Origin of the sequence: Shewanella sp. HL-SH5 (assembly GCF_051163755.1) — a bacterium.
GTDB classification, from domain to species: Bacteria; Pseudomonadota; Gammaproteobacteria; order Enterobacterales; family Shewanellaceae; genus Shewanella; species Shewanella glacialimarina.
The window spans coordinates 3,279,435-3,337,105 of record NZ_CP195038.1 but is presented as its reverse complement, the minus strand read 5'-3'; the positions used below and the strand labels follow the sequence as shown (position 1 = coordinate 3,337,105).

Here is a 57,671-nt window from a genome sequence, read left to right as displayed (position 1 = left end):
TTGATGGTTGTAATTCTAAGCCGACTAAAAATAGCATCATCACTACACCAAACTCAGCAAAGTGCATAACGTCTGTTTGGTCCCCGACTAAGCCGAGTAAATAAGGTCCGATAAGCATTCCAGCAATAAGGTAACCCAGCACAGAACCTAACCCGACTCGTTTCGCTATAGTGACTGAAAACAAAGCTGCAGCTAAATAAATTAAGGCAATCTCTAACATATGAATCTCCATATTACTCGACGTACTACTATAGACTTTATTTTATAGTAGTTGGCCAATTTCTAGTTAAGCGCAATAAATAGCAGATGATTGATTGCATTTAACGAGGCGAGTAACAGTTTCTTAATTAAATTGACGTACAATAGCACTCTATTTGTTGTTGGAGATGTGTGTGTTCATCAAAATCATTATTACGTTACTGATTATTATAGGAGCGTCTTTTTATCTGCGCCGCGGGAAATCATCTATCAGTAAAACCACCCAGGCAGTAACGGAGCATTCACCGCACCCCATATTTAATAAAATGGTTATGTACGGTTTGATCACGGTTTGTATGTTGTCGACTGCGGCATTCTGGGGCTGGGGTTGGTATGACGATAATCAAATTGTAACGGTACAAATATCTTCACCTATTGAGGCAATGTCCACCCAGTACCAAGTGCGCAAAAAAGACATTCATGCCCGTAAAATTACCACGATAGAAGGGATAGAAGTACGGTTGTCTAATCAAGAAAGAGTTACGATTTCAACATCAACATCAACATCAACATCTAAATCTACAGATAAATAATGAGTTGTGGCTAAACGGCAGATATAAAAATAGAGGCCAATAAGCCTCCATTTTCATATCGATTTTTCACTGACAGCTAATCAATAGCTCTTTAACTGCTCATCAAGTGCGTTAACTCAGTATCAATCTTTTGTTTGGAACTTAATCTTAGCATTAGCATAAGGATCAACTTTACTGGTTGATGCAGGGCTAGATTTAGGTTCGCTAGGCTTAGTTTGTCTAGGCTGCGATTGCGGCTTAGGTTGACTTGCTTTAGCTGGCGCTTTGCGCTCGCCTGAGTCATTGTCACTTGGTTTAGGTGTTTGTGCTCGGTTAGCAAATTTAGCCCCTAAATCAACTAATGGCTTTTGGCGTCTAGGCGGACGATTCTTTGCAGCTGCGCCGTTTGCAGAAGTACCATCAGAACTTTTCTTCTGCTCATTATTACCCTGACGTCTTTGGTGGATTTTTTTATCCTGTCCTGAACTCGAGGTTTTAGTACGACTCGCGCTAGATTTTTGCCCTGTTGAAGAACCCGTTAATTGGGTTTCAGGTAAGGTAAAATTCGCCTCAAAGCCGATTAACACCTTACGGGGAAGTTGGCGTTGAATCAGTTTTTCGATATCACGTAATAATTTACCTTCTTCATCACTGACCAAAGACACAGCTTCACCTGATGCACCAGCACGGCCGGTACGACCAATACGGTGAACATAGTCTTCAGGCACTTGCGGTAAGTCAAAATTCACTACAAAAGGCAGTTGGTCGATATCAATACCACGGGCAGCAATGTCAGTTGCAACCATAACTTGGGCAGCACCACGCTTAAAGTCCGCTAAGGCTTTAGTACGTGCGGTTTGGCTTTTATTACCGTGAATCGCCACAGCTGAAATATTCGCTGACTCTAAGCTTTTCGCTAAACGGTTCGCGCCGTGCTTAGTGCGAGAAAATACCAATACCTGATTCCAGTTATTGATTTTGATCAGTTCGATTAACGCTGCTGACTTACGCGTTTTATCGACAGTGTAAATGCTTTGCTCAACGCTATTTGCAGTACTGTTACGTGGGGTAACAGAAATTTCAACAGGGTTGTTTACTAAGCCTTTTGCTAGCTCGCGGATCTCGACAGAGAATGTCGCTGAAAACATTAAGTTTTGTCTTTTAGCTGGCAAGAATGACAAAATTTTACGAATGTCACGAATAAAGCCCATGTCTAACATGCGATCGGCTTCATCAAGGACTAAAATCTCAAGGTGATCAAAGTTGATCGCGCGTTGCTGATATAAGTCTAATAAACGCCCTGGTGTTGCTACTAGAATATCAACACCATTTTTAAGTGATGCCAGTTGTGGCTGAATAGACACGCCACCAAACACTACAGCCGATTTAAGTGGTAAATGTTTACCATAGGTCGCGACACTGTCTTGAACCTGCGCAGCAAGTTCACGGGTAGGCGTTAATATTAAAGTACGCACATGACCGCGTTTAACTGGCGTGCCTTGGGATAATAATTCTAGAATAGGAAGAGTAAATCCCGCTGTTTTACCTGTACCTGTTTGCGCTGCAGCCATAACATCTAGACCGTTTAATACTGCAGGAATGGCTTGGGCTTGAATAGGGGATGGGGTGTCATAACCTTGTTTGGCAACCGCTTTTAAAATAGCAGCACTTAGTCCTAGGTTTTCAAAACTCATAGATTACATCTCAGTTAACAGCCGAGGCGGTTAAATATATTAAGGTAGCCAATATCGGCGGGCGTGCATCTTACCTGAAAAGCAATATGAGTGCTATCTAAACACGTCTAGCGGAATCGTGAAAAAGTCTTAATCTTCAGTGCCAAACAAAGAAATATTGCATACAATGAATTGCTTGGTGCATTGTATAACTGTTATTAGCTATATCACTATCACCCTTGATTTAGCTTTTATGCTAATCTGTCGTTAGTTTACTACCTACTTTTCGTCTTCATTTTTGTCTTATAAGGCAGTTCATGACCCCAAAACAGGCCGCATTATCACACATTGAAAAGATTGCCTTAGTGTTACGCGATCCCGCCCATGCGTTGATCAAAAATGTACTGTTGATGTCAAATATCTCTATGGTTTCACTGCAACTTGCAATGCGAAAACTAAATCAGCATGGCCGAGTTGCGTTGCATTTTCATCCTGATAGAGTCGATAGCCGTGGCTTAAGAGTGGTTGAAGGTCTGATAAAAGACGGTGTTTATAAAAGCCAGTTTGAAACCCATATCTCTAATGGACAATTATCGCCAGAGTTAGGTGGGCCACGTGATTATTGGGAAAACCAGTTATTTGGTCAATGTTATTCAGGCATCAAACATCGGCCTAAGTATGGCGCACTAGACTTAGGCTTGTGCTCATTGGGGCCTGCACCACGCTTTGGTAGTTGCTACTTTCTGACCACCCCACAAGTGTTAACACGCAGTACATTTAGCTATATGGACTCTTATCGATTACCAAAAGAGAAGGGCACCATAAATTGTTTCGATGGCGTGTTAGCGGCATTATTAAGTGAAAGTTTTGAGCGCCATTACGCGTTAGGTATTCAAGGGCTTAAGCCCGCTAAATTGATTGACTATTTAACCACTGATTTAGCTCATGCCATCCAAGGGCGATTTACACGCACGCCAAGTTGTAATCTTGATCATTACATTGAGGCACAAATCCACGGTGATGTATCTCTAGATAATGATATCGAGATTTTAGTCGCCGACCCCAGTTTTAAAGATTCACACGTGGGTGATTTGCTACAAACCTTATGTGATGGGCATGATATTCAACTGTTATGGCATGGCGGATATCAGTTATCGGTAGAAGAGGTACCCAGTGACTTTCGCGGCGTTAATATGCCTATGTTGGCGCAAAATATTGCTCAGAATAATATGATAAATGCTGCCATTTTGGGACAAGCTGCCTATACATTATGTAAGCAACCTACAAGCTGGAGTGAGCGTTCAAGCCATGCAAAAAAAGTGCAGGAATTGAAACTGCTTTGGCATGTATTGGTCAGGTATGGCGCCATTAATCCTCAATAGTGAAGCCATTTACCTAGCCTGATCCCGCTCATCAATCACTAAACTGTGCAGCAGTTAACATTATCAACCGACTCATTGTATTAGGTAGGTGACAGCTGCGATACTGCACTTTAAAACCATTCTCTATTTTTATTATTCTATGTTCTTAATGTTGTGCCTCTAATCTTGCTTATAGGGCATCAAGAATTGTTGTTGGAGTGTCATGGATAAGTCGTTAGAAAAGTCATTGGCCAAATGGCTTAAAAGTCAGCAATCTGCCTGCGGTATTTACCTTAAGTTAGCGACCTTACTTGGACTATTAAATGGCGTAGCCATCATAGGCCAAGCTTATTTTTTTGCTAAAATTTTACATGGGGTGATTATGACTGAGTTAGCTGTCAGTCAATTACGGCCATTTTTTATCGGTTTAGCCATATTATTACTCACCCGCGCCGCTTTAGTTTACTGGCGCGAACGATTCAGCTTTGAGGCAGGAAGATTACTCCGCCAAGATATCAGGCAAGCAGTATTGAACAAACTGGTTGCCCTAGGGCCAGCATTTATTAAAGGTAAGCCAGCCGGTGCATGGGCAAGCATTGTGCTTGAGCAAGTGGAAGATTTACATAATTTTTATAGTAAATATGTGCCACAAATGCTGTTGGCAGGGTTTATTCCTGTGTTTATTTTAGTACTGGTATTTCCCTTAAACTGGGCTGCAGGTGTGGTGCTTTTGACCACAGCGCCACTTATTCCAATGTTTATGATTTTAGTCGGCATGGGGGCTGCGGATGCCAATCGCAAAAACTTCAGCGCCTTAAGTCGATTAAGTGGTCATTTTATGGATCGCTTACAAGGTTTGAGTACCTTAAAATTATTTTACCGCGGTGAAGCCGAAATTAAGCAAATCCATCAAGCATCAGAAGACTTTAGAAGTCGTACCATGTCGGTGTTGCGACTGGCATTTTTAAGCTCGGCGGTGTTAGAGTTTTTTGCGGCATTATCTATCGCAGTATTGGCGGTGTATTTTGGTTTTAGTTATTTAGGCCATTTAAATTTTGGTCATTATGGCTTAGGGATCAGCTTATTCACCGGCATGTTTGTGCTTATGTTAGCACCTGAGTTTTTTCAGCCTCTGCGCGATTTAGGCACTCATTATCACGCTAAAGCGCAAGCTATTGGCGCTGCAGAATCCTTAGTTGAGTTATTAGATTATCCCCTTTCTCATGTTCACACTGATGGCAATCAAACCCCTGATCTTAACCAGGTTAGCATCAGAGCGACAGATCTAAGGGTAATGAGCATGGATGGCCAATGTTTACTTGGGCCTGTTTCATTCAATATTACCTCAGGGCAACACGTGGCTATTGTGGGTGCTAGCGGCGCGGGTAAAACCAGTTTGCTGCAAGCCTTGTTAGGCTTTTTACCCTATGAAGGCGAGTTACTGATTAATGACCAAGCCTTTGACGCTATCAGCCTTGCCCATTGGCGAAAACACCTTGCTTGGTTAGGGCAAGACCCGCTGTTATTTCACGGCACAATTGCTGAAAACGTCGCATTAGGCAGTCCCGAGCTAAGTGAACAAGACATTATGCTATTACTTGAACAAGCTCAAATTGCTGATTTTGTCACTCAGCATCCCCAAGGTCTGCATACGGTAATAAGCGATCAATCATCTGGCGTATCAGTAGGGCAAGCCCAGCGAATCGCCTTGGCCAGAGCGCTGAGCCAACAAGCCAGTGTGTTTATACTTGATGAGCCGACAGCCAGCTTAGATGAACAAAGTGCTGAAGCGGTAATGGCCGCTTTATCTCAAGCGACAAAGGCAAAAACCACCTTAATGGTGACGCATAAGTTAAATGACTTAACCCAAGTCGATAACATTATCGTCATCGATAAAGGCCAGCTGGTGGAACAGGGGGACTATCAAACATTAATGGCAGCCCAAGGTAGCTTTTATCAATTACTGCAACAGGAGGTCAGTTAATGAAAGTGCTACTGCCTTTTGTACACTTATTTAAGCGCCAATGGTTAATGATGCTAGTGGGCTTATTACTCAGTTTTATTACCTTGTTAGCGGGTGTCGGTTTATTGTCATTGTCGGGGTGGTTTTTATCCGCCACCGCAGTCGCAGGACTCACCGTTGCCACGGCGCAGGTTTTTAACTTTTTCACCCCAGCAGGCGGCGTGCGATTTTTTTCTATCGCCCGCACCGCAAGCCGATATGGTGAGCGCTTAGCCACCCATGAAGCCACCTTTAAGTTACTAACTGAACTGAGAGTGTGGGCGTGGCAAAAGCTATTACCACTCAGCGCCGCTAATTTAACAGGTCTGCGCCGAGGTGATTTATTAAATCGTTTAGTGGCCGATATCGACACTCTAGATCATCTTTATTTGCGCCTTATTACACCGATTAGCGCATCATTATTGATGATAGCTGCCCTGTATGCGTTTATTGCTTGGTTTGACGCTAGCTTAGCGTTAGCGCTGTGCGGCTTTTTGCTTTTAGTATTATTGATATTGCCGAGTATTTTTTATCAATTAGGCAAAGTGCCAGGCCAGCAGTTAATCGAAACTAAACAAAGCTTTAGAGTACAGTTACTGGATGTGATTCAAGGTCAGGCTGAATTAAGCTTATTTGCGGCTAATTCACGTTATTTAACCAAAGTGTATCAACAGCAACAGATCTTTTTTAACAGCCAAACTGCGATGGCAAAAATCACTGGGTTAAGTCAGGCGATATTAATTTTAACCAACGGTTTCGCGGTATTGTTGATGCTGTATTTAGCCGCGAATGGCGTGGGCGATGCCGTGCCACCAGGGCCATTATTTGCCTTGATCATATTTGCTACCATGGCCTGTTTAGAAATGATGATGCCAATAGCAGGCGCGTTCCAACATTTATCTAGCACAGTGTTAGCGGCCACAAGGGTCACGGCAATAACTGAGCAAGTTTCAGCTATTCAATTTGGTAGCAATGATGCTATTAATGAAGCAATTAAGGCTAAAACAGGCGCATTGGTTATCAGCAACTTACATTTTGCTTATCACGCTAATCAAGCGGTTTTAAAAGGGCTGAATTTACATATTCCAGCTGGACACAAAGTGGCTATTATCGGTAAAACCGGCTGCGGTAAATCCAGTTTATTGCATATGATCACCCGCGAATGGCAAGCAGACTCCGGCAGTATTACTTTAGATGGTCAGCCGCTTGAAGATTACAGCGAAGCCAATTTACGCGCATCAATGTCGGTCGTCAGTCAGCGGGTGCATTTGTTTAGCGGTACATTGCGCGACAACTTAGTGTTGGCATTACCTTATGTTGCTGGTGAAAAACGTAAAGCCCACGATGACAAGTTAACTCATGTGCTGTCACAAGTGGGCTTAAGTCATTTATTACAGGGTGATAACCCGTTAGACATGTGGATGGGCGAAGGCGGCAGGCAATTATCTGGCGGCGAGCAACGCCGAATCGGTGTCGCCCGCGCGTTACTGCGTGATGCACCACTTCTGTTGTTAGATGAACCAACAGAAGGATTAGATAAGCGCACCGAGCGAGAAATACTCGCAACTTTATTTGCCTTTGCTGAGCATAAAACCGTGTTGATGATAAGCCACAGAACCACGGCGTTAAGTCAAATGGATGCTTGTTATCAGCTTATAGATGGACAATTGTCGAGCCTGACGGGTGTTGATGTTAACGGCTGAACATTGCTAAAGAGGGCTGAAGCCTTAACAGCTTTGTGAGTTAAAGTGAGATTATGCATATGGTCTTTGGTTTATATGATCATGGAGCTATACCATAGTAAAGAATGCATCGTGAAGTTTATCTATGTAGGTTCAGCATGGCATTCACTCAGCGACACGCAGCATTCTTTTGAAATAAAAAGTTCTGTAGCTCAACCGACCCATCCCTGGGTCGGATGGTCGGCTTGCAAACCACCATGATGAACCTTTCGAGCATTTACTTAATCGGCAAGTTTTAAAGAGTGAGTGGCATAAGATTATTTCAAAACACTAACTCACTTTTGCCCCAAAGCTTGTTAGAGAACATCCAATTTAAACTTTGCTCGAACATAGTTATCGCTAGTTTATGAAAGCACCATTTTGATATAAATTTATCTACGATTAACATCATAAAATCTTTGCGACAGTATACTGTGTTTTCATACAGTTATAATTCCTTTGTGTTAAAACAACAGTGTTGTTTCTCGTTATGTAATTGCGAAAATTCTCGGTTTTACCTAAAGGATAATTCTATCTAATTGAATTAGCTGATTTTTGTTAACATATCTGCTCTGCATAACGAGTTTGTATTATTCTCGATTATCTAAATTCTCGCTTTTGCCTAGACTAAAAGGTGATTGATTTGGGTTATTTAAGCTGATAAGTTACTAAAATTATTAATAATTAAAGCGATTTGGATGTTGTGTTTTGGTGAGCTTCTCAGGATGTTTATCGGAATTCTCGCTAATACGCTGTTAGCTTTTCAGCAGATACCATCAACATAAAAAGGAGTTTATTGATGAAATTTTCATTCCTAATACTTTGTATAATTACTTTTATACCTAAATTTGCATACGCAGATTATGGAGTACCTTTCATATTTCAAAACTGCTATAAATCGCTAGATTTTGTGACTTTTAAATTTGAGTATGTTAATCATCCTGAGCAATTATATGACGAGACTACAAAGGATTTGCCTACCGCTGCTAGGAAAGAACTAGAAGATAAAGGTGTAATATATCCAGGAGTAATAGATACAAGTATTTGCCAATTAGATAATGCCACCATAAAGGTATGGTTAGAAAAAGAAAAGCTACTCTCACTTAGTATTAATGGTGTAACAAAAGTTAATAATATACCTATTAATGGCGGGGCTATTTTCTTTGATAAACTTATTGTTGACGGGCATGGTTATCCAAAAGGTGCAGATAAGGGGGGATTAAGTTTTTGTTTTTTTGGCCCTGACAAAGAGCGTTCTGTTACAAGAGAGTATTTCCATATCTATCAGCAGTATCCCAGTACAGAGGTAATAGATATGAAGCGCCTTAAAAAAGAAGTAAATGACAGAAATAACTGGGAAAAACCTAGTTATTATCAAAGTTGTGATGGTTTTGAACGGTATATTACGGGTGGTTTATAAAAAGCTAACAAGTCGCTCAAAAGGACAAAAAACAGTTGGTTTTTGCTCCTTCGTCGCTTATTTTAACCAACTATTTTTTGCCTCTTAGCGAGGCGTTAGGTTCCCGGATGATTCCAAGTAAATTTAAAAATGTAATTTACGATGTTTTGCCTCTATCTATTGCTATAGGCATTTTGTTACTTGGTGCTTTGGGCGTTGGAATTAGTATGGGCTTGGGCATGATCTTAAATTTTATTTATGATGATCCAAGCGCCGGTGGGTGGACATGGATATTTGCTATTCCATTAGCTCTCCCAACGATGTTAGTCAGTTTGCCTTGGAGTCATGAAATTTCATCGATTGGTGAAACGAATTCTATTGTTGTTGGGGTACTTATAAATGGTTTTATTGGTTTATTTTTTTGGCGTATATATTTAATGTACTCAAAAAAGGAACCTAACAAGTGAATTATGTCGTTCGTAAACTCACTGGGACAACGACTCGCTGGCCTTCGGCCAAAGCACTCGCATTTGCCCCATATTCAAAGCGTTAGATGTCGCTACCTTTTAGGGAATGTTTTAGCTTTTCATATACGCTTTGGTTAAGGTTTTAACATGCTGTTTGTAGAGTTTACCTAAAGTAGAAAAGCTGAATTGTAGCTTTGATTGTGCTGTCACTTTGTTTGGCTATCTTGTATTTCGTCAATCTGAAAATTGCGGTGTTTTCGTTTGCCGACTTAGTATTTTTTCCATTTCGTCAGCTAGTTTTTGAATTACTAATTTGTAATCCAAAAGAGTGTTTTTAAACGTTCGTAAACTGTTTAATTATTAGTTTTGAGTAACTATCGGAGAGTGTTTTCTACGGAGTTCAAAGTTAATCATTAAGTGGCTTTAAATCGTGGTGGTTTGCTTTATTATTCCATTTCGTTATGTACTTGTATTATCAGAGGTTTCAAACTGATCGCGAGCATCTAACAAGAGCTTTAAACGGAATAAAAACAGTTGGCTACGTTCCGCTTCGCTCCACAATTATAGCCAACTATTTTTATCCGCTTAAGCAGGCGTTAAGTGTCTTTGGAGGTTATATGCCAGCGAATGGAGCTGTCTATATACAGCGAGATAAAATTGATCTTGCTGATATATTTGACGGAGTAAAAAGTGATAAAGGGATCTTTAGAAAGGCTTCATACTACGATATTCCTCTCAACGGAGATGTTGTCCGCTTTAATATTATGACAGCACCTGAGCTTTCTAATCATATTAATGGATTTTTAGGCTACATTTCATCTTTAGATCAGGATGAACGAAGAAAGAAAGACACCAGTTACGCGATTAGCCACACGATGATAGTTTTAGGTTTATCTACAGATAAGGAATTTGAAGAAAATCATTCCATCTGGAAAAGCTTATTTGACATCGCGGATAAATATGATGGCTTTGTGTTCGTACACGATAGCGTATTGTTGCCGAGTGGAACGGTGCTTGTTGGGCCGTTACTTGATTCCAACACCTAACAAGCACCTGAATCAGACGGCTAAAGCTGTCACATTTTTAGCAAAGAGACGCAAAAAAACTGCGCCAGCACGCCGCTGGTTAGGTGAGCGTTAGGGTACTAGGAGAGTTCAGTTGAAATATTCATTATTATTTGTTGCTATCTTATCATTTGACACTTTTGCCGATCTCAATGTCGAATTAGCAAACAAATCCGAAAAAGAGCAACTTAAATATTCTCAATTAAAAAGAGTAGAAAAGACTTATGACCTTAGTAAATGGCAATTTACAGATAATGTTGTAATAGATGATTCTGCTAAAAGACCTCATAGTCACCCTAAGCTAACGTTGACAGTTAGTATGCCTAAAAACGATGGTGCATTCTTATCACAATATTTGCATGAGCAGATACATTGGTTTGAAGATTCTCGAAAAACAGAAGTCCAAAATGTCATAAATGATCTAAAAATCAAATACCCTGATGCACCAACAAAAGGGCCGGAAGGTGCAAGAAGTAAATTTTCAACGTACTTACATTTAGCAGTATGTTTATTAGAGTATGATGCTCTCACAGAAGTTTTAGGTAAAGAGAAAGCACATAAAATCATTTCTACAAATTCTAAGTACTTTTATAAATGGATATATCAAAAAATACTCACAGAGCCTGATTCAATTAGAGAAATTTTGGTAAAGCATAATTTATATATAGAGTAAACGTACCCTAACAAGGGTTTTCAAGTCGGACAAATTACAGTTGGCTTTTTGTTCGTGCCTCACTTATTTTAGTCAACAGTAATTTGCCGCTTAAAACGGCGTTAGAACTAAATGAGAGTTATGTACTATTTTCTAAAATTATTTATCCTAGTCGCTATTTCTACAAATGTTGTAGCTAAAGATGATCATTTTAAGTATTACTCACTCAATAGTGGTGAAGTTAGCATTTATTACAGTGACTCAAAATGGTTTTATTACGAAGCTTATACTGCTGACTTGTCCGAACTAGAAACTTGCAATGATATAACTGGGTTTAAATGCCTTGTAAGTGATAAAGTTTCAGTTGTGGTTCCAATCCAACTATCTGCTCTTATGAACACTGCAAAGTTTTGTAATGAGCCTCAGTGGAAGTTTAAAAAATATCAATATTATATAAGCGGACCTGAAGACCATAGCCTTCGTATTTGTGATGACCCAATACCGCAAATAGGTGGGCTTTTCGGATTACCTTACGAGGGAATAAAAATTAATACATCCTACAATGGTAAAATCATGAGCTTTATTTGGTCTATAGATAAAGGTTTAATTGCTTTTACTGACAGTAGCGGAGCTGAATTTTGGTTAAAATCCAAATGTGGCTTTGGTTCTTTGAATGGGTGTGATAATTAGTTCTAACAAGAGACTATGGCGTCAATAGTTAATTTTATGCTTTTGGCGCTTCCCATAAAACACCATCTCTTAACATCGAATTTAAGATCACAACCATCTTTCTAATACAGGCAATAATAGCCACTTTCTTTGGTTTTCCTGCCGCAACTAACCGCTGATAAGTCTCTTTAAAAACAGGGTTAGATTGTATCGCTGACATCATGGCCATGTATAAAACCGTTCTCACTTGATGCCGACCCCCTTGGATCTTTCTATGCCCTTTGAAACGTCCACTTTCTTTATTCATGGGTGCAACACCAACTAATGAGCTGGCTTCTTTGTTATTGATATAACCTAATTCTGGTAGGTTGCTGATGATGGACGCAGCAGCAATTTTACCTATGCCTTTCATGCTTTGCAGGATGATATTTTTAGCTTGGTAGTCAGGGTTTGATTCGATGAGATTAACGATTTTAGTTTCAATTTTTGTAATCTGATTTTTAAACACAGTCAGAATAGGTTTGATAGTCATCGCTAGTTCTTTCGGAAGAATTTGAAGTCTGTTCTTCTCCATAGTTTGCATCACCAATAGTTGATTTCGTCTTCCGACTAAATCGCTCATAGCCTGCATTATCTCTGGCTTTAGTGTCGATAGCCGAGGTTTAATCGCTTCACTATAATGGGCGATAAGCTGTGCATCTAGCTTGTCAGTTTTAGCGCGTTGGCCAATTGCACCGGCAAAGCGTTTTATGTGTACAGGATTAGCGATTACGAAGGGTAAATTAGCATTCGCACAAGCCATAATAAACGGCATTTCAAGCCGTCCCGTCGCTTCAATGACAATACGTTCTGGGTGGTGTTTTTTAATGAGCCTCACCGCTTCTTTAATGCCTTTTTCATCGTTAGACACGGTGAAATAGATATCGAGAGGTCGAATATAAATGTCGAGTTGGAACTTGCCAGTATCGACACCGACGTTAATGTTTTGATTAGTTTTTGTTTTCATAATAAGCTAACTCTTGCTTGCAAATGCGGGTTCGAGACCCAGTAGACTATTCGAGTATTTTGCTTGGAGTCGTTTGTCGCGTTCTTTCTTGTTATCGGTCTCTCAATAGAGGATCCAGCACTCAATCGAACTACGACAAATGAAAGCTTTAGTTGCAGCTAAAGCCTGGGTCTCACATTACCCGAAACTGGGAATGATGTGTAATTAGTTGGGTTTATTATCCATACAAGTTGCTTAAACGGACACAAAACAGTTGGCTGTGCTCGTTCCTCGCAAATTTTAGCCAACGTTTTTTAGCCGCTTAGCAAAGCGTTATACGGCAAGGATTCTATGAAGCACGGAGTTATATTAGTAGTTATGGGAATACTTTCAATATTTGGTTCAAAAGCAAATGCATCAGTTGAAGCTGATTTTTGGAAATGGTTTCAAAAGAATGAAGATATGATCTTTAATTTTGAAAAAGATACTGAAAATACTTTTGATAAATTATCTTTAGCACTTTCTAAAGTAGATCCAGAGCTTACTTTTGAGTTTAGTCCTATTCGCGAAAATGGTAAAAGAGAGTTTGTTTTAAGCGCAGGTGGTATAAAAAAATCCTTTCCTTCGGTTGAATTACTATTTAACTCAGCACCTGAATTAAAACAATGGACAATAGTAAAATTTCGTCCTAGAAGAACCCCACTGAACGATCTTACTTTTGGCGGTGTATCAATTAAAGCTGATGATGTTTATTACAATATATATAAAGACGAAGATAAATTGGGCGTCGTATTGTTTTTTGATAATTACAGCGATAAAGAACACACAACTTATGGCAACCTTGGTTATCTCTTTTTAGATGAAGCTCTTGGTGAATATGGCGTTGAAACCAAACTGGGTTTTATTGAGTTCCATAATAAAAGTTCAGAGCATTTTGATGGTGCTAAACCAATTAGAGAGTTAGCAACTCAAGTTGATGAGTATTACGGTAATTAGTGGTAATGCCGTATAACAAGTCATTTAAAAGGACAAAAAACAGTTGGCCATGCTCGTGCCTCGCTGATTTTGGCCAACAATTTTTTGCCTCTTAATGAGGCGTTAGGTGTTTCGAGAGTCTGTATGTCTTTTCTTAGTAAATTATTCCGTTGGGAACGAGGCAGGCAAAAATCGGGTTACGATAAGATGCTACTTTGCGGAGCAATGTGGCCTATAAAATTTGATACTTATTTGCTTAAATTCCCTGAAGGAAGTGAAATATCTCCGCATACGGATAAAGTTGTATCAGGTAAACATTATCGCTTAAATATCGTATTAAAAAATGCAGATGAAGGCGGTGAGTTTATATGTTCTAATCCGATTTATGAAACAAAACGGATTAAACTTTTTCGTCCTGATGTAAGCGAACATCAAGTTTCAAAAGTTGTAAAAGGTAACCGGTATTTACTTAGTATTGGTTGGGTAAAAAACACCTAACACATATGAGCCTTCCGCCAGTCAATAGGCGAGCCTAACTTATTTGACTGCTTTTGCAGTCAAATTAAAATCAATCAACAAATTCATCTACTTCGTCTGTCAGTTAGCTGTCAAATCATCGTTTACAGCAAACACATATAGAGGCTCTCTTAGTGCGATCTTATCGCTGCCTGACGCTTTTCAATCCTTTGAAATATCAGGGGCACTAGACATTTATCGGTTAACCCTAAGATGGCACTATTCAAGTCAGAGGTGCTTTGTGCACAGTTAGTTTCAGGCTCATTTAAGGTGTAAACGACTTTGGTGATTGTACTCATTAATGCGCGCCAATAAGGTGTCTAATCAAGGCAATGTAGCTTAAATAGCATTTGGCATAGTGATGATGGTGAGAAGTCATTGCTTCATTAGCCACATCATTCACGTTCATGCTCGCTTCTCTTTTCAAGAGTATCTAGTTAGATGTTCAGCTCACCTTATTGCGCGACTTATCCTTTTAAGAATCGTTGTTCATCAAACACCGTTTTGTTCTTCAACATGAAATAGACGCAACGGCCAAGCTTATGTGCCAGTGCAGATAACGCTTTAGCCTTACTCATTCTTTTTTGTAATCTATTAAGATAGTTACGGGCTTTATCATTGCCTCGCAGGTAAAGCACAGCAGCTTCAGAGAATGCCCACTTTAAATGAGCATTACCGATTTTATTACCATTAGTACCATAGGTTTTACCCGCAGACTCAGCTTTGCATTTGACTAATCGAGAGTATGAAGCAAACTTTTGCACTGACTCAAATCGACTGATATCACCAATTTCATAGAGGATAGTCAGCGATAAAATCTTACCGATGCCAGGTACTGTTTTAAGTAGTTCTAGATACACGGGATTATGATTTTTGGCTTGTTTTTCAATGAACCATTCAACTTGAGCGAGTTCTTTGGCATAGCAATCAAGTAGCGCCATGTCTAAATCAATATTACGTTGCACAATAGGATCTTGATATTGCTCCCGCATTTTTTGTCTTGCAGAGATGTTTTTAAGGTTTAGGTCAGTGGCAGGTAAGTTGTATTGGCTGTTGGTGTTAACCACATGACCTTTAAGCATAGCGCCGTGACGAACAATCTTCATACGTCGACGTAACAGGTCACGCGCAGCGCGCATTTCACTTGGGTAATCGTAGGCTATTGGAAAATTGCCACCACGCAGCAGTGTGGCAATTTTAAATGAATCGACTTTATCGTTCTTAGTTTTACCGCCGTGAATCGCTTTCATATAAAGGGCATGACCTAGAATAAAGTCGATACCCAGTTCAGCACACCAATCAGACACCCAATACCAACAATGCATGCACTCAACCCCGACAATGACATTGCCGATATAGGGTTCAAGTATGAGTAGTAAGTCATCTTTGTCAGCGCCAATCTTTTTATGGACGACAACTTCCCCTTTAGAATCAATGATGCAGACATAAAGTAAGCGTGCATGTAAATCGATACCACAGTAGTATGGATGTGAGTTATTATAAAATCTCATTGAGCTTTCTCCTGTTGGTTTGGTCACCTTAAGCATACCGCTGATGCGGCTTGCTAGGGAGGGGGCTCAATGAGTATCAAGAAAATCAACAAGGACAAAAAACAGTTGGCTTTTGTTCACTACGTTCACTTATTTTAGCCAACAATTTTTTGCCTGTTATTTAGGCGTTATGTGTTCATTCAATTATTCGAGTATTATGATGCAAAATATACTTTTAAATTTTCCTCACTGTGATGACTTTGACGATCATTCTTTCGTTGGAATTTGGCATGAAAGCGGTAAACTAGACTTTCAAAAGTACTGGGAGTTTGAAAGAGAAGTATTTGAACTTGCGAATGAACAAAGTGCAAGTGAGCTTCCTAGAGATATTGCATGGCCAATCATGCGAATCTTTAGTTATATAATGACAGGCATTCAAGCCCACTATAATGTGAACGATGGTTTTGAATTATTGGATCTTGAAGATAATGAGTTACATGAATTTAGAGAAAGGTTTCAATGTGTTGTAGAAGGTTTCTTTAAAGGCTCTATGCCTGAAAATACCGATTTTGAATTAATGAATCCTTTAATGCAAAACACATAACAAGAGACTATGGCGTCAATAGTTAATTTTATGCTTTTGGCGCTTCCCATAAAACACCATCTCTTAACATCGAATTTAAGATCACAACCATCTTTCTAATACAGGCAATAATAGCCACTTTCTTTGGTTTTCCTGCCGCAACTAACCGCTGATAAGTCTCTTTAAAAACAGGGTTAGATTGTATCGCTGACATCATGGCCATGTATAAAACCGTTCTCACTTGATGCCGACCCCCTTGGATCTTTCTATGCCCTTTGAAACGTCCACTTTCTTTATTCATGGGTGCAACACCAACTAATGAGCTGGCTTCTTTGTTATTGATATAACCTAATTCTGGTAGGTTGCTGATGATGGACGCAGCAGCAATTTTACCTATGCCTTTCATGCTTTGCAGGATGATATTTTTAGCTTGGTAGTCAGGGTTTGATTCGATGAGATTAACGATTTTAGTTTCAATTTTTGTAATCTGATTTTTAAACACAGTCAGAATAGGTTTGATAGTCATCGCTAGTTCTTTCGGAAGAATTTGAAGTCTGTTCTTCTCCATAGTTTGCATCACCAATAGTTGATTTCGTCTTCCGACTAAATCGCTCATAGCCTGCATTATCTCTGGCTTTAGTGTCGATAGCCGAGGTTTAATCGCTTCACTATAATGGGCGATAAGCTGTGCATCTAGCTTGTCAGTTTTAGCGCGTTGGCCAATTGCACCGGCAAAGCGTTTTATGTGTACAGGATTAGCGATTACGAAGGGTAAATTAGCATTCGCACAAGCCATAATAAACGGCATTTCAAGCCGTCCCGTCGCTTCAATGACAATACGTTCTGGGTGGTGTTTTTTAATGAGCCTCACCGCTTCTTTAATGCCTTTTTCATCGTTAGACACGGTGAAATAGATATCGAGAGGTCGAATATAAATGTCGAGTTGGAACTTGCCAGTATCGACACCGACGTTAATGTTTTGATTAGTTTTTGTTTTCATAATAAGCTAACTCTTGCTTGCAAATGCGGGTTCGAGACCCAGTAGACTATTCGAGTATTTTGCTTGGAGTCGTTTGTCGCGTTCTTTCTTGTTATCGGTCTCTCAATAGAGGATCCAGCACTCAATCGAACTACGACAAATGAAAGCTTTAGTTGCAGCTAAAGCCTGGGTCTCACATTACCCGAAACTGGGAATGATGTGTAATTAGGTGGGTTTATTATCCATACAAGGCCACTCAAACCGGACAAAAACTCGCTGTCACTTTTCTTGCAAACGGCGCAACAAAAGCGCCATCAACTTTTTGCCGCTGGTGGCGGCGTTAAATTTAGTCGGGTCAGGGTTAAATTTTGTAAAAATAAGCTCTAACTCGCTTCAGTTCGGAAACGAGTTAACTCTTGTTTTGATTTAGCTTTTGCCACAGCCATAAATGAAGCTAAATCGAAGAGATAATAATTCGGGTGCAGATGAGCCAGCGAGTATCCAAAACATGGATGTTTTGGTTAAGCCCACATGGAGGTGCTTGCGGCGTCTCGCTGGATCATCTGCACTTGTAGTCAACCTTTGACGCCAATGAAAATTTAATTGAGTTTTAAAATTTAGTCTGATCAGGGCAAACTTTTATAAAAACAAATCTTCCAACCCTGCTTTTGTCCAGAAAATGAGTTAACTTTTGTTCTGATTTAGCTTTTGCCACAGCCATCAATGAAGCTAAATCGAAGAAACAAAAATTTGGGTGCAGATGAGCCAGCGAGTATCCAAAACATGGATGTTTTGGTTAAGCCCACATGGATGCTGATTTTAAAATCAAGAGCTGGCGTCTCGCTGGATTATCTGCACATAAGGTCGTTCTTTCACATCCATGTGATCAGGACATTCCTTTCATCCTGAACATTCCTGCGGCAGGCAATAAGTACCCATGAAGTATTGGACTAGTTACACTCACCAGAGTGATAGCAGCTTAGAAATTTAGTGGGGCTAGATTATCTGCAATGATTACAATCCCGTAATCTTGGTACAGGTATCAGCGTTCTCTGGTGTGCAAACAGTGATAGGTGTGTAAATGGTTTTCTGATATTTTTGTTCTGTTACAATCTTATAAAGTGTCAAAATGGCTTGTCTTCCCATTTCATAGGGTTTTTGACCAATATTGATATGAACAAGATGATCTTTCAACATAGTTAATTGTTCAGAGGATGTATCAGTAATAACAATGATGACCTTGTTGTTATTAATTTTTTCCTGGTACGGGGCAATCATTTTACGATAAAGTGCTTGGTCATTTTGCGGCCAACCACCAACAGCAATAAAAGAGTCTGCTTTTACAGGCTTACCTTTCATTACAGACTCCATTTGATTAACAGATTGATCCAATTGATCAAAATTAAAGAAAGGCTCTCTAACTTCTGTCCATCCCGAATCGTTATTAAGCAATTCTCCAGGAGGTGCGTCGTATTTTTTTCCCGATAATGCGGAACGGACACCCATCAGTCTTAAATTCAGATTGGGAGAATCGGGTCGCCCAGATTGCATTATTAGCGTTCCCCCATTGGGGCGAAGTTTTTTTAACTCTTCACCTAATGACTTACCCAATTCAAAATTGTCAGTGCCTATATACGCTAGGCGTAAACTATTAGTGTCCTCGTTGACTGAAACATCAATATCAGAGTCATAGGTAATAACCGGAATACCTGCTTCTTTAGCTCTCTTAAGGCTATTTTTAACGAGATATTTAGATTGTGTAACGGCGACAGCAATACCGTCTATACCTTCATCAATCAGTTGATTTATTACCTGATCTTGCATCCTAACATTACTTATATCTGGTCCCCGATATATACATTTCACGCCTTTTATTTGAGCCGCAGCATCTATACAGCCAGCTTTGCTTTGATCAAAAAAAACACTATGAAATTTAGGCACCACGGCAAGTTTCAATTCTTTTCCATAGACAGAAAATATGGGTATTAGACTAAAGGCAACAAATAATACAAATGATCTCCCCACACTCCCTCCTGAAATAAATTATAGTGCCACTCTGCTTACACCAATATATATCAAATAAATTCATTTAAAGATACGAGCTGAAACGGTATTACTGAACATATCCGTGTGGGCTAATCGATATTGTTGTCGATATTGTTGTGTTTTGAACTCTATGCGTCAGCATGGCAATAGCTACATTAGACGTTTATTAAGGTTAGATGAAATAACGCATTATCTCATCTAACCTCATCTCACTCCGCAAATAATTTACGCTTGCTGATGCCTTGGCAGTTTGACTGAAATAAGCGCGGCTAGTGCAATAAAAACAGCTGATATCCACAGACAAGCGGCCATACCATATAGTTGATAAACCCAACCAGACAGCACGGTGCCGATTAAACGTCCCATCGCATTGGCCATATAATAAAAGCCGACATCTAAAGACACGCCATCTTCGCTGGCATAGCTGACAATCAAATAACTGTGCAGCGAGGAGTTGATGGCAAATAATGCGCCAAAAAGCATTAATCCGCCCACAAGTATATTGGCAGCATGAAAGTCATAACTTATAGCCAGTGCAATACCGGCTGGCACCACACTGAGCAAAACCGCCCAACCTAAGGCGCTGCGTCCATCGGGGACTTTGCCTTGGTTTTTACCAGTTAATCGGGGTGCAATAGCTTGTACTACACCATAAGCTATGACCCAAAGAGCGAGAAAGCCGCCGACATACCAGTGATCCCAGCCGAAGGTTGACGCTAGGTAAACGGGTAAGGCGACCACAAACCACACATCGCGAGCACCAAATAAAAACAGTCGCGCCGCTGAAAGGGTATTTACCGCCTGACTTTTTGAGAATATTTCAGTGAACTTAGGCTTGTTTTTGGCTTTACCTAAGTCACGCTTCAAGTTAAACAGACTGAAAATCCACACCAGCAATAACCCAACAGCCATGCAAAGAATCGCATACTGAAAACCCAATAGTGTCAGTAAGGCGCCGCCTAAAAAGAAGCCCGCTCCCTTTAAAGCATTTTTTGATCCGGTCAATATGGCAACCCATTTATACAGTTGGCCTTGTGCATCGGTAGGCACCAATAATTTGATGCTACTTTTCGCGCTCATTTTATTGAGATCTTTGGCTATACCAGACAAAGCTTGTGCCGCCATGACCCAGGGGATGGTTAGCGCCGCAGCGGGAACTAATAGCATGCCAAGGGCAACTATTTGCATAAAAAGACCAATATTCATGGTCTTATTAAGGCCTAAGCGTGCGCCTAACAAGCCGCCGATCAAGTTAGTTAATACCCCAAAAATCTCATAAAAAAGGAACAGCATGGCAATATTTAGCGGGCTATAACCCAAACCATGAAAATACAGCACCACTAACATACGAAGGGCGCCATCGGTCAACGTGAAGGCCCAATAGTTGCCAGTTACGACCAAGTATTGGCGAATTTCTGGCGACAGCCCTGTCAAAAGTCCCATTATGTTCTCTTTATATAAGCTTAAGTTTTATCCATTTGGCCAACCATACGGGCGATTTCAGCGGCACGATTCAGTCAAAAGTCCCATTATGTTCTCTCTATTTAAGCTGATGCTTTATCCATTTGGCCGACCATACGGGCGAGTTCAGCGGCGCGATTTGCATAACCCCATTCGTTATCATACCAAGCATAAAGTTTAACCTGAGTGCCATTAATGATCATGGTTGATAGCGCGTCAATGATGCTCGAACGTGGATCGGTTTTATAATCGACCGACACTAAAGGGCGTTCTTCATAGCCTAGAATATCTTTTAAAGGCCCTTCGGCTGCGGCTTTAAATAAGCTATTTACTTCTGCTTCCGTGGTTGGGCGACTGACCTCAAACACACAATCGGTTAATGAGGCATTGGCTAGCGGGATACGCACAGCATGACCGTTAAGCTTGCCTTTGAGTTCAGGGAAAATATGAGTAATTGCAGTCGCTGAACCTGTGGTGGTAGGAATAAGACTTAAACCACAAGCCCGTGCACGGCGAAGGTCTTTATGCGGCGCATCTAAAATGGTTTGGGTATTGGTAATGTCATGAATCGTGGTCATAGACCCATGCACTATGCCTATGTTCTCGTGAATGACTTTGACAATAGGCGCTAAGCAGTTAGTGGTGCAAGAAGCAGCAGTGACAATTGAATGAATCGCTTTGTCATAAAGCTGATGATTTACGCCCATTACGATGTTTAATACACCGTCTTCTTTCACTGGGGCGGTGACTACAACGCGCTTTACACCTTGATCTAAATAAGCTTGCAGTACTTCTTTGGTTTTCATTTTTCCTGAGGCTTCAATCACGACATCACATTTTGACCAATCGGTTTCGCTGATGGTTTTGTTGCGGGTACAGGCAATGCGTTTACCGTTTATCACCATATCATCCGCTTCGGCATTGGCCTCGTGTTGCCAACGACCGTGAACTGAGTCAAATGTGAGTAAATGGGCTAAGGTGGCAGTGTCTCCGGCGGGATCATTGATTTGGACAAATTCAACATCATCCCAGTTCCAAGCTGCTCTAAGCGCTAAACGTCCCATGCGGCCAAAGCCATTAATTCCGATTTTAATTGTCATGTGAGCATCCTTTAAACTTACTATTTTAATGAGGTATTGGCGGTTTGTATTAGGGTTAGTTAATCTTTGTATGGTGAACGTTTGTTTGGGTCAATTCATTTTTATTGAGCGATTAACAGCAAGCTTTTAGACGTTCAGGACGTCCGCCCATTCGGCATAGATTACTGAGATTTTCTTCTAGAAACAGTGCATTGTGGTGAGTTGTTTCGCTTAATACTAACTGGCTCCATTTGGGTAAATCAGCATTAATACGGTAGAACACCCATTGACCTTGACGGCGATCGATTAGGAGACCACATTTACGTAGTTGAGCTAGATTTCGTGAAATTTTGGGTTGAATTTCTTGTAATGCTTCGGTCAACTCGCAAACACATAATTCCCCTTCATGTTGAATAAGCATTAAGCAACGCAGTCGCGTCTCGTCGGCTAAACATTTAAAAAATTGAGTTGGGTTAATCATTGTTAGCCTTAGGTTTTATTCATATAAAGAGATTGATATTTTCAGTTGCTCGACCCAAATATTGGTAAGTCATTGAATATCTGATTTGGCTCTAAAGTGTCTTATGGAATATTATCTTATATGCAGAATTTGATATATATAAATTTATATATGTTTTATTGGAGTATGTGTTTTTAGTATTTTTTAAGCATACTAGTTAACTTGAATATAGACTTTTTATGCCATTTTAGTCATGTCTAGTTTCAAGCGCTTACTTAAGCTCTTACTTAAGCTCTTACTTAAGCTCTTACTTAAGCTCTTACTTAAGCGCTAACATCAAATATTATTTTTGTAGTAAAAATAACATTTGTTTGTGCTTAGCCCTCCTTGTAGTGATCTGCTTCACAATAGCTACCGGATATCATGTTTTAAAATTACCGAATACCTCATTAGTGTGATCTTGCTTCATACATTAGCGTTTACAAAGATTTAAAATTGCTCATCGAATTTTTATTGATGGTGATGATAATGGCAGGGGTTTCAAACCAGATAATAACCATTAAACGCGGCTTGGATGTACCTATTATGGGTCTGCCTATTCAACAAGTGTTTGACGGTGAAAAAGTCACAACAGTGGCTTTATTAGGTGAAGAATATGTCGGCTTAAAACCGACCATGTTAGTTGAGGTGGGTGACAGTGTTATTAAAGGGCAAGCGCTGTTTGAAGACAAGAAAACCCCTGGGCTAAAATTTACAGCACCTGCTAGCGGCAAGGTTAGCGCAATCCATCGTGGCGAAAAACGCGTTTTACAGGCGGTTGTAATTGAGTGTGATGAACAGCAACAAGCTAAAAGCTTTGCGCGTTATGATGACTTTAATCAGCTAAATCGCCAACTTGTGGTTGATAACCTTGTCGATAGTGGCCTGTGGACCGCATTACGTACCCGGCCATTTTCGCGGGTACCGCAATTAGACAGCCAACCAGCGGGTATTTTTGTTACAGCAATGGACAGTAATCCGCTTGCCGCTGACCCTCGCATTATTATTGCTGAGCAAACGGAGGCTTTTGTTGCCGGTTTGCAAGTGCTTACCTATTTAACCGAAGGCAAAGTGTACCTGTGCCAGGATGATAACGCGCCCTTATTGAAGCACGATATCACCACTAAATTGTCTAAGGTGTCTATTCATCAATTTAATGGTGTTCACCCTACTGGGTTAGTGGGTACTCACATTCATTTTATTCTGCCAGCAAGCATAGAGCGCCCTGTGTGGCATTTGGGCTATCAAGACGTTATTGCCTTCGGTAAGTTATTTTTAAATGGTGAACTGTATACCGACCGAGTGGTGGCTTTTTCGGGCCCTAATGTGCTTGAACCGCGTTTGGTTCGCACTCAATTAGGTGCTCAATTAAGTCCGATTGTGGCGGGTAAAATTAAGGATGTTCGTTCACGCATAGTGTCTGGCAGCGTGCTAAATGGCCACACTGCTGAGGGTAGCTACGATTACCTAGGTCGTTTTCATAACCAGATTTGTGTGCTGTCTGAAGATGACAAACATGAATTACTGCCCTGGGTGCGAAACGACCAGGACAAATTTAGTCTCACTGGCATCATGATGTCTGGCTTTAGCCGTACCAAAAAATTGTTCGATTTTACCACCCATGCTGGTGGTTCAGCCCGCGCGATGATGGCGTTTGGCCAGCTTGCCCGTGTGATGCCTTTAGATATTCTCCCCACCTTACTTATTCGTGATTTAGTGGTACGTGATACCGATGAAGCACAGCTTTTAGGTGCGTTGGAGTTAGATGAAGAAGATCTCGCGTTATGTACCTTTGTTTGTCCTGGAAAGTATGACTTTGGTAAAGAATTACGTGCTTGCCTAGATATTATCGAGAGGGAAGGTTAATGAGTAAGCCTATTAAGAAACCGTCGACCCAAGACAAGTATTATGAGCACGGCGATTCGATGCGCAAGTACTTACGGTCTTTATGGATTGCCCACGGTCGTAGCACCAAGGGGCAGGTTCATGTGCGTGACGCCATTGATGTAAAACGTACCATGCATATTGTTGGCATGTGTTTATTGCCAGCATTGTTTTTTGGTATGTACAACATTGGCCTACAAGCCCAACTGGCTATTATTGAAGGTGCTAGTGCACCTGATACTTGGCATTTAGCCATTTTCAATATGCTATTTTCAGGCTTAACCGCTGAGTCTGGCATATTAAGTTTATTTGCCTATGGCGCGAGTTTTTACGTGCCTTTTTATCTTACTGCATTGACCGTTAACCTGTTCTGGGAAGTCATATTCTCCAGAATGCGTGGTCAAGAGCTGCATGAAGGCTTCTTTATTACCGCGTTACTATTTTCACTTATCCTGCCTGTTTCTACCCCGCTGTGGATTATGGCGATAGGCATCAGTTTTGGGGTTATTGTTGCCAAAGAGATGTTTGGCGGCATGGGATATAACTTCTTAAACCCTGCCTTAGCAGGTTATGCGTTTATTTATTTCGCCTATCCAACAGAAGTGGCTGCAATAAGCCAGTTTGTTGCGGTAGATGGCTATTCAGGGGCGACAACCTTAGGGCTTGCAGCGGCCAATAAACTCAGCTTTGCTGATGTAAGTTGGATTGGGGCATTAAGTGATCCGCTATGGTGGGATGCTTTCTTTGGCTTCACTGTGGGATCGATTGGTGAAACCAGTGCCTTAGCGATATTACTGGGTGGCGGCATTTTGCTGATGACCCGAGTGGCTGACTGGCGAGTGGTTGCTGGGGTGATGTTGGGTATGATTGCCACCGCAATTATATTTAACCTCTTTGGCCCGGCTAAAAATGCCATGGCTACTATGCCGTGGACATGGCATCTGGTCACTGGCGGTTTTGCTATGGGGATGATGTTTATGGCTACCGACCCAGTAACTGCCTCTTATACCCGCAATGCCAAATACGCTTATGGCGCTCTGATTGGCTTTATGACGGTATTGATCCGAGTGCTCAACGTCAAGTTACCAGAGGGCATTATGTTAGCCATTTTATTTGCCAACTTATGGGCACCGTTATTCGATTATCTGGTGGCGAGAGCCAACATCAAACGGAGACTAAAACGCCATGGCCTTTAAAAAAGATTCGGTGCTGGGAACCATGGTTTTCATCATCAGCTTGAGCTTAGTGTGTTCTTTTATGATCACTGGCACTGCCGAAATTTTAAAAGAAAGAAAGTTAGTTAAAAAACGTGATGAAGTGAAGCAGTTTGTATTAAACGCGGCTGGTATTGCCAATAGTTCTGCCGACTTTAGAGAGTTGTTTACAACGCGTGTACAGCCTAAATTGGTCGACTTAGAAAGCGGTGAGTATATCGAACAGGAGAATCTGTTAGATTTTGATAGCCGTATGGCGGCGATTAATCCAGAAACCTCTAGTAAGCCGAAAAAAGATACCGCCAAAATTAAAAGCCGTGCCGATCAAATACGTATTTTTGAGGTGTTCGATGCTCAAGGCGAGTTAACCAGCATTGTGATGCCTATTTACGGTAAAGGTTTGTGGTCGATGATGTATGGCTATTTGGCGGTCGAACCTGATCTTAATACCATTAAGAATATTGTGTTTTATGAACACGGTGAAACACCCGGTATTGCCGATTTTGTAACTGATCCAGATTGGACATCGCTATGGCAAGGTAAGAAGCTGTTTGACGCCAAAGGTAAGATAGCGATTAAGGTTGTCAAAGGCGGCGCCAAAGCCGGTGATGTACATGGTGTTGATGGTGTTTCTGGTGCAACACGTACTGGTGTTGGCATACAAAAAGCGGTTGAGTTTTGGTTTGGCGTTGAAGGATACCAAACATTTCTTCACCGTTTTGCTAAAGCGGAGGAGAAGTAAATGAGTCGGTCAACTTCAACAAAAGACATATTAACTTCGCCGATTTTTGCCAATAACCCAGTAGCCATGCAGGTGTTAGGGGTATGTTCAGCGTTGGCGGTCAGTAACTCAATGCAAACCGCATTGGTGATGACTTTAGCGGTAACGTTTGTGTTGGTTTTTTCCAATGTGATTATTTCAACCATTCGCAACTTTATTCCCAACAGTGTGCGAATTATCGCTCAAATGACCGTTATCGCGTCATTAGTGATCATCGTTGATATGGTGCTGCAAGATGTCGCCTATGAGCTGTCGAAACAGTTATCGGTATTTGTCAGCTTAATCATTACCAACTGTATCATTATGGGCCGTGCTGAAGCATTTGCGATGAAGTACCCACCGCATCTTGCGTTTGTCGATGCGGTAGGCAATGCCATTGGCTACGGCGTTATTCTGCTTGGTGTTGCCTTTGTGCGTGAATTGTTAGGGCGTGGTTCATTGTTTGGTCATGAAATATTGACCACAGTAGCGAACGGTGGTTGGTATTTACCTAACGAAATGTTCACTTTACCGCCCAGTGCATTTTTCTTAATTGGCGTGATGATTTGGGCGATTAACGTTGTTCAAAGTAAGCGAGGATAATCATGGAACACTATATTAATTTATTTATCCAAGCAGCCTTTATCGACAATATGGCGCTGTCATTCTTCTTGGGTATGTGTACGTTTTTAGCGGTATCCAAAAAGGTGTCCACATCATTTGGCCTAGGTATCGCTGTCATTGTGGTAATGATGCTAGCAGTGCCGATTAATCAACTGATTTATGTCAATGTACTGGCCCCTGGCGCGTTAGCCTGGGCTGGAATGGCTGACTTAGATATCAGCTATTTACAGCTCATTACCTTTATTGGTGTGATAGCCGCATTAGTGCAAATTTTGGAAATGTTCTTAGAAAGATACATTCCCACCCTGTATCAAAGCCTAGGGATTTTCTTGCCTTTGCTAACGGTCAACTGTGCCATTTTTGCCGGGGTTATCTTTATGGCTAACCGTGATTACAACTTAACTGAATCAATCGTGTTTGCCGCGGGCAGCTCGGTGGGTTGGGCGGTGGCAATTGTGCTATTAGCTGGGCTGCGTGAGCGGATGAAGTTCAACGCTATTCCTGAAGGTTTGCAAGGTATTGGGATTACCTTTATTACCACAGGTTTGATGGCATTAGGTTTTATGTCTTTCGCTGGCATTACGCTGTAAGGCATTGGGAAGCAGAGTATGAATTCCTCACAGCAGAATGACAGATTAATAAGAAGGTGCATTTAATGGAAATGGCAATTGGTATTGGCATGTTTACCATAGTAGTAAGCCTGTTAGTCATGGTGATTTTAGTCGCCAAAAGTAAGTTAGTGAACACAGGCGCAGTAACCATTAGTATTAATGATGATGCGTCTAAAACCGTGCGCACGCCTGCGGGTGATAAATTACTTGCCGCATTAGCAGGTAATCAGATTTTTATTCCATCAGCATGCGGCGGTGGTGGAACATGTGGTCAATGTCGGGTAAAAGTGAAGTCGGGGGGCGGTGATATTCTGGCCACCGAACTTGACCATATTACTAAAAAAGAAGCCAAAGAAGGCTGTCGTTTAGCCTGCCAAGTTGCTGTGCGCAGTGATATGGAACTTGAGGTCGATGAAGAAATCTTTGGTGTTAAAAAATGGCAATGTGAGGTTATCTCTAACAATAACCAAGCGACCTTTATTAAAGAGCTATTACTTAAAATACCTGACGGCGAGGAAGTCCTATTTAAAGCGGGCGGTTATATTCAAATTGAAGCGCCAGCGCATGAAGTTCGCTATGCCGATTTTGATATTCCTGCTGAATACCGTGATGACTGGGAAAAATACGATTTATTCAAGCTAGTGTCAAAGGTTGATGAAGAGGTATTACGCGCTTATTCAATGGCGAATTACCCCGATGAGAAAGGCCGTATAATGCTCAATGTGCGTATTGCTACGCCACCGTCTGAAGGTTTACCACCGGGTAAAATGTCATCGTATATTTTTAATTTAAAAGCCGGTGACAAGGTGATTATTTCTGGCCCATTTGGTGAGTTTTTTGTTAAAGAAACCGATGCTGAAATGGTATTTGTCGGTGGTGGTGCGGGTATGGCGCCAATGCGATCGCATATTTTTAATCAATTAAAACGGGTTAAAACCGATCGTAAAATGACTTTTTGGTACGGCGCTCGCTCTAAACGTGAAATTTTCTACCAGGAAGATTTTGATATGCTAGCGGCTGAAAATGATAATTTTGAATGGCATGTGGCGTTATCTGATCCACTACCTGCCGATAATTGGACCGGTTACACTGGCTTTATTCATAATGTGTTATTTGAAAATTATCTTAAAAATCACAAAGCACCGGAAGATTGTGAGTTCTATATGTGCGGCCCGCCAATTATGAACTCTTCTGTCATTGGTATGCTTGAAAGTTTAGGGGTTGAAGCCGAAAATATTTTACTGGATGACTTTGGTGATTAAGTTAACTCAGTTTAGATAACAAAAAGGGAAAGCATTGCTTTCCCTTTTTTAGTGATTGGTTATCTCTTTGCCTGATATTTAGCGTGATAGTGAGTCTAACCGTTAGGGTAAAAACTAGCCTAGGCGTTTTGAGAAGTCTAAATAACGCATCACTTCTCCCTCTGGAAACGTCAGTTCATCACCATCTTGATGACTCGATAACAAATTCTCTCTGGCATAGCGCTTAATCGTGGCTGGGCTTTTATCTAAAATTTTACAGACTTCTTCAAGGGTGAGTAATTTATCGCTCATTGCTATCTCCAAAGTTATTGAGTGTTCATGTTTTACTTTATATTTTTTGCTTTCGTAACAGTATAGACAATCTTGAGTAAATTATTCGTTTTCACTGTTTATTATGTACAGCTTCAATTTATTATAGATAGCTTCAATATTCATCATAGCCAGCCTTAATGGTGATTATGCATAGCATAGTTATCAATAATGCTAACCGATTTAGAGGCCTGTTGTGCTGAATCGAACATGGCCTGTGCAACCTGTAGTCCATCGATAGGTTTGTACTTTTTAAGTGATCCGATAAACAGAAAACCGGTTAATCTGAACAACCACTGACCAAGTTGTTCTAATGTACGACTGTCTGCTCGTTCGCCAATGAGTAAACTAGGTTGAAAAATTTGTACATGTGGCAACTGTAATTGACATAACTCCTGTTCCATTTCACCTTTGACACGATTATAGAACACACTAGAGTGAAGATTTGCCCCTAAGGCGCTGATGACCTGAAGTACTAACCTTGAGTGTGATTGGCGCTTAAGTAGTTTAGCAAAAGCCAATACACCTAATTTATCCACTTCAATAAACGCCTGTTGGCTTCCCGCCTGTTTAATCGTGGTGCCTAAACAGCAAAAACCATGATCGATAGGTTCAGGTAAACTCAGTTCATGTAATTCATCTAATTCGCAGGCGATATAGTGTAGCTTTTCTTCACCAAAGTGGTGCGCGGTTATGTGCGGTTGTGAACGCCCTAAAACATATACTTTTTGATATTTATCGCTATCTAATAACAACTCTAGTAAAGACTTTCCGACCAGTCCGGTTGCACCTATGATGGCTGCTATCATTATGTTACATCCTTATAAAAATCATTACAGCACTGTATCCAGCTAATGGATGAGTTGCAATACATGGATTGCTATGACAATAACAATTTTCTTTTTAGGTGAGTATTGATGTGGCATAGTATTTTTTAATAACGCGATTTTTATCATTACTCAAGGAACGACAATGTCAGACGAGCATTTGCCACTGAGCGACTTTATAGAATATCCGCAGGATGAGATGCTTCATCGGGCTCAAGCAAATTATGGTGAGGTTAAGCGTAGACATTCTATTCGAAAGTTTTCAAACCGTGCGGTGCCCCAAGCAATCATTGAACAATGTATTTTAGCCGCAGGCACAGCGCCTAACGGCGCTAATCATCAGCCTTGGCATTTTGTAGCAATTCAAAGCCCCGATATAAAAGCGCAAATTCGCCAGCAGGCAGAAGCACTAGAGCAAGCCTTTTATGCTGGTCGCGCAGGTGAGGAATGGTTAGATGTATTAAAGCCTTTGGGGACCAATGCCAATAAGCCTTACTTAGAACATGCGCCTTGGTTGATTGCCATTTTTAGCCAAAAACGTAAGCAAGAAGAAAATGAGCAAAAGAGTAATTACTATGTGCATGAATCTGTAGGTATTGCGACAGGTTTTTTAATTCAAGCGTTACATCATGCAGGGCTTGGTACATTAACCCACACCCCTAAGCCGATGAGTTTTCTCTCTAAAATATGCGGTCGCGATAATGATAATGAACGACCTTACATGTTAATTGTTGCTGGTTATCCTGCGGAAGATGCGACAGTGCCGACCCATGCTTTAGATAAAAAATCGTTAGCTGAAATATGTGATTTTATCTAATTAACTATGGATAAATTGCGCACCTGTTAAGGCGCTTTCTTTAAGCTATATTGTTTGATGATGGTTAATAGCTCATCGAGACTTTGAACGATAATATCGGATAAATGTTGATAATGTGTCTCAATACCGTGATTAATAAAGCAGGCAATCATACCGGCATTATTGGCGGCCTGGATATCATATAAATAATCACCGACATACATAATATGTTTGGGCTCAATTTGCCATTGTGTCGCAATAGCGATAAGTGCATCAGGTGCGGGTTTGGCGGGATAGCATTCGCGAGTCAGTACTGTGCCAATATTAATCTTGTTTTGGGTGAGCTTTAGTTCACTCGCCGCCTTGCTATTGCGGGTGACAATGGCACAGGGGATCTGTTGCCGTTCGATAAAACTAAGCAGTACAGCCATGCCAGCCAAAGCTTTAGCGCTCTGGGCATCCTGGTTTTCATGTTCAATAATGATCTGGTTAGCCTTGTCTTGCAGATCTTTACAGCCCAGTGACTCCACATGTTTTAATACATCGATATCATCAGGGCAGCCGATTTGTTGTCGAATAAGGCTGAAATCTAAGCTAGATTCTACAAGGGTACCGTCGAGATCAAAGATAATGCCTTGGATCATTTGCTGCATGCTCCTAATTTACTGAAATGAAATTGAGTGTAAAGAGATATCAAATTGGCCTTGCTGTTTGTCCGCAATTAAAATGCCGACTTTTTCAACCTTTGCCAAGTTTAATGCGGGACCATTGTGAACTGTTCGTCCTCTAAAGCCAATTCTAAAGTCATCGACCTTAAAAACATGCTCACTTATTTGATCTTTCTGGGTAGTAAATTCGGCAATATACGCTTCACCATATTGTAAGTCAGCCGTCTTAAAGCGCAGTTGATAACGCTTACCATCACCTTTAACAATTAACTTACACACGCTTGCCTGTTCAAGTTCCGTTAATAAGACGAACTCAACTGAAGCAAATCCGCCGTTATTGTCTAATGAGACTAAGCCGGAAAAATCAACGGACTGTTTCGACTTACTCACATGGCTAGATGATAACCCACCCATTACAGTGTCATTGTTAATGTTCATAGACTTAATATGATGGCTATCGGCAAATTGTAATTCCACCTTAGTTTTCCCTATGGCTAATTGACTTGCAAAACATCCTAGTACGAATATCAATATAGTTAATAACTTGAACATTGAATATGCCCCATTATAAAAAAAACGGCTTATCCGGGTTAAAGATAAGCCGTAAAGGGTTTACGGAGATTAAATGGGTATAACAAATTACATTACGGTGAAGTCATCTAAAAGGATCACTCCAAATGGTGCACCGCCACCAATATTATCAACTGCGGCAACGCCATAAACACCAGAGGCATCTAATGTTACTTCTAATGGACCAATAGCAACATCTTTAGTATTAGCTACAGTGACACTAATAGTGTAAGTACCAGGAACAACACTGATGCTGCCTGATGATGCTTTAAATGGAACATCTTCTAGGGCTGGAGTCGCTTCACTAATGTCTGCCGATGCGGTCAGGTAAATATCGACCTCAGGTGCAGAATAGGCTGCGTGGGTTACTGTGAGTTTAGCTTCAGTTGCCACTCGACGTGTTGAGTCCATTAATACCAATGGTTCAATAGCGTTGTTGGTTAACGAGCCAATCGCTAAAGTGCTATAGCTCATGCCTAAGGCTAAATCTACAGCTGCATTATCTATTACCACTACAGCGTTATCAGCATCAGCGGCAACTGTTACTGTATGCGCGCCTTCGGGTACATTCAAGTAACCCGCTATCTCACCAAACGCTAACATATCAACAGCGGGTGTTGTTGCGCCATCTAAAAATACATCAACGGCAGGTGCATCCGCTACAGCATGTACGACACGCAGATCTGCACCACTGTTAACATCATTAAGTATTGCTTGGCCTTCAGTTAACGCAACATGCAATGCAACAGGAGATGAACCTGACCAGGTATTTGGGATCGCGCTGATAAAGTAATCTTGCATATCGCCTAAGGCAACTGTGCCTGAGTCATATGCGACATCTTTCATGCCAGCCGCTGTGATTCTAATTTGATAGTCACCTGCTGCTACTTCAAGCTGTGGGCTGGCGTCCATGTAATTAGCTGATAGGGTTGGCGATACATTGCTAATATCTGCATCAGGAGCTGTTACATAAACATCAACTAAACCTACAGAAGGTGTAGCATGAAGCACCTGTACCCGAGCATAACCAGTGGCAATATCGGCCATTGGGTTTTGAATTAGTTTTACTGCAAGGCTGCCATCAGCAACTTTGCCTAATGCAACTGCTGTGTATTCGATCATATCTGCTGCAACTAATTCTGCTTCTAATACTGTTGTTGTCGTGCCGTCAGCAAGAATTGCGTCAACATCAATGTTATAGGTAGCAGAGGTCACTTCAAGTAAACCACTGGACATAGCGTAGTCGACACCTGCAAGTAACTCAGCACCATTTGCAGTGACATTAACCTTAGGTGCGTCGCTACCGGCATGGATTACACGCACATGTGATGTGGCAACTGGCTCTGGTGGTGTGACTTCGACGACGTCGTTATCATCATCAGAACAAGCTGTTAGTCCAACAAGTGACACGCACAACGCAAAGGGATAAATCCGTTTCATTTTGTAATTCCTCATAGGGTTAGATGACGAATTTTCTATACGGGGTGATTTTTTTATTGGTTCACAAAAAAATAACAATTAAGGCGATTTAATTTGCTTTATTTATTTAAGTGTATGATTTTTAATTTAATATTATATATTTTTTTTAAGTTATTGAGACATTCAAGGTTTACGCCTATGATGTTTGTCATTATGGAACTATAGAACTCAACTAATTTGTTATCTTCCCCTGCAGCCTTAATTCAATATAGTGTCGCATCGATAAATCTATTTAACTTTATTGCGCCGCCTAATGCCTACTATGATTTTGAAAATATTTACTCCACTGAACAATGGCGTAAAAAATGCGCCTGGATCAGTGATTTTATTCAACAAAACCAACCAGACATTATTGGTTTTCAAGAGGTTTTTAGCCCCGATGCTTTAAAAGCTTTATGCCAGCAATTAGGCTATGACTATTTTGCAGTATTAGATGAGCCAGAAGTGCAAAGTGACTATGTTTATCGTCATCCGGTAGTGGCATTAGCATCACGTTATCCAATTACTGAGATGGCCAATGTTGAGGCTGATCAGGCAGCTTGTCAGGCATTAGGCCTGTCACAATTTAATTTTAGCCGCTTGCCATTGCGTGCCACGGTAGAGTTGCCGCAGTTTGGCCCCTGTGATTGTTATGTTATCCATTTAAAATCTAAGCGAAGTGGCTTTGATAAGGATGACCTAGCTGATAGCGGTGCTTCGGGCGCCGCCGATTTTATATCAAGACAAGTGTTAGGGCGTTGGGCGTCAAGTATTCAGCGTGGTAATGAAGCGACATTTCTGTGCCATCAGATGTTGATCCGCAAACATCAAAAACACACTCCTTTTGTGTTGATGGGGGATTTTAACGATAAATTACACAGTGATTTACTTGCCGCATTTCATCAAAATTTACGCGTGTATCGTAATGATATTGACGATAAAAAACTTGCCGGTTTGAGCGAGCAACAATTACTCGCTGAGCTGAATCAATTTCGAATTTACGACAGTTATGAATTATTTAAAGCGACGACTAAATCAAATGCTAGCTTAGCGTTAGATGAATTTGAATCAGTAAAAGATACTGATATTCAGCTGCCGATATCACGCCCAGCAACTCACTATTACGGCAGTGAAGGCTCAGTTTTAGATTATATTTTGGTGTCGAGTGAGTTTGATCCTAAACAATTGAAAAATTTAGCCCACATTGAGCAATACCAAACATTTGATCGTCATTTAGTGCGACCGGATTATGAACGCGACAGCGACAGTACAGATCATGCTCCTGTAATGATGACCTTTAGCTTACGTTAGTGGCTTAGTACAAAATGAAAATGGCCAGCAAAATTGCTGGCCATTTTCATTGATAAGCTTTGTTATTAACAAGCTTGGGTTACTGAGGTTTGACTAATTGCTTAATATTGATGCAACGATACTCATTTTGACGGGTCTCTAATAAGGCGCGGCGGGTCAGTTTTGATAAGCCTGTTTCAGTATTAAGCACTTGATCTATCATAGTAATGTTATCAATTGAGCAGGCACGTGGAATTAACGCCTGAGTATAACTGCGCATAAATACCGGGCCTTTTTTATCTAACTCAATTAAATTCGCTAATCGCTGCTCTGCCGTAGCAGCACTGAGTAAATTTTGCTCGGCAGGATACAAGTTAAACATGGCTACCCGCAGTTTAGAAAACGGCATGGCTTGGCTATGTTCAATGGTATTTAGCCATTGGCGCTTAAGGTGTGCTTGTGGGCGAATAACCTCAGCAGCAAGGGCGGCCTTTTCACCTGAATCAGATGTGTCGGTCATTTTTTCACGTTGGAGTAATGCATAGGCGTTACCGTAATCAAAGCGATTAAGTTGTCTAATGATATCCCAACGTAAATCTTGATCTAACACCAATCCTTTTACTTTAGTGGTACCGGTTAACAGTTGCTGTAAGTGCTTTAACGGATCTGACTGGGTTGATAAGCTAACATATGCGGAGAACCAACGACGTTGGAAGTCACTATTTTTATGATGCTCCATTGTCATGCGTAAGCTCATCTGACTTAGTGCTCGGCTGACTTTATCCGCATACTGTTTATTGGCGGGAGCCATTAAATCGAGCATTTCTTTGGCGCGCAGTAAGTTACTGATCACTTGACCTAAAATGGTATAATCTTGCTCAAGTGGCGCATTAATTAATGCTACATTAATGAAATCATTTAACGGGGCCTGACCATCTAAAACACTGTCCCACATGCTTTGCCATAACATTGAACGCAATAGAGGATCGTGCACTTTATTGAGTGCTTGTTTGGCAGTATTCATCGAGCGTTGGTCTAAATCAACTTTTACAAAGCCCCAGTCATCTAGGTTTGGATAGACTAAATCAGGACAATATGCGCCTACTAATTCGCTGACGTTAGTGCGTGCACCTTTGTAGGTGACCACAGCGGTTTGATGTTCTTCAACGCCATGTTGGCGTTGATAAAATAAGCCAATTTTAACTTTTTGTTCGCGTAATGTTGGAAACTCATCGCTTACGGCGCGCTGAACCAGTTGGAAGTCGCTAATCATGCCGTTGGCACAGGTGTATTCAGCTTTAATACTGTTAACGCCTGCTTTGTATAACCATTCTTGAGTCCACTGACTTAGATCACGGTTACTGGCTTTAGCTAGGCTACCGATAAAGTCATCTAGTTGGGCATTTTGATAACTGAATTCGGTAAGGTACTGCTTAACCCCTTGGCGGAAGGTTTCTTTACCGAGTAAATGACTTAATTGATTTAACGTTGATGCGCCTTTTTGGTAGGTAATCGCATCGATATTATCAAAGGCATTTTGAGTTGTGGCTACAGGCACTTCAATCGGGTGGGTGGTAACTAGTGAATCTAACTCATAAGCGCGTTGCTTGCCTGATGCATAAAAGGTACGCCAGGCATGGGTGAATTCAGTCGCTTCAGCTGTGGCAAGTGTGCCCATAAAGGCTGCAAAACTTTCATTTAACCATAATCCATTCCACCATTTCATGGTGACTAAATCACCAAACCATTGGTGTGCCATTTCATGCATGATAACGCCTGCGAGGCGCTCTTTTTGCGAGGCGGTCATTTTAGCGTTAAATAAGAATCTATCTTCTGAAAAGGTTATTGCTGCGGCATTTTCCATTGCGCCATATAAAAAGTCAGGCACTAGAACTTGATCGTATTTTTTGAATGGGTAAGGGATGCCAAAGTAGCGGTCAAAAAAGTACAACCCTTGTTTGGTATAGGTAAACCAGTCTTGTGGAGTGACTTGTTCTGTGACCGACTGACGGGAGAACAACCGCATTGGATACGGTCCACTGTTGTCTTGCCACATATGATATGGGCCAGCATGCAGTGAAAAGTTATAAGGGCTTAACTTAGGTGATGCGGGAAATACCCATACATTATCATTACCTTGTGCGCTAATGCTGCTTTCGCGCATTGCACTTATCACTTGCCAATCTTTAGGGGCATGAACGTTAAGCTGGAAACTGGCTTTTAAATCGGGTTGGTCAAATAGGGCGAACATCTGCTGGGCTGCAGCCGGTTCAAAATGCGAGTACAAATAGACTTTGCCATCTACCGGGTCAACAAAGCGATGTAACCCCTCACCATTAGTGCTGTGTTCGCGAGTAAACTCAATGGCAATAGTATTTTGTCCTGATTGCAGCAGCGACGGGCTTAAAGTGATATAGCTGCCATTGTATTTAGGGTAGATTTTTGAACCATTAACTATCATAGAGATGATATTCGCTTGGTTTAAATCTAAGGTCAGGTTTTTTGCTGTGCCATTTAATTCGAAATTAACAGTGGATATGGCGCGAAATTGACTTTGTTCACTTAGAAAAAAGGTCAGCTGATAGTCAACATTGCTGATCACCCGAGCGCGTTCACTGGCTTGATACTCACTAATAAAAGGCGTGCCGTCCCGAAGACTGGCGGTTGTTGACGATGTATTCATACAGCCAGTTATTGCCGTGGCTGATACACAAATACCGAGTAGTTTTACTATAAAGGCGTGTCGCAATTTCACTTAATGGTTTTCCTAACGTTGCACAGCAAAAGTTGTTGCAGATATAAGAAAGCCGACATGAATGTCGGCTTTAATAATATATAAATTAAATTTTACATACCTAAGAAAGACTTAGACTTAGTTTTACGAATTTCTTTTTCATCAGACCATTCAATTAAACCTGTTTCCAAGTCCATTAAACGCATGGTCATTTTGTAGTACACATCTTTGGTGCTGCCATCTTGCTTAACTATGCTAGATAAGTTGCCATAAAGCATAAATTGCGCACCAATTTGGCGACCAAACTTAATCGCTGTAGTTGGGTCAACCATACCCGCATTGTTTTGATAATCGAGCTGTTTGCGAACGGCATCTACCTTGGTCATGTCAATAAAACGAAACTTACCAGAGCGAAGTAACTTGTTACTGATGGTGTCGGTAACTGACTCAGTATCGATATGTTCAGAGGTTTTGTTTTTAATTTTGTCGACAAAAATAATTGGACGGTTATTTTGAGTCATCACCACAACCGGTGGGAAGGTCATCATGCTATCAACCATTTTAGCCGCAATAGCTTGTAAATCAGTAGAGCCGAAGTTTTCGTTAACGGTTTCGACTTCTGTAGCGTCGCCATATTCCACTTTGGATTGACAAGCGGCTAGCCCCAACACTGCGGCAAGAACAAATATTAGTTTCATTGGTTTCATAATCAATTCCATAAGTTGGTGGTGCAATTACAGGATTATCGAATAAAAACGGGTACGATTACCAGTATCTATAACCCAAATTAATGTAGTTTTATCTGATTTAATCTCAATTTTAGTCTTTTGTGTATTATCTAGGCTAATTTCATATTCGCCTGGGTCAACATATTGCCGAGCAATTTGCGCGTGATTAGGTAGGGTTAACCAGCTTCTGCGATCAGCTTGTTCTGTAATAACATTAAAAATTTGCATTGCAATCACGCCAGCATCAATTTGGTCGTTACGGCGCTTACTTTCACTGCGTACGCTTTGTGCCATTTCAGCTTTAGCATAAACCCTTAACGCCTGTCTCACCAATGCTGCGGGCAAGTCTTCTTTTAACGCATTAATTGCCAGCGCGTCGATATTGGCTATGGTTTCAGCTTTAAGGACGCTGCCAAGCCCCTGAATAGAGACCGGCGCACTATTATTCATCGCAGGTTGATATGTCGCCAGTGACACGGTTTGCCAGTTACCATCGATGGTAAAGGGTACGGTCAGACTTTGCTTTTCAGGCACAAAACCACGCTCAATCAAAAACACCACTTGGCCTTGTTTTGGGGTGGCTAAAACTGCATCGCCCCAACGGCGTGAAAAATCGTCATATTGTGGCATCGAAAGTTGCTTAGCCAGTCTAACTAAATCCTGTTGTAAGTATTTATTATTAGGTGATATTTGAGCCGCTTTACGGTAATCAATATAGGCGTCGTTGGGCTCACCGAGTAATTCGTAAAGCAAACCTGTGGTGTAATAACTGTATGCATTTAAAAATGAGCTGGTTACTGTTCCGGCTGATTGGCCTAACTTGTTTACTTCAGCGTCTATTGTGCCGTTTGCCATCGCCTGGACTGATTTTTGTGACTTTTGGTAGCGAGCTTGCTCACTGCTTTGCAATTCATTACTGCGTCTTAATTCTACCATTGCGCCCTGTGAATCACCTGAAAACAGGTAGTTTAAGGCTTGGTACTGGTGCAGCATAATCCGTTCATAGCCTGGGCCGCGATAGGGAATGGCATTATCGTTTAATAATAAACTACTGGCTTTGGAGCCCATGTCAGTGACGCTGATTTTAGCTTTATCATCAAAGGCTTTATAAGCTTCCATCGCTTGTTGGTAATAGTGTTTACTTTGTTCAAAACTGCCATTGATTTGCGCTAAACGTCCAGATTCCTGTGCATATAGTAAGCCGTCATTAGAGTCGATTTCATTAGCAATATCATCAAGGTCAAGTGATGGGCTAGGGCTGTTGATTTGTTGTTTGTAAGGGATTATTTGTGATGGATAATTAATGAATATACTGTTGAACGCACAGCCTGATAGAGTCAAACACATCAAGATACTGATAATGGTTGAACGTGGTATCAAGAAAGCATTCAGTTTCATTCATTATCCTTGCTGTTAAGTGACCCATTGAAAATTTTAAACGCTAACATAGATTTAAATATACGCATTTTGCTTAGTTTGTTCGCTCATTAGGCTTCGCTCAAGCAAGGTAATGCCTTGAAGATGGTCAAATTCATGCTGAAAAATGCGCGCAATAAACCCAGTTAAATTTTGAGTCACCAAATTACCATTTAGTTGTTGATATTGCACTTTAATATCCGCATGACGCCAAATATTAATTCGCTGCTCTGGTATAGATAGACAACCTTCATCGGCAGATTCCATTAACTCAGAGGCGGCCAATATAGTCGGGTTAATTACCACAATAGGGGTCATAGTTGGCGCGGTGGGATAACGTTCATTAGGCCTGGAGGCCATAATAAACATCGCTACAGTGCTAAAAACCTGTGGTGCGGCAATGCCTACTCCGTTTGCAGCCGTCATGGTTGCCAGCATATTGGCGGCTAATAATTGAATAGACTGATCAAATAGGGTCACTTTTTCAGCTGTTAAGGTTAAAATATTTTCCCCCGTAACAGCTATTGGCAACAAAATAGCATCAGGCATAAACATCCTTTGCAGATAATATTCGTTAATGTGAGTCAGTATTAGATTTAGCGTTCCAGCTAATTAACCGCATTAGTAATGCGGCGGTGGTGTTTCATCTGCGTGACTGGCCATATTACTGGGTTCAATCGCATGTAATTTATTAACCATTAGCATAATTTGATGTTGCTGGCGCGACACAATATCATTTAACTTAATCACTTCTTGATTCAATTCTTCCAAAGTAATTTCTTGAAACGCCATCTTAGTTTCTAAATCATCAATTTTGGTTAACAACTGTTCCATTCAAACCTCGACAATAACATTTATAAATCCCAGGCTTCTAATAAACCTTGGCTGCTAACACTCATCACTTTGCCAGTACTGGGCTGGGTGACAGAGTATACTACAGCGCCTCTATTTTGGCTGTTTTTAGTCACCTCAACTTGCCATCTTTGCTGGCGTTCACCAGAGTTGACTTGCCATAAAAATATTTCTTTAGACGGAGTACCGGTTAGCAGCTGAGTATTTTGGTTAACAAAGCGTGCGCTAGACACATTCATTTGGCGACGTTCAATTAACAGTGCACTGATTTTTTTGCCTGAGTTTGATTGCCAAATTGCTGCATTGCCAGTGATATCACCGGCAAAGCTTAGGGTGCCATCACCACTGAGTAAAACTTTAGTAATTCTTGAATCTAATTGCCATTGCTGTAAAGGCTGGCCTGTTTGTGCCTGCCATAAAAGGATTTGTCCATCATTGCCACCACTTAAGGCAACTAATCCATCATCAGAAATAGACACACTATTCACTTTTTCCTGATGGCCTAAAAACTGGATTAATCCCTGATTATCAGGTTGAAGCGACATGACAGAGCCATCAGCCAAACCGATTAACGCATGACCATTGTTAGCAATAGCGACACTTTGAGCGTAAGCAGGTAATGTCCACCAGCCGACAGAGTGGCCATTATCGATATTCCATATTGCTACAGAGTCACTGGATAAGGTGGCGGCGTAGGCATTGTTAGTTGAAATGGCAGTGTCAAATACATTGCTGCTATTACTTGCACCATGTACCCATTGATACTTGATTGCTTTATCAGCGAGTGACCAGAACTGTACACCATTATTGGCGGTACTGATTAATGCATATTGACCATCTTGGGATAAGGTGGCGTGGTAACTCGCATCTGAAGTGAGTACCACGGTATTATCTGCCTTAGGTTGGCAAGCAATGAGTGAAATAGAGCAAAAAATCAGCAGTAAAACGCGTAACATGAACTTGCTCCTTAAAAATTTGTCCATAAGGACTCAACCCAATGGTATATCAGAAATAGTTAGTATAAAGTGGCTCACTAACATTAGCCTAATTGTCTCATTACAGACAATGATGTGCTTATTGTAACCACTTAAGGATGCTGAGGAAGCTTTAATGAAATCAATTTATAAATTATCGTTAGTTGCATTAGCCGTTGTAGGTCTAACTGCATGTAACCAGGAAGAAGCTGTAGCGAAAAAAGTTGAGCTTACAACTGAAGCTCAAAAAGAAGCTTACAGTGTAGGTGCATCTATCGGTAAGTACATGTCTGGCCATATCAAAGAGCAAGAAGAGCTTGGCTTTGCTGTTGATCGTACTTTGATCATCCAAGGTTTCAGCGATGGTTTAGTTGATACTACTGACTTGACCGAAGAAGAAATGCAAACGGTTTTACAAGGTCTAGACAAAAAATTAAATGACAAGCGTTTAGAGCAAGCTGAAACCTTAGCGGCTAAAGCGATTGAAGAAGGCCAGAAGTTTCTAAGTGACAACAAAGCTAAAGAAGGCGTTGTAACGACAGAATCTGGATTACAGTATGAAGTATTAACTGCAGGTGAAGGCGATAAGCCTGCTGCTGAAGATACAGTAGAAGTGCATTATCGTGGCACATTAACCGACGGTACTGAGTTTGATAGCTCATACACTCGTGGCGAGCCTGCAAAATTCCCGCTTAACCGCGTAATTCCAGGTTGGACCGAAGGCGTTCAGTTAATGTCTGTTGGTGCAAAATACAAGTTTGTTATTCCAGCTGAATTAGCTTATGGCGATCGTGATACTGGTACTATTCCAGCTAACTCGACATTAGTGTTTGAAGTTGAATTAATTTCAATTGAAAAGGCACCTGCTGAAGCGGCTGCAAAATAACTTATTAGCTAATCGTTAATAATTAATATCAAAAATGGGCGCTAATTAGCGCCCATTTTTTATGTATTTTAAATAGGTATATTTACGCAGTATTTCATGATTGAGATAGCGTATTAAATCCATTTTAGGCGATAAAACAAGTACATTTGCATCGCGATTAAGGCTATTAATCCACCACAAAATGCGGCAAATGCCCAACTTGATTCTGCTCCTGGAATGCCGCCGATATTCACCCCGAGCAAACCGGTTAAAAACCCCAGTGGTAAAAAGATCGCAGAAATAAGTGATAAGAAATACAAACGTTGATTGAGCTGCTCGGCTTGTCGTGATTGAAGCTCCTCTTGAGTGAAGCTGGCACGATCGCGTATGGCATCTAAGTCTTCTATCACTCTTATCAGGTTATCCTGAGTTTCCCGCAAACGAATTTTATCTTGCTGGTCAAGTAGTAGGCTGTTTTCATGCAGGATTTTTCCTAATGCTTCACGTTGTGGTGCAAGGTATCTTCTTAACACTACGGTTTGGCGGCGTAACTCAGCAATATCTATGCGTAATGATTTATTGGTGTCTGTGACAACTCGCTCTTCTAATTCATCCATCAGTTCTTCAAGTTTGTTAATGTAACCCACTTGGCGCAGCGTAAGGTGATCGACAACTGATAAAATAAACCCGGCACTATCAACAGGCCCTTTGGCTAACTGAATACTGTCAGCCACTTCTGTAATTGATTGTAATTGGCGCTCACAAGTAGAAATAATCCGATGTTCTTCAATATAAATACGTATTGAAACCATGTCCTCAGGATCTGAGTTAGGGTTGAGGTTCACTCCACGTAATGTTAATAAAATACCATTAGCTGAATGAACTACCCTAGGGCGAGTGTCAGACGCCAGTAAGGTATCTCTTTCGGCTTTTTCTAAGTTTTGATTGTTCAACCAATGACGGGCATCGGTTGATTTATATTTTAAATGCACCCAAAGCAAACCATCTTCGGGCTTCCAACTGGCTAACTGCTCTTCTGATAGCGTTTGACCTGCATTTGGGCCAGTTAGCAGTAAACGATAAATAAATCCTTTGTGCATAAGGCATTTCCTTAACGAATTGTATTCGAAAATCAATTCTGATGAATTAGGGCTACTTTACGATATATACTGGCAGCGCCCAATAGTTATCTTACTGTGATTTAGAGCAAAATATCATTTATGGTTTAAAATAGATTATAGCAAATTGAGTTATGGCCAATAATTATTAAAAGCCTGAGCATAATTAAGAGTATAAAATGGAATTCGAATTTCGACGTAATCGTCTAGATGACACTGTATTTGCCAGTTTCAGCATGGATCATGAAGTGTTTGGTCGCTGGTTTGCCGAAGAGTTAGGCGCTGATGTGACACGTGCTCAGCAAGTGCTGACTCACATTGCCCAATTAATCGCTGGGGTTAACACTCAATGGCGGGACATTGGTAATGATTTAACCCTTGATGCCGACATTGAGCAGGTCCGTATTTTTGTTAACGCGATTGATTTTGACGAAGAGCATAATCTTGAGGACGGTATGGCATTGTATAATGCTGAATCAGAGGGGTATTGTGGCCTAGAAGACTTTGAAAAAGCGCTTAAAAGCTGGTTGGTATTTATTCAAGAATAAATTTTTCAGATTTAATTGGTGTTTGCTGCAGATAGGTTACAAGGTGCAAATGTTATTTAAGCGCGCTTTTCAAGCGCGCCTTTTCAACGGATAAAGCATTAGATTGTACAAAAGCATCAGCCATCGCCTTTGTATTCATTTTAGTTATCGTGAAATAGTCATAAATCAAAGTATTACAGTAGCTTATTGGTTTAGGTACCTTACCGCCATCTCTGTACGTGATTTAGCATTCGCTTTGCGCAATAAGTTTTTAACATGCACTTTTACTGTGCCTTCGCTGATATGTAAATCTTCTGAAATCACTCTATTACTTTTGCCTTCGGCCAATTCCTGTAAGATTTGCAGTTCTCGTGGGGTGAGGCTTTCAATCCATCCATTATCATCCGGTGCGGTCTTCAATTCGTATAGATAAGCCTCAACTTCTGCGCTGATCACGCGGTGGCCTGACATGGCCTTTTTAAGCTGCTCTAACAGTAACTCTGGCTCAGTGTCTTTTAATAAATATCCATCAGCACCAGCACGAAGTAGACGAATAACATCTTGTTTCGCATCTGACACCGTTAGAATTACAATGCGAGCGGTTACCCCTTCCTGACGCATGGCATTTAAGGTATCTAAACCCGACATGCCCTTCATGTTTAAGTCTAGCAATATAATGTCCGGCTCATTAGTGCTTAATGCAGTTAACGCATCTAAGCCGGTACCGACTTCACCGAATAGAGTAAAATCTCCATCAGAGGTAATGAGTTGGCAAATACCACGACGAAGTAAGGGGTGATCGTCGACAACGAGTACTGAATATGGCTTACCCATTTAAAGGCTCCTGCTGTGGTGGAAAACTAAGTGTTACTGTGGTGCCGCCAGTAGTGTTAGCACTAAAGGACAGTTGGCCATTTAATTTGCTGGCACGCTCATGCATTATACCAATGCCAAAGTGTTGATCACGCTCTTTTAAATGTGACACACCCATGCCGTCATCTGAAATAGTGATGTTAATTATTGCTGATGATGTTAAGTGACAATCTATCACGATATGTTTTGCTTTGGCGTGTTTAATTGCATTTAACGTGGCCTCACGGGTTAAATGTAAAATATGAATATGTTGTTTTGCTTCAAGTAAATGCGCTGACAATGCATATTGTAAACTCAACTGAATATCTGTTTGGGGCCTTAGCTGATCAAGCATCACTTCTAAGGCGTGGTTTAAATTAGGCTCTTTAATGGTTAAGCGAAAAGTCGATAATAATTCTCGCAGTTGGGCATAGGCAAAGCTGACGCCATCGTTAATTTCAGTTATTTGAAGCTCTACTGCTTCATTACGGCAATTGTCAGGTAATTTTTTACGTAACAAGCTGACCTGGATTTTTAAAAATGACAATAACTGCCCTAAAGAATCATGTAACTCACGGGCAATAACAGCGCGCTCTTCCATTAGCGCGAGTTGTTGCCTTTGCTCAGTCGCATTATGGATGGTAATTGATCGTGCTAGCATCACCGCAAAATTAATAAATAAGGGTGTATTGAGCTTATGTGTGGAAATGACTTCTAAATAGCCCTGGCGGGTTTGCTCTAATTGTAGCGGAAAACACACGCTATTTTGAGGTGTCGAAGGCCAACCTTTACTGGCCTCAATAACGTCTTGAGATTGGTCTTCATGTTCAATGACTAATCTTAAAAAGTCTAATTTTTCATATGTTTGAAGTTGATCTAACGCTGACTTTAGTGCTTTGTAGTCAAGCCGGTCTGAATGCAACATAATCAAGTTATCATATAAGAAATAGAGTTCATTGTTGGCACGTGTTAGCGCTAAGGTCTTATCAGATACCTGTTGTTCAAGATCTTGATATAAATTTGATAATTCTGAGGCCGTTTTTTTCAGTGCATTACTTAATGCCGTTAGCTCTATGTAATCCGTTTTAGGCATATCGACATCGAAATTACCTTGTGAAATAGTAATTGCACTATCCATTAATAATTGCAGCGGTTTTACCACTCGCCTGCGGGTAAACATAACGGCAATAGCGGCAACGATTAACATTAATGTCAACCCAATAACTTGACTCAGGACCAGTAACCTCAATTTATCGGCGGAAAAACGTTCGATTTCTAATACCAGAGTATCGACGGTATCAACAAAATCGGTTAACGCTTCACTATAAAGCTTGGTTTCACCAGTTTCTGCATAGGTTCTCATTAACTGCCATTTATCTATCACTAGTAAGTACTGTTTTGATAAGGTTTTTGGGCTGTACCATGCGAGGGAATTTTGCAGTTCATTTGAGTTGAGAGTGTTTTCAAACTCTTCAATTTTGGCGTTGACTTGGTCATTTTCTGTGTTGGCAGATAGCAATAGTCGATAACTTTGCATACGTAATGAACCTGAGGCATTGATTGCTCGGGCATCACCAATGCTGAATGATAAATTAATAATTGAGTACACAGCTAAACTTGAAGAAAGTAAGATTAGCACTAACATTACTCCCAGTATCGTAGAGGTTAAACTACCGCGTTTTAACATTTTCGATCCATTTTATGACGTTTTTCAGCTGAATTAGTGTGACATGTTTATCTACTTAAAACACCACTGAAACACAGGTAAAAAGAGAGTTCTACATTAGCTAGCGCTTTAATACATTAACAGAATTGAAAAAATGTGAGATACAACACGTTCACATATTGATCTGGCGCATACTTCTATCTCTATACCCCGAAAGGGGTATTCTTAATTAAGGCTTAAATAGCTAATTTTGACCTTGGAAAGATCGTGGTTATAAATTAATTATAAAGTAACACGGAGTGAAGGTGATGAAGATGAACATAACAAATACTGTATTAAGTGCAGTCATTGCGACCAGCTTTTTAGCTGCTGGTGCAATAGCAAGTGATAAGACTGAACCCCGCAGTGAAGTATATAAAGATAAGTATTCTGCTCAGTATGAGTCTTGGCATGATACCAGCGAAAGTAAAGAAATTGTTGATATGCTGGAAGAGGTACCTAGCTTAGTGGTTTTATGGGCAGGTTACGGTTTTGCTAAGGATTATAATGCACCACGTGGTCACCATTATGCGGTTACTGACGTCACTAACACATTACGTACTGGCGCCCCTAAAAATGCTGAAGACGGCCCAATGCCGATGGCATGTTGGAGTTGTAAAAGTCCAGATGTTCCCCGTGTAATCGAAGAGCAAGGCGAAGATGGCTATTTTGCGGGCAAATGGGCTAAAGGCGGACCTGAAATTGTTAACACAATCGGTTGTAGTGACTGTCATGAAAAAGGATCGCCTAAATTACGCATCTCTCGTCCATATGTCGATCGTGCATTAGGTGCAATTGGCACACCTTTTGATAAAGCGTCACGTAAAGATAAGCAATCTATGGTTTGTGCGCAGTGCCATGTAGAGTACTACTTCGAGAAAACAGCGGATAAACCAGGTTTTGTGAAGTTCCCGTGGGATATGGGAACTACTGTTGAGCAAATGGAAGTTTACTACGACAATATGGAGTTCTCTGATTGGACCCATGCTGTATCTCGAACTCCTATGCTTAAAGCACAGCATCCAGGTTATGAAACTTGGAAAGCAGGTGTGCACGGTAAAAACAACGTAACCTGTACAGATTGTCATATGCCTAAAGTGGCTAAAGCAAATGGTAAAGGTAAGTTTACCGATCACAAAGTGGGTAATCCGTTCGACCGTTTTGATGAAACCTGTGCTACCTGCCATAGCCAAAGCAAAGAGTTCATGGTTAATTTAACTAATGAACGCAAGCAAAAAGTAGGTGAACTTAAAGCCAGTGCTGAAGCACAATTAGTTAAAGCTCACTTTGAAGCAAAAGCGGCTTGGGATGCGGGTGCAACTGAAGCTGAAATGAAGCCTATCCTTATGGATATCCGTCATTCACAGTGGCGTTGGGACTATGCAACTGCATCACATGGTGTTGCGGCTCACGCAGCTGATGAAGCGTTACGTATTTTAGGCACCGCGGTTGATAAAGCGGCTAATGCACGTATTAAGCTTGCTCATCTATTGGCGGCTAAAGGTGTTAAGCAACCCATTGCTTATCCTGACACGTCGACTAAAGCAAAAGCGCAAGCAGCATTAGGCATGGACATGAAAACAATGAATGCAGAAAAAGAAGCATTCAAGAAAAATCTAGTGCCTAAATGGCAAGAAGAAGCAAAAAAACGCGAAGCGACTTATAAGTAAGTTGTTAAGCTTACTCAAGGCAACTTTGAAGAGTTAACTTGAATTAGCTAAATGCTTTAGTAAAGCCCTCGAAAGAGGGCTTTTTTTATGCGGTTTATCACTTGACTAACGCTAATCTTTTCTTCGCTCATTTCATCGTAGAGCTGCACCAATATTAAGCGGCCTAGTTTTTAGTGCACCATTATGGTGCTAAATTGTCGCTATTTTTATTGAAAATTTACTCTATTTCTTTTTAAAACATTAACTTAAAAAACTGGCCTGATGATTGAATCTGTTTTATCAACAAATATATAACAAATTCATATTTTATTAATTTTTGGAGGTCGGGATGAAACTCGTCAGCGCAATCATCAAACCATTTAAATTGGATGATGTCCGTGAAGCAATAGCTGGTATGGGCATTGAGGGTATGACAGTTACTGAGGTGAAAGGTTTTGGTCGTCAAAAAGGTCACACTGAGCTTTATCGTGGTGCTGAATATCAAGTGGATTTTTTACCTAAAGTAAAATTAGAAATAGCCACTAAAGAAGAAAACCTAGATATGTTAATTGAGGCTATTACCGCTGCAGCGCATACCGGCAAAATTGGTGACGGTAAGATTTTTGTAACTAATTTAGAACAAGCCGTGCGTATTCGTACCGGTGAAGTTGATAACGAAGCATTATAAGGGGCAATGATAATGGAAGAATTAGCAAAATTAGGACTAACTGTTAGCGAGTTACGCTTTGCATTAGATACCTTCTATTTTTTGATCTCTGGTGCATTAGTGATGTGGATGGCAGCAGGGTTTGCCATGTTGGAAGCTGGCTTAGTTCGTTCAAAAAATACCACTGAAATTTTAACTAAAAACGTATGTTTATATGCAATCGCTTGTGTAACCTACTTACTTGTTGGATATAACATCATGTATGTCGACAATACTGAAGGCGGTATTATTCCTTCGTTTGGAGCATTAATTGGTTCGCAAGCTGCTGATGCTGACCACGCACTAGAGTCTGACTTTTTCTTTCAAGTTGTATTTGTTGCTACCGCGATGTCGATTGTATCGGGTGCGGTTGCAGAACGCATGAAGTTATGGGCTTTCCTGGCATTTTCAGTGTTTATGACGACGATTATTTATCCTGTTGAAGGCTATTGGACTTGGGGCGGTGGATTTTTATCAGAAGCTGGTTTTGTTGATTTTGCGGGCAGTGGCATAGTACACATGGCGGGTGCAGCAGCGGCTGTTGCTGGTGTATTATTACTGGGTGCTCGTAAAGGCAAATACGGTCCTAACGGCCAGGTTAATCCAATTCCAGGCTCTAATTTACCAATGGCAACCTTAGGGATGTTTATTCTGTGGATGGGTTGGTTTGGCTTTAACGGTGGTTCACAGTTATTAGTGTCTGATGCTGAAAATGCTTCAGCTGTGGCTAAGGTTTTCGTTAACACTAACTCCGCCGCTGCATTCGGTGCTATAGCCGCCTTGATTGTGTGTAAAGTGGTGTGGGGTAAAGCTGATTTAACTATGATATTAAACGGTGCTTTAGCGGGTCTTGTGGCAATTACGGCAGATCCATTATCGCCTTCACTTGTTATGGCTGGTGTCATTGGCTTAGTTGCTGGTGGTGTGGTTATTTTCTCAATTATTGGTTTTGACCGTATCAAAATTGACGATCCAGTGGGCGCAATCTCAGTTCATGGAGTAGCAGGTTTATTAGGACTAATGCTAGTGCCATTATCAAATGCTGATGCAAGCTTTGGGTCGCAGTTATTCGGTGCAGCAGTTATCTTTGGCTGGGTATTCTCAGCGTCACTTTTAGTTTGGTTTGTTCTCAAGGTGACTATGGGTATTCGTGTTAGTGAAGAGGAAGAGTATGTCGGCATGGATGCATCTGACTGTGGTATTGACGCTTATCCTGAGTTTGTTAGCGTAAAAAACGGTAGCTAATTTTACAAGTGTCGTAATATTTAAGCAGAGTCCTTTAGGGCTCTGTTTTTTTATGTGCTAGATTTATTGTTTATGACATCATTTGAGACGGCCTATGAATACCTTCAATCACTTTATGACTTTTACGGTAATCGCGATAAGTTCTATGGTCAGTTATTCACTTAGTGCAGGGCAAGTTGTAGTAAGAAAGTCATCTGAACAATTTGATGCTTTTGCCGTTCGCGATCAAATTGCTAAAGAGTTCGAATGGCAAGAGGCGCTCAGAATGCAGCAGCAAATTGAAATTTTACAGGCCCTGCCAGTGGGCTGTATTCCATTTGCTTTGCCGTATCGATATTTTAGCTGTAATGGCTTTGCTTATCGTCCGTATGACTATAAAAATAAAGAGTTATTTATTAAAATAGATCCGCCTAAGCATCCAGCACAACCTAAATAGTACTTTGTGAATCTGAGTTGAACTGGTGGATGCCCGTTGTTAAATTCACGTCTTTTTGGCTGAAAAGGGTTTACTTGACTAAACTTACCTTATTCGTATTTCGATTAAGAGGGTTGGGTTATGTGGTCTATTACCTTTCAAAAGTACGTCAATCCTATTACTGGCTTACATCAACTTAAGCAAAGAGTGTTACCTATATTGGTAATGTTTGCACTTTTTGGGCCACTGTCTGGCTGTCAGTCCACGTCTGTTTCAGTAGAGCCCATTGATGTGGAATCACTATTCCATGACGAGCTATTTACCACAACTGAGATCATCTCACCTGAGCAAATTTATAGCTTACCTTTGTCTTATGTCGCCCAAATAAAGCAAGTTTATTCAAGAGACAATGCCACTCAACATCGAAAAATGCCTATTCACCAGTGGCTGGCCCAATATATTGGAGCGCAAAATGGTGGCTTTGAATACCGAGACCATTACACACGCCCTGCCAGTGAAACGGCCATTAATCGGCAGGGCAACTGTATGTCGCTGGTGGTATTATCAGCCGCATTAGCGGATGTTTTTAATATACCTGTAGAATTTCAAGATATTGATGTTGAGCCTGTTTGGGATAGGCGAGGTGGATTTTATCTTGTAAATGGCCATGTGAATTTATTCTTAGACGCCACTACTGATGCTAATACAGTTTCATTTCGTGACAGCAAGATATTAGTTGATTTTCTACCTGAAAGGGCTGTGCGTGGTTTTGGTCAAAAACGAGTCAATAAGCAAACCTTGACCGCAATGTATTACAACAATATTGCCGCAGAAGCATTGGTGGAGCAACAGTATGACTTAGCTTATGCCTTGATTAAACAAGCGATTAGAATGGATCCTAGGTTTGTAGCCAGTATCAATACACTCGCAGTGATATATCGACATAAGGGCGACGATAAAAAAGCTGAACAAGCATATCAAGCTGCGTTGTCGGTCGATAATCAAGACATGACGACTTTATTTAATTTAGCCTTGATTCTGGGTGAGCAAGATAGGTTAGATGAATGGGCGGCTGTACATAAAATTTTGGAGTTACAGAGAATCAACAACCCATTTTATTATTATGATATGGCGCAGCAAGCCTATTTTGAGCAGCATTACCAAGAGGCGGTGGTGTGGTATAAAAGAGCACTTGAAAAGGCAGATTATCGGCATGAGTTCTACTTCGGTCTATCAAAGACCTATTGGGCAACGGGTGAGCGAGGTTTAGCGCAAAAGAATATGCAAAAAGCATTGGCATTAACGGGGGATGTCGATGATAAACGTCGATATCAAAATAAGCTGCAGGCAATGAAAAGTTGGTAAGAATATAACTTGAGCATAAAAAAGTTGTGCTCAAGTTGTATTGAGTCGCTTTAGAACAGGATGTTAGTGTTCAACATACTGAGTGTTATATTTACCTTGCTCTGCATCAAGTAATATTTGCTGGTACAGATTACTCTGTTTTAGTAGGGATATTGCCTCATCAACTAAAATGGCAGTTTGTTGATCATGACAAGCAATATAGCGAGGTGCGGAGTCGAACAGGATTACCTGAGTAACTTCGTAAGGGTGTTTGATTTTGTGTTGGATTTTATGACGGTAATAATCAAAAATACGCTGCTCTAAGATAACCATTTGTGTATGCTCGCCAAATAACATTAGCACCTGACTTTTTTGGTTAGCTATTTCAGTATAATCTTGGTGTTGTTTTGATACTTCGATAAATTCATCCCCCAAATATTGACTGGCATTTTGGAAACTGATCAAAGAGTATTTTTTGAGATCGCTAATGGTGTCGATTTTGAGTTTGTTCTTGGTTAAATAAAACAGGCTATTTTGATATTCGATTAAACTTTGAGTCAGAAATAAGCCATCATCCGTAGCAGGTGCATTAATAATACAATCGACTTGTTTCGTTTTTACTAATCTCAATGCTCGTAAGTTAGTTGCGTAAGTAATACTCCCTAACTTAAGGTGGCTCATCTGTAATGCTGAAGCTAATAAGTGATATTGTAGCCCGCCTTTTTTATCGACAAAAAAGTAAGGCTCAATACTGTTACTGGTTGTAAAAGTTATTGGCATATTGTTTGATATAGGTTCAGCCGCATCGACACCAGCCAAGCTAACACCAGTAAGGTCTTCACCAGTATAGGTCAATTCAGTTGAGCAAAGTGTGGGAGAAATTAGCATGAGACTGCATAAACAGATTAATGACCCCAAATGACTTAGTTTACCGCGTGGTTTAAGGACGCGACTTAGTAATCTCAAATTATTTCACCTTATAAAACTGCATCGTTACCTGTAAAGTTTATTGAGTAACTATTATTCAGATGTGACTGGAGTATAACAAGAGACTATGGCGTCAATAGTTAATTTTATGCTTTTGGCGCTTCCCATAAAACACCATCTCTTAACATCGAATTTAAGATCACAACCATCTTTCTAATACAGGCAATAATAGCCACTTTCTTTGGTTTTCCTGCCGCAACTAACCGCTGATAAGTCTCTTTAAAAACAGGGTTAGATTGTATCGCTGACATCATGGCCATGTATAAAACCGTTCTCACTTGATGCCGACCCCCTTGGATCTTTCTATGCCCTTTGAAACGTCCACTTTCTTTATTCATGGGTGCAACACCAACTAATGAGCTGGCTTCTTTGTTATTGATATAACCTAATTCTGGTAGGTTGCTGATGATGGACGCAGCAGCAATTTTACCTATGCCTTTCATGCTTTGCAGGATGATATTTTTAGCTTGGTAGTCAGGGTTTGATTCGATGAGATTAACGATTTTAGTTTCAATTTTTGTAATCTGATTTTTAAACACAGTCAGAATAGGTTTGATAGTCATCGCTAGTTCTTTCGGAAGAATTTGAAGTCTGTTCTTCTCCATAGTTTGCATCACCAATAGTTGATTTCGTCTTCCGACTAAATCGCTCATAGCCTGCATTATCTCTGGCTTTAGTGTCGATAGCCGAGGTTTAATCGCTTCACTATAATGGGCGATAAGCTGTGCATCTAGCTTGTCAGTTTTAGCGCGTTGGCCAATTGCACCGGCAAAGCGTTTTATGTGTACAGGATTAGCGATTACGAAGGGTAAATTAGCATTCGCACAAGCCATAATAAACGGCATTTCAAGCCGTCCCGTCGCTTCAATGACAATACGTTCTGGGTGGTGTTTTTTAATGAGCCTCACCGCTTCTTTAATGCCTTTTTCATCGTTAGACACGGTGAAATAGATATCGAGAGGTCGAATATAAATGTCGAGTTGGAACTTGCCAGTATCGACACCGACGTTAATGTTTTGATTAGTTTTTGTTTTCATAATAAGCTAACTCTTGCTTGCAAATGCGGGTTCGAGACCCAGTAGACTATTCGAGTATTTTGCTTGGAGTCGTTTGTCGCGTTCTTTCTTGTTATCGGTCTCTCAATAGAGGATCCAGCACTCAATCGAACTACGACAAATGAAAGCTTTAGTTGCAGCTAAAGCCTGGGTCTCACATTACCCGAAACTGGGAATGATGTGTAATTAGTTGGGTTTATTATCCATACAAGCTCATTATGATCCTGTAGAAGATATTTTATGGTGTTATTTTTTGATGAGATTAACAAATCTAAAAATGAGATAAAGTAAATTATATCTTTAATATAAACAATGGTATAAAAACAATATTTTTATATTTGAATAGTTTATTGATTTGTTGATGGATAGTGGGTAAATTTTAATGTCATGTTTATGTAAATACCATTCATTTGGGACAATTTTTTGCAAAACGATTGAAATTTAGCCTGCAAGCCGGAGTTGTATTATATGTATTATCAAAATGATGATGTGCGCATCAATGAAGTCAAAGAGTTACTTCCTCCTATAGCCATTTTAGAGCGATTTCCGGCATCTGAAAATGCATCTGAAACGGTATTTACTGCGCGCAATAGTATTCATAATATCTTGGCTAAAAAAGATGACCGCTTACTCGTGGTGATAGGGCCCTGTTCAATTCATGACACTAAAGCTGCACTTGAATACGGCCAACGTTTAGCTATTATGCGCGAAAAATATGCCGATGAACTTGAAGTGGTTATGCGAGTGTATTTTGAAAAACCACGGACAACCGTTGGTTGGAAAGGGCTCATTAATGATCCTTTTATGGATAACAGCTTTAAATTAAATGATGGACTACGCACTGCACGTAAACTGCTGGTTGACTTAAATGATCTTGGTATTCCCACAGCTGGTGAATATTTAGATATGATTACCCCGCAATATGTGGCTGATATGATGTGTTGGGGCGCTATTGGCGCACGTACCACAGAATCTCAAGTTCACCGTGAGCTGGCATCAGGATTGTCATGCCCAGTCGGTTTTAAAAATGGTACTGATGGCACCATAAAAGTGGCCATAGATGCGATTGGAGCAGCTAATGCCCCGCATCATTTTTTATCTGTTACCAAGTTTGGTCATTCTGCTATTGTATCTACCAAAGGAAATCCTGATTGTCATATCATTTTACGCGGAGGTAAAAAGCCTAACTACAGTGCAGAAGATGTCAGTAAAATCCAATCACAACTTATCTCGTCTCAATTAGCTGACAATATTATGATCGACTTTAGCCATGCCAACAGTGCTAAGGATTATAAACGTCAGATGCTAGTTGCTGAAGATGTAGCAGCTCAGATTGCTGCAGGTAATCATGGTATTTTTGGTGTGATGGTTGAAAGCCATCTAGTTGAAGGACGCCAGGATATCGTTGATGGCAAAGTTGCATGTTACGGCCAAAGTGTCACCGACGCATGTATAGGTTGGCAAGATACCGAAGCGCTTTTAGCCACGCTTAGCAACAGCGTAATAAAACGAAGAGGCTAAAAAGAGATTTAATTTAAGGCTTAATAAATATGGCGCCTTACGCGCCTTATTTTTTAATGCTTTGTGTTAAATACTCATTTGCTTTGGCAAGTGTTCCAAATGCTAAAATGAGATTGTTACGCCCTTTGTCTTGTAATTCAGGGTTATTTGACTCTATCATCATCCAAACCCATGTTTGAATTAACTGTAGTGGAGGGTATTTTATATTCTCACTGTCTAGCATAAAGCTTCCTACCAATCATATTCAATTAACGATTACGCCATTAGCTTATGGTGCTAATTCTTTTGGGTAACCTAGTACGGTTAAAGAGTAACAAATTCTGATCTTAGAAATAACTCTTATTCGAGTCAAAAACCGCTAAAAGGCAATTTATTTTCAATTAACTAGTATTTTTGGAGTGCTTTAATTTAATTTAGTAGGTTAAAAGTACTGCTTTAATCGATTTAATAGTGTCATGCTGCTTTCGTTTGAGATTGTTTCTGAATATTTTAAATTATGCAGATTATTCTTATATGACGAATTTTGCATTTGTTAACATCATTGCTGTGAGTGCGGTGTTACCATGCCCACAGAGGAAATCGTCTCTATCTCAATATTTATCGCCCTTGATTAATTGGAGCTATTTATGCGGCCATCCGCTTATTTTGAAGGACCTGTAGGGAAACTTAATTGGACAGTATTAGGTATGCTTTGGCCTTATTTATTAGAATTTAAGGGGCGTATTTTTTTAGCTATGACCTGCTTGGTTGTGGCGAAGTTGGCCAGCGTGGGTTTACCGTTTATTTTAAAAGAGTTAGTCGATACGCTTGATAGTAATACTTCAGCTGCAAATGTCATTGTCGCCGCTCCAATCGTATTAGTGCTCGCATATGGTGCAATCAGGTTCCTCAACGTGGTGATCGGTGAAATTCGTGACACGCTTTTTGGCCGAGTAACAGAAAGAGCCATGCGGCGATTAGGTTTGGCTGTATTTGAACATTTGCATCGATTAGATTTAGATTTTCATTTAGATCGTAGAACCGGTGGTTTATCCAGGGATATTGAACGCGGTACAAGCGGTGTAAGCTTTTTAATGCGTTTTATGGTATTTAATATTGTACCGACCTTGCTGGAAATCACCTTAGTGATTGGTATTTTTTTCTATCAATACGGGATTAGCTTTGCGTTAATCACACTTGTTTCTGTAGTGGCTTATATTGGCTATTCGGTTATGGCGACTGAGTGGCGTACTGAATTTGTACGAGAAGCCGCTAGGGCAGATTCTTTATCTAACACCCGTGCTATTGATAGTTTATTGAATTATGAGACAGTTAAATATTTCAATAATGAAGCCCATGAGGCCGCGCGTTATGACTCTGCTCTTTGTGAATGGGAAGTGGCAAAGCGAAACAACCGTTTATCATTATTTGCGCTAAATGCTGGACAGGCGTCGATTATAGCGATTGCGATGACAGCCATGATGTGGCTTGCTGCTGTCGAGGTGACTGAAAAAACCATGACAATTGGTGATTTTGTACTGATTAATGCCTTTATGATGCAGCTATTTATTCCACTTAATTTTTTAGGCTTTGTGTACAGAGAGATCAGAGGTGCACTGGCCAATATTGAACGCATGTTTGATATTTTGGATAAACAACCTACCGTAGTTGATAGGGAGCACGCCAGTGATCAACCCCCAGAGCTCGGTAAGATTAAGTTTGAGAATGTCAGTTTTCAATATGATGAAAGGCAAATATTAAATAATGTTAGTTTTGAAGTTCCTCTAGGTAAAAAAGTGGCTGTGGTTGGTGACAGTGGAGCCGGTAAATCGACCTTGATTAAATTACTGTTCCGCTTTTACGATGTTAATAATGGCCGTATTACCATAAATGATGTTGATATTCGCGATATGACTCAACAAGCATTAAGGCGCGCTATTGCGATTGTTCCTCAGGATACAGTGTTATTTAATGATTCTTTATTTGAAAATATTCGCTACGGTAGACCTAGTGCAACCCAAGTTGAGATAGAGCAAGCCGCTGAACTCGCACATTTGAGTGAGTTTATTAATGTGCTCCCTAAACAATGGCAAACCAAAGTTGGTGAGCGTGGATTAAAGTTATCTGGTGGGGAAAAACAACGGGTCTCTATCGCACGCGCAGTATTAAAATCTGCGCCCTTTTTAGTATTCGATGAAGCAACATCATCTTTGGATAGCCGCTCTGAAAAAGCCATTTTAAACGCTCTACGTGATGCAGCTAAAGGTCATACAAGTCTAGTGGTAGCACATCGTTTATCAACAATTATCGATGCTGATATGATAGTCGTACTAAG

At 40.7% G+C, this 57,671-nt stretch carries 55 protein-coding genes (2 of these 55 cut by a window edge); 29 read left to right on the top strand and 26 right to left on the bottom strand.

What is annotated here, in order from left to right; translation table 11 throughout:
* Positions 1-220 carry the 5' end (the start) of a monovalent cation:proton antiporter-2 (CPA2) family protein gene (locus ACRWQM_RS14575; RefSeq protein ID WP_434930451.1) on the bottom strand. The gene continues 1,610 nt to the left of window position 1, outside the view, so the window shows 220 of its 1,830 coding nt (coding positions 1-220); it begins with the start codon at positions 218-220; its stop codon lies beyond the left edge, outside the window.
* 166 nt (positions 221-386) lie between these two features.
* Between ACRWQM_RS14575 and ACRWQM_RS14570 the strand changes: the two genes are divergently transcribed.
* Positions 387-791, top strand: coding sequence for a hypothetical protein (locus ACRWQM_RS14570; protein ID WP_434930450.1), 405 nt, complete (start codon positions 387-389; stop codon positions 789-791).
* Positions 792-913: 122 nt separating this feature from the next.
* Here ACRWQM_RS14570 and ACRWQM_RS14565 read toward each other — a convergent pair whose 3' ends face one another.
* Entirely contained in the window at positions 914-2,464 is a 1,551-nt protein-coding gene (locus ACRWQM_RS14565; protein WP_434928345.1) for a DEAD/DEAH box helicase, read from the bottom strand.
* Between the two features lie 296 nt (positions 2,465-2,760).
* Here ACRWQM_RS14565 and ACRWQM_RS14560 point away from each other — a divergent pair, with 296 nt between their 5' ends.
* From ACRWQM_RS14560 to ACRWQM_RS14525, 8 genes are all read left to right on the top strand, one after another.
* On the top strand, positions 2,761-3,825 hold the full coding sequence (locus tag ACRWQM_RS14560; protein ID WP_434930449.1) for a DUF3626 domain-containing protein: 1,065 nt from the start codon (positions 2,761-2,763) through the stop codon (positions 3,823-3,825).
* A gap of 202 nt (positions 3,826-4,027) precedes the next feature.
* Positions 4,028-5,788, top strand: a complete 1,761-nt coding sequence (cydD, locus tag ACRWQM_RS14555) for a heme ABC transporter permease/ATP-binding protein CydD (protein ID WP_434930448.1) — start codon at positions 4,028-4,030, stop codon at positions 5,786-5,788.
* The gene (cydC, locus tag ACRWQM_RS14550; RefSeq protein WP_434930447.1) at positions 5,788-7,509 is read left to right on the top strand and encodes a heme ABC transporter ATP-binding protein/permease CydC; all 1,722 of its coding nucleotides are present in this window, start codon (positions 5,788-5,790) and stop codon (positions 7,507-7,509) included. The genes cydD and cydC overlap by 1 nt, the downstream gene beginning before the upstream one ends.
* 817 nt (positions 7,510-8,326) lie before the next feature.
* On the top strand, positions 8,327-8,947 hold the full coding sequence (locus ACRWQM_RS14545) for a hypothetical protein (protein WP_434930446.1): 621 nt from the start codon (positions 8,327-8,329) through the stop codon (positions 8,945-8,947).
* A gap of 107 nt (positions 8,948-9,054) precedes the next feature.
* The gene (locus ACRWQM_RS14540; protein WP_434930445.1) at positions 9,055-9,393 is read left to right on the top strand and encodes a hypothetical protein; all 339 of its coding nucleotides are present in this window, start codon (positions 9,055-9,057) and stop codon (positions 9,391-9,393) included.
* Positions 9,394-10,010: 617 nt separating this feature from the next.
* The gene (locus ACRWQM_RS14535; RefSeq protein ID WP_434930444.1) at positions 10,011-10,439 is read left to right on the top strand and encodes a hypothetical protein; all 429 of its coding nucleotides are present in this window, start codon (positions 10,011-10,013) and stop codon (positions 10,437-10,439) included.
* Positions 10,440-10,551: 112 nt separating this feature from the next.
* The gene (locus tag ACRWQM_RS14530) at positions 10,552-11,130 is read left to right on the top strand and encodes a hypothetical protein (RefSeq protein ID WP_434930443.1); all 579 of its coding nucleotides are present in this window, start codon (positions 10,552-10,554) and stop codon (positions 11,128-11,130) included.
* Positions 11,131-11,250: 120 nt separating this feature from the next.
* Positions 11,251-11,799 carry a hypothetical protein gene (locus tag ACRWQM_RS14525; RefSeq protein WP_434930442.1) on the top strand — a complete coding sequence of 183 codons (549 nt, stop codon included), beginning with the start codon at positions 11,251-11,253 and terminating at the stop codon, positions 11,797-11,799.
* Between the two features lie 34 nt (positions 11,800-11,833).
* Here ACRWQM_RS14525 and ACRWQM_RS14520 read toward each other — a convergent pair whose 3' ends face one another.
* Positions 11,834-12,784 carry an IS110 family transposase gene (locus ACRWQM_RS14520; protein ID WP_434929890.1) on the bottom strand — a complete coding sequence of 317 codons (951 nt, stop codon included), beginning with the start codon at positions 12,782-12,784 and terminating at the stop codon, positions 11,834-11,836.
* A gap of 330 nt (positions 12,785-13,114) precedes the next feature.
* Here ACRWQM_RS14520 and ACRWQM_RS14515 point away from each other — a divergent pair, with 330 nt between their 5' ends.
* The gene (locus ACRWQM_RS14515) at positions 13,115-13,759 is read left to right on the top strand and encodes a hypothetical protein (RefSeq protein WP_434930441.1); all 645 of its coding nucleotides are present in this window, start codon (positions 13,115-13,117) and stop codon (positions 13,757-13,759) included.
* A 123-nt stretch (positions 13,760-13,882) separates the two neighbouring features.
* The gene (locus ACRWQM_RS14510) at positions 13,883-14,236 is read left to right on the top strand and encodes a 2OG-Fe(II) oxygenase (RefSeq protein ID WP_434930440.1); all 354 of its coding nucleotides are present in this window, start codon (positions 13,883-13,885) and stop codon (positions 14,234-14,236) included.
* 485 nt (positions 14,237-14,721) lie between these two features.
* On the opposite strand, the gene ACRWQM_RS14505 is transcribed toward ACRWQM_RS14510, so the two are convergent.
* Entirely contained in the window at positions 14,722-15,765 is a 1,044-nt protein-coding gene (locus ACRWQM_RS14505; protein ID WP_434930380.1) for an IS110-like element ISShfr7 family transposase, read from the bottom strand.
* Between the two features lie 196 nt (positions 15,766-15,961).
* On the opposite strand from ACRWQM_RS14505, the gene ACRWQM_RS14500 reads away from it, so the two are divergent.
* A complete protein-coding gene (locus ACRWQM_RS14500) occupies positions 15,962-16,348 on the top strand; it encodes an Imm41 family immunity protein (protein WP_434930439.1) in 387 nt (128 codons plus the stop codon).
* A 28-nt stretch (positions 16,349-16,376) separates the two neighbouring features.
* Here the strand turns inward: ACRWQM_RS14500 and ACRWQM_RS14495 are convergent, their stop codons facing one another.
* The 5 genes from ACRWQM_RS14495 to ACRWQM_RS14475 form a co-directional block, all read right to left on the bottom strand.
* The gene (locus ACRWQM_RS14495; protein WP_434929890.1) at positions 16,377-17,327 is read right to left on the bottom strand and encodes an IS110 family transposase; all 951 of its coding nucleotides are present in this window, start codon (positions 17,325-17,327) and stop codon (positions 16,377-16,379) included.
* A gap of 993 nt (positions 17,328-18,320) precedes the next feature.
* Positions 18,321-19,331, bottom strand: coding sequence for a substrate-binding domain-containing protein (locus tag ACRWQM_RS14490; RefSeq protein ID WP_434930438.1), 1,011 nt, complete (start codon positions 19,329-19,331; stop codon positions 18,321-18,323).
* A 246-nt stretch (positions 19,332-19,577) separates the two neighbouring features.
* Positions 19,578-20,795 carry an organoarsenical effux MFS transporter ArsJ gene (gene arsJ, locus ACRWQM_RS14485; protein ID WP_434930437.1) on the bottom strand — a complete coding sequence of 406 codons (1,218 nt, stop codon included), beginning with the start codon at positions 20,793-20,795 and terminating at the stop codon, positions 19,578-19,580.
* 101 nt (positions 20,796-20,896) lie between these two features.
* Positions 20,897-21,913 (bottom strand): ArsJ-associated glyceraldehyde-3-phosphate dehydrogenase, encoded by a 1,017-nt coding sequence (locus tag ACRWQM_RS14480; protein ID WP_434930436.1) that lies wholly within the window; start codon positions 21,911-21,913, stop codon positions 20,897-20,899.
* A gap of 112 nt (positions 21,914-22,025) precedes the next feature.
* Positions 22,026-22,373 (bottom strand): metalloregulator ArsR/SmtB family transcription factor, encoded by a 348-nt coding sequence (locus tag ACRWQM_RS14475; RefSeq protein WP_434930435.1) that lies wholly within the window; start codon positions 22,371-22,373, stop codon positions 22,026-22,028.
* A 507-nt stretch (positions 22,374-22,880) separates the two neighbouring features.
* On the opposite strand from ACRWQM_RS14475, the gene ACRWQM_RS14470 reads away from it, so the two are divergent.
* The 6 genes from ACRWQM_RS14470 to nqrF all read left to right on the top strand — a co-directional run bounded on the left by ACRWQM_RS14470 (position 22,881) and on the right by nqrF (position 28,746).
* Positions 22,881-24,257 (top strand): Na(+)-translocating NADH-quinone reductase subunit A, encoded by a 1,377-nt coding sequence (locus tag ACRWQM_RS14470; protein ID WP_434930434.1) that lies wholly within the window; start codon positions 22,881-22,883, stop codon positions 24,255-24,257.
* Entirely contained in the window at positions 24,257-25,471 is a 1,215-nt protein-coding gene (locus ACRWQM_RS14465; RefSeq protein ID WP_434930433.1) for an NADH:ubiquinone reductase (Na(+)-transporting) subunit B, read from the top strand. The genes ACRWQM_RS14470 and ACRWQM_RS14465 overlap by 1 nt, the downstream gene beginning before the upstream one ends.
* The gene (locus ACRWQM_RS14460; RefSeq protein ID WP_434930432.1) at positions 25,461-26,231 is read left to right on the top strand and encodes a Na(+)-translocating NADH-quinone reductase subunit C; all 771 of its coding nucleotides are present in this window, start codon (positions 25,461-25,463) and stop codon (positions 26,229-26,231) included. Before ACRWQM_RS14465 ends, ACRWQM_RS14460 begins: the two co-directional genes overlap by 11 nt.
* Positions 26,232-26,852: an NADH:ubiquinone reductase (Na(+)-transporting) subunit D gene (locus ACRWQM_RS14455; protein ID WP_226410981.1), complete on the top strand. Its 621-nt coding sequence runs from the start codon at positions 26,232-26,234 to the stop codon at positions 26,850-26,852. It abuts the gene before it with no gap.
* Positions 26,853-26,854: 2 nt separating this feature from the next.
* On the top strand, positions 26,855-27,463 hold the full coding sequence (nqrE, locus tag ACRWQM_RS14450; protein ID WP_226410980.1) for an NADH:ubiquinone reductase (Na(+)-transporting) subunit E: 609 nt from the start codon (positions 26,855-26,857) through the stop codon (positions 27,461-27,463).
* A 65-nt stretch (positions 27,464-27,528) separates the two neighbouring features.
* On the top strand, positions 27,529-28,746 hold the full coding sequence (nqrF, locus tag ACRWQM_RS14445) for an NADH:ubiquinone reductase (Na(+)-transporting) subunit F (protein WP_226410979.1): 1,218 nt from the start codon (positions 27,529-27,531) through the stop codon (positions 28,744-28,746).
* Between the two features lie 114 nt (positions 28,747-28,860).
* On the opposite strand, the gene ACRWQM_RS14440 is transcribed toward nqrF, so the two are convergent.
* Both ACRWQM_RS14440 and ACRWQM_RS14435 read right to left on the bottom strand, forming a co-directional pair.
* Complete coding sequence (locus tag ACRWQM_RS14440) at positions 28,861-29,037, bottom strand: helix-turn-helix domain-containing protein (protein ID WP_188840795.1); 177 nt, start codon at positions 29,035-29,037, stop codon at positions 28,861-28,863.
* A gap of 155 nt (positions 29,038-29,192) precedes the next feature.
* Positions 29,193-29,864, bottom strand: coding sequence for a nucleoside-diphosphate sugar epimerase (locus ACRWQM_RS14435; RefSeq protein ID WP_434930431.1), 672 nt, complete (start codon positions 29,862-29,864; stop codon positions 29,193-29,195).
* A gap of 163 nt (positions 29,865-30,027) precedes the next feature.
* On the opposite strand from ACRWQM_RS14435, the gene ACRWQM_RS14430 reads away from it, so the two are divergent.
* Positions 30,028-30,699 (top strand): nitroreductase family protein, encoded by a 672-nt coding sequence (locus ACRWQM_RS14430; protein WP_434930430.1) that lies wholly within the window; start codon positions 30,028-30,030, stop codon positions 30,697-30,699.
* A 26-nt stretch (positions 30,700-30,725) separates the two neighbouring features.
* On the opposite strand, the gene ACRWQM_RS14425 is transcribed toward ACRWQM_RS14430, so the two are convergent.
* The 3 genes from ACRWQM_RS14425 to ACRWQM_RS14415 form a co-directional block, all read right to left on the bottom strand.
* Positions 30,726-31,322: an HAD family hydrolase gene (locus ACRWQM_RS14425; protein WP_226410975.1), complete on the bottom strand. Its 597-nt coding sequence runs from the start codon at positions 31,320-31,322 to the stop codon at positions 30,726-30,728.
* An 18-nt stretch (positions 31,323-31,340) separates the two neighbouring features.
* A complete protein-coding gene (locus ACRWQM_RS14420; protein WP_434930429.1) occupies positions 31,341-31,898 on the bottom strand; it encodes a CIA30 family protein in 558 nt (185 codons plus the stop codon).
* Positions 31,899-31,985: 87 nt separating this feature from the next.
* Entirely contained in the window at positions 31,986-33,356 is a 1,371-nt protein-coding gene (locus ACRWQM_RS14415) for a DUF4397 domain-containing protein (RefSeq protein ID WP_434928361.1), read from the bottom strand.
* 216 nt (positions 33,357-33,572) lie between these two features.
* On the opposite strand from ACRWQM_RS14415, the gene ACRWQM_RS14410 reads away from it, so the two are divergent.
* Positions 33,573-34,685 (top strand): endonuclease/exonuclease/phosphatase family protein, encoded by a 1,113-nt coding sequence (locus ACRWQM_RS14410; RefSeq protein ID WP_434930428.1) that lies wholly within the window; start codon positions 33,573-33,575, stop codon positions 34,683-34,685.
* Between the two features lie 79 nt (positions 34,686-34,764).
* Here ACRWQM_RS14410 and pepN read toward each other — a convergent pair whose 3' ends face one another.
* The 6 genes from pepN to ACRWQM_RS14380 form a co-directional block, all read right to left on the bottom strand.
* Entirely contained in the window at positions 34,765-37,347 is a 2,583-nt protein-coding gene (pepN, locus tag ACRWQM_RS14405) for an aminopeptidase N (protein WP_434932040.1), read from the bottom strand.
* Between the two features lie 164 nt (positions 37,348-37,511).
* Positions 37,512-38,105: a penicillin-binding protein activator LpoB gene (lpoB, locus tag ACRWQM_RS14400; protein ID WP_226410971.1), complete on the bottom strand. Its 594-nt coding sequence runs from the start codon at positions 38,103-38,105 to the stop codon at positions 37,512-37,514.
* A 27-nt stretch (positions 38,106-38,132) separates the two neighbouring features.
* Positions 38,133-39,524 (bottom strand): COG3014 family protein, encoded by a 1,392-nt coding sequence (locus ACRWQM_RS14395; RefSeq protein WP_434930427.1) that lies wholly within the window; start codon positions 39,522-39,524, stop codon positions 38,133-38,135.
* 54 nt (positions 39,525-39,578) lie between these two features.
* Entirely contained in the window at positions 39,579-40,091 is a 513-nt protein-coding gene (def, locus tag ACRWQM_RS14390) for a peptide deformylase (RefSeq protein ID WP_434930426.1), read from the bottom strand.
* A gap of 72 nt (positions 40,092-40,163) precedes the next feature.
* Complete coding sequence (locus ACRWQM_RS14385) at positions 40,164-40,376, bottom strand: SlyX family protein (protein WP_226410968.1); 213 nt, start codon at positions 40,374-40,376, stop codon at positions 40,164-40,166.
* A 20-nt stretch (positions 40,377-40,396) separates the two neighbouring features.
* Positions 40,397-41,350, bottom strand: a complete 954-nt coding sequence (locus ACRWQM_RS14380; protein ID WP_434928365.1) for a WD40 repeat domain-containing protein — start codon at positions 41,348-41,350, stop codon at positions 40,397-40,399.
* Positions 41,351-41,504: 154 nt separating this feature from the next.
* On the opposite strand from ACRWQM_RS14380, the gene fkpA reads away from it, so the two are divergent.
* The gene (gene fkpA, locus ACRWQM_RS14375) at positions 41,505-42,254 is read left to right on the top strand and encodes an FKBP-type peptidyl-prolyl cis-trans isomerase (protein ID WP_434928366.1); all 750 of its coding nucleotides are present in this window, start codon (positions 41,505-41,507) and stop codon (positions 42,252-42,254) included.
* A gap of 113 nt (positions 42,255-42,367) precedes the next feature.
* Here fkpA and ACRWQM_RS14370 read toward each other — a convergent pair whose 3' ends face one another.
* Complete coding sequence (locus tag ACRWQM_RS14370) at positions 42,368-43,333, bottom strand: zinc transporter ZntB (RefSeq protein ID WP_434928367.1); 966 nt, start codon at positions 43,331-43,333, stop codon at positions 42,368-42,370.
* Between the two features lie 197 nt (positions 43,334-43,530).
* Here ACRWQM_RS14370 and ACRWQM_RS14365 point away from each other — a divergent pair, with 197 nt between their 5' ends.
* Positions 43,531-43,899: a YacL family protein gene (locus ACRWQM_RS14365; RefSeq protein WP_434930425.1), complete on the top strand. Its 369-nt coding sequence runs from the start codon at positions 43,531-43,533 to the stop codon at positions 43,897-43,899.
* A gap of 183 nt (positions 43,900-44,082) precedes the next feature.
* On the opposite strand, the gene ACRWQM_RS14360 is transcribed toward ACRWQM_RS14365, so the two are convergent.
* Together ACRWQM_RS14360 and narQ are read right to left on the bottom strand one after the other, a co-directional pair.
* On the bottom strand, positions 44,083-44,712 hold the full coding sequence (locus ACRWQM_RS14360) for a response regulator (protein ID WP_434930424.1): 630 nt from the start codon (positions 44,710-44,712) through the stop codon (positions 44,083-44,085).
* The gene (gene narQ, locus ACRWQM_RS14355; protein WP_434928369.1) at positions 44,705-46,417 is read right to left on the bottom strand and encodes a nitrate/nitrite two-component system sensor histidine kinase NarQ; all 1,713 of its coding nucleotides are present in this window, start codon (positions 46,415-46,417) and stop codon (positions 44,705-44,707) included. The genes ACRWQM_RS14360 and narQ overlap by 8 nt, the downstream gene beginning before the upstream one ends.
* A 293-nt stretch (positions 46,418-46,710) precedes the next feature.
* Here narQ and nrfA point away from each other — a divergent pair, with 293 nt between their 5' ends.
* The 5 genes from nrfA (at position 46,711) to ACRWQM_RS14330 (ending at position 51,815) form a co-directional block, all read left to right on the top strand.
* Entirely contained in the window at positions 46,711-48,105 is a 1,395-nt protein-coding gene (nrfA, locus tag ACRWQM_RS14350; RefSeq protein WP_434928370.1) for an ammonia-forming nitrite reductase cytochrome c552 subunit, read from the top strand.
* A 328-nt stretch (positions 48,106-48,433) separates the two neighbouring features.
* A complete protein-coding gene (locus ACRWQM_RS14345) occupies positions 48,434-48,772 on the top strand; it encodes a P-II family nitrogen regulator (protein WP_434930423.1) in 339 nt (112 codons plus the stop codon).
* A 12-nt stretch (positions 48,773-48,784) separates the two neighbouring features.
* Positions 48,785-50,035, top strand: coding sequence for an ammonium transporter (locus ACRWQM_RS14340; protein ID WP_434930422.1), 1,251 nt, complete (start codon positions 48,785-48,787; stop codon positions 50,033-50,035).
* A 94-nt stretch (positions 50,036-50,129) separates the two neighbouring features.
* A complete protein-coding gene (locus tag ACRWQM_RS14335; RefSeq protein WP_434930421.1) occupies positions 50,130-50,471 on the top strand; it encodes a hypothetical protein in 342 nt (113 codons plus the stop codon).
* 120 nt (positions 50,472-50,591) lie between these two features.
* Positions 50,592-51,815, top strand: coding sequence for a tetratricopeptide repeat protein (locus tag ACRWQM_RS14330; RefSeq protein ID WP_434930420.1), 1,224 nt, complete (start codon positions 50,592-50,594; stop codon positions 51,813-51,815).
* A 63-nt stretch (positions 51,816-51,878) separates the two neighbouring features.
* Here the strand turns inward: ACRWQM_RS14330 and ACRWQM_RS14325 are convergent, their stop codons facing one another.
* Both ACRWQM_RS14325 and ACRWQM_RS14320 read right to left on the bottom strand, forming a co-directional pair.
* Positions 51,879-52,682 carry a substrate-binding periplasmic protein gene (locus tag ACRWQM_RS14325; RefSeq protein WP_434930419.1) on the bottom strand — a complete coding sequence of 268 codons (804 nt, stop codon included), beginning with the start codon at positions 52,680-52,682 and terminating at the stop codon, positions 51,879-51,881.
* 185 nt (positions 52,683-52,867) lie between these two features.
* Positions 52,868-53,818, bottom strand: a complete 951-nt coding sequence (locus ACRWQM_RS14320; protein WP_434929890.1) for an IS110 family transposase — start codon at positions 53,816-53,818, stop codon at positions 52,868-52,870.
* 486 nt (positions 53,819-54,304) lie between these two features.
* On the opposite strand from ACRWQM_RS14320, the gene aroG reads away from it, so the two are divergent.
* Positions 54,305-55,357, top strand: a complete 1,053-nt coding sequence (gene aroG, locus ACRWQM_RS14315) for a 3-deoxy-7-phosphoheptulonate synthase AroG (RefSeq protein WP_434930418.1) — start codon at positions 54,305-54,307, stop codon at positions 55,355-55,357.
* A 46-nt stretch (positions 55,358-55,403) separates the two neighbouring features.
* Here the strand turns inward: aroG and ACRWQM_RS14310 are convergent, their stop codons facing one another.
* Entirely contained in the window at positions 55,404-55,580 is a 177-nt protein-coding gene (locus ACRWQM_RS14310; protein WP_434928376.1) for a hypothetical protein, read from the bottom strand.
* Between the two features lie 403 nt (positions 55,581-55,983).
* Here ACRWQM_RS14310 and ACRWQM_RS14305 point away from each other — a divergent pair, with 403 nt between their 5' ends.
* A protein-coding gene (locus ACRWQM_RS14305; RefSeq protein ID WP_434930417.1) for an ABCB family ABC transporter ATP-binding protein/permease crosses the window boundary here: on the top strand, positions 55,984-57,671 show its 5' portion. 97 nt of this gene lie beyond the right edge of the window; only the first 1,688 of its 1,785 coding nucleotides appear in the window; its start codon is at positions 55,984-55,986; its stop codon lies off the right edge, out of view.

Coding starts and splice junctions, on each gene's coding strand:
- ACRWQM_RS14570 (WP_434930450.1), top strand. CDS start 387: ATGTGTGTGTTCATCAAAATCATTATTACGTTACTGATTATTATAGGA.
- ACRWQM_RS14565 (WP_434928345.1), bottom strand. CDS start 2,464: ATGAGTTTTGAAAACCTAGGACTAAGTGCTGCTATTTTAAAAGCGGTT.
- ACRWQM_RS14560 (WP_434930449.1), top strand. CDS start 2,761: ATGACCCCAAAACAGGCCGCATTATCACACATTGAAAAGATTGCCTTA.
- cydD (WP_434930448.1), top strand. CDS start 4,028: ATGGATAAGTCGTTAGAAAAGTCATTGGCCAAATGGCTTAAAAGTCAG.
- cydC (WP_434930447.1), top strand. CDS start 5,788: ATGAAAGTGCTACTGCCTTTTGTACACTTATTTAAGCGCCAATGGTTA.
- ACRWQM_RS14545 (WP_434930446.1), top strand. CDS start 8,327: ATGAAATTTTCATTCCTAATACTTTGTATAATTACTTTTATACCTAAA.
- ACRWQM_RS14540 (WP_434930445.1), top strand. CDS start 9,055: ATGATTCCAAGTAAATTTAAAAATGTAATTTACGATGTTTTGCCTCTA.
- ACRWQM_RS14535 (WP_434930444.1), top strand. CDS start 10,011: ATGCCAGCGAATGGAGCTGTCTATATACAGCGAGATAAAATTGATCTT.
- ACRWQM_RS14525 (WP_434930442.1), top strand. CDS start 11,251: ATGTACTATTTTCTAAAATTATTTATCCTAGTCGCTATTTCTACAAAT.
- ACRWQM_RS14520 (WP_434929890.1), bottom strand. CDS start 12,784: ATGAAAACAAAAACTAATCAAAACATTAACGTCGGTGTCGATACTGGC.
- ACRWQM_RS14515 (WP_434930441.1), top strand. CDS start 13,115: ATGAAGCACGGAGTTATATTAGTAGTTATGGGAATACTTTCAATATTT.
- ACRWQM_RS14510 (WP_434930440.1), top strand. CDS start 13,883: ATGTCTTTTCTTAGTAAATTATTCCGTTGGGAACGAGGCAGGCAAAAA.
- ACRWQM_RS14505 (WP_434930380.1), bottom strand. CDS start 15,765: ATGAGATTTTATAATAACTCACATCCATACTACTGTGGTATCGATTTA.
- ACRWQM_RS14500 (WP_434930439.1), top strand. CDS start 15,962: ATGATGCAAAATATACTTTTAAATTTTCCTCACTGTGATGACTTTGAC.
- ACRWQM_RS14495 (WP_434929890.1), bottom strand. CDS start 17,327: ATGAAAACAAAAACTAATCAAAACATTAACGTCGGTGTCGATACTGGC.
- arsJ (WP_434930437.1), bottom strand. CDS start 20,795: ATGGGACTTTTGACAGGGCTGTCGCCAGAAATTCGCCAATACTTGGTC.
- ACRWQM_RS14480 (WP_434930436.1), bottom strand. CDS start 21,913: ATGACAATTAAAATCGGAATTAATGGCTTTGGCCGCATGGGACGTTTA.
- ACRWQM_RS14475 (WP_434930435.1), bottom strand. CDS start 22,373: ATGATTAACCCAACTCAATTTTTTAAATGTTTAGCCGACGAGACGCGA.
- ACRWQM_RS14470 (WP_434930434.1), top strand. CDS start 22,881: ATGGCAGGGGTTTCAAACCAGATAATAACCATTAAACGCGGCTTGGAT.
- ACRWQM_RS14465 (WP_434930433.1), top strand. CDS start 24,257: ATGAGTAAGCCTATTAAGAAACCGTCGACCCAAGACAAGTATTATGAG.
- ACRWQM_RS14460 (WP_434930432.1), top strand. CDS start 25,461: ATGGCCTTTAAAAAAGATTCGGTGCTGGGAACCATGGTTTTCATCATC.
- ACRWQM_RS14455 (WP_226410981.1), top strand. CDS start 26,232: ATGAGTCGGTCAACTTCAACAAAAGACATATTAACTTCGCCGATTTTT.
- nqrE (WP_226410980.1), top strand. CDS start 26,855: ATGGAACACTATATTAATTTATTTATCCAAGCAGCCTTTATCGACAAT.
- nqrF (WP_226410979.1), top strand. CDS start 27,529: ATGGAAATGGCAATTGGTATTGGCATGTTTACCATAGTAGTAAGCCTG.
- ACRWQM_RS14440 (WP_188840795.1), bottom strand. CDS start 29,037: ATGAGCGATAAATTACTCACCCTTGAAGAAGTCTGTAAAATTTTAGAT.
- ACRWQM_RS14435 (WP_434930431.1), bottom strand. CDS start 29,864: ATGATAGCAGCCATCATAGGTGCAACCGGACTGGTCGGAAAGTCTTTA.
- ACRWQM_RS14430 (WP_434930430.1), top strand. CDS start 30,028: ATGTCAGACGAGCATTTGCCACTGAGCGACTTTATAGAATATCCGCAG.
- ACRWQM_RS14425 (WP_226410975.1), bottom strand. CDS start 31,322: ATGATCCAAGGCATTATCTTTGATCTCGACGGTACCCTTGTAGAATCT.
- ACRWQM_RS14420 (WP_434930429.1), bottom strand. CDS start 31,898: ATGTTCAAGTTATTAACTATATTGATATTCGTACTAGGATGTTTTGCA.
- ACRWQM_RS14415 (WP_434928361.1), bottom strand. CDS start 33,356: ATGAAACGGATTTATCCCTTTGCGTTGTGCGTGTCACTTGTTGGACTA.
- pepN (WP_434932040.1), bottom strand. CDS start 37,347: ATGAATACATCGTCAACAACCGCCAGTCTTCGGGACGGCACGCCTTTT.
- lpoB (WP_226410971.1), bottom strand. CDS start 38,105: ATGAAACCAATGAAACTAATATTTGTTCTTGCCGCAGTGTTGGGGCTA.
- ACRWQM_RS14395 (WP_434930427.1), bottom strand. CDS start 39,524: ATGAAACTGAATGCTTTCTTGATACCACGTTCAACCATTATCAGTATC.
- def (WP_434930426.1), bottom strand. CDS start 40,091: ATGCCTGATGCTATTTTGTTGCCAATAGCTGTTACGGGGGAAAATATT.
- ACRWQM_RS14385 (WP_226410968.1), bottom strand. CDS start 40,376: ATGGAACAGTTGTTAACCAAAATTGATGATTTAGAAACTAAGATGGCG.
- ACRWQM_RS14380 (WP_434928365.1), bottom strand. CDS start 41,350: ATGTTACGCGTTTTACTGCTGATTTTTTGCTCTATTTCACTCATTGCT.
- fkpA (WP_434928366.1), top strand. CDS start 41,505: ATGAAATCAATTTATAAATTATCGTTAGTTGCATTAGCCGTTGTAGGT.
- ACRWQM_RS14370 (WP_434928367.1), bottom strand. CDS start 43,333: ATGCACAAAGGATTTATTTATCGTTTACTGCTAACTGGCCCAAATGCA.
- ACRWQM_RS14365 (WP_434930425.1), top strand. CDS start 43,531: ATGGAATTCGAATTTCGACGTAATCGTCTAGATGACACTGTATTTGCC.
- ACRWQM_RS14360 (WP_434930424.1), bottom strand. CDS start 44,712: ATGGGTAAGCCATATTCAGTACTCGTTGTCGACGATCACCCCTTACTT.
- narQ (WP_434928369.1), bottom strand. CDS start 46,417: ATGTTAAAACGCGGTAGTTTAACCTCTACGATACTGGGAGTAATGTTA.
- nrfA (WP_434928370.1), top strand. CDS start 46,711: ATGAACATAACAAATACTGTATTAAGTGCAGTCATTGCGACCAGCTTT.
- ACRWQM_RS14345 (WP_434930423.1), top strand. CDS start 48,434: ATGAAACTCGTCAGCGCAATCATCAAACCATTTAAATTGGATGATGTC.
- ACRWQM_RS14340 (WP_434930422.1), top strand. CDS start 48,785: ATGGAAGAATTAGCAAAATTAGGACTAACTGTTAGCGAGTTACGCTTT.
- ACRWQM_RS14335 (WP_434930421.1), top strand. CDS start 50,130: ATGAATACCTTCAATCACTTTATGACTTTTACGGTAATCGCGATAAGT.
- ACRWQM_RS14330 (WP_434930420.1), top strand. CDS start 50,592: ATGTGGTCTATTACCTTTCAAAAGTACGTCAATCCTATTACTGGCTTA.
- ACRWQM_RS14325 (WP_434930419.1), bottom strand. CDS start 52,682: ATGCTAATTTCTCCCACACTTTGCTCAACTGAATTGACCTATACTGGT.
- ACRWQM_RS14320 (WP_434929890.1), bottom strand. CDS start 53,818: ATGAAAACAAAAACTAATCAAAACATTAACGTCGGTGTCGATACTGGC.
- aroG (WP_434930418.1), top strand. CDS start 54,305: ATGTATTATCAAAATGATGATGTGCGCATCAATGAAGTCAAAGAGTTA.
- ACRWQM_RS14310 (WP_434928376.1), bottom strand. CDS start 55,580: ATGCTAGACAGTGAGAATATAAAATACCCTCCACTACAGTTAATTCAA.